The sequence below is a fragment of the Chryseobacterium sp. ON_d1 genome (assembly GCF_006829085.1).
GTDB lineage: Bacteria > Bacteroidota > Bacteroidia > Flavobacteriales > Weeksellaceae > Chryseobacterium.
Genome location: NZ_BJTC01000008.1, coordinates 171,100 through 228,770 on the forward strand (window position 1 = coordinate 171,100; position 57,671 = coordinate 228,770).

At 36.8% G+C, this 57,671-nt stretch carries 55 protein-coding genes and 3 tRNA genes (1 of these 58 running past the window's edge); 17 read left to right on the forward strand and 41 right to left on the reverse strand.

The annotated features are described in order from the left end of the window. The 29 genes from CRS_RS14090 to CRS_RS14230 all read right to left on the reverse strand — a co-directional run. Positions 1–628 carry the 5' portion of a glycosyltransferase family 4 protein gene (locus CRS_RS14090; protein WP_142724665.1) on the reverse strand. Its footprint begins 455 nt before the window's first position, so 628 of the gene's 1,083 nt are visible here — the first part of the coding sequence; the start codon lies at positions 626–628; the stop codon falls past the left edge of the window. Between the two features lie 120 nt (positions 629–748). Beyond that, positions 749–2,062, reverse strand: a complete 1,314-nt coding sequence (locus CRS_RS14095) for a lipopolysaccharide biosynthesis protein (RefSeq protein ID WP_142724666.1) — start codon at positions 2,060–2,062, stop codon at positions 749–751. Then, the gene (gene wecB, locus CRS_RS14100; RefSeq protein ID WP_142724667.1) at positions 2,063–3,181 is read right to left on the reverse strand and encodes a non-hydrolyzing UDP-N-acetylglucosamine 2-epimerase; all 1,119 of its coding nucleotides are present in this window, start codon (positions 3,179–3,181) and stop codon (positions 2,063–2,065) included. It lies immediately after the preceding gene. 20 nt (positions 3,182–3,201) lie between these two features. Next, positions 3,202–4,494: a nucleotide sugar dehydrogenase gene (locus tag CRS_RS14105; RefSeq protein ID WP_142724668.1), complete on the reverse strand. Its 1,293-nt coding sequence runs from the start codon at positions 4,492–4,494 to the stop codon at positions 3,202–3,204. A 24-nt stretch (positions 4,495–4,518) separates the two neighbouring features. After that, positions 4,519–5,487: an SDR family oxidoreductase gene (locus CRS_RS14110; RefSeq protein ID WP_142724669.1), complete on the reverse strand. Its 969-nt coding sequence runs from the start codon at positions 5,485–5,487 to the stop codon at positions 4,519–4,521. A 2-nt stretch (positions 5,488–5,489) separates the two neighbouring features. Beyond that, complete coding sequence (locus CRS_RS14115) at positions 5,490–7,826, reverse strand: polysaccharide biosynthesis tyrosine autokinase (RefSeq protein WP_142724670.1); 2,337 nt, start codon at positions 7,824–7,826, stop codon at positions 5,490–5,492. A 3-nt stretch (positions 7,827–7,829) separates the two neighbouring features. Further along, positions 7,830–8,540 carry a polysaccharide biosynthesis/export family protein gene (locus tag CRS_RS14120; RefSeq protein WP_228451264.1) on the reverse strand — a complete coding sequence of 237 codons (711 nt, stop codon included), beginning with the start codon at positions 8,538–8,540 and terminating at the stop codon, positions 7,830–7,832. Positions 8,541–9,663: 1,123 nt separating this feature from the next. Next, positions 9,664–9,737 (reverse strand) — tRNA-Asp (locus CRS_RS14125). Positions 9,738–9,770: 33 nt separating this feature from the next. After that, positions 9,771–9,844: transfer RNA gene (locus CRS_RS14130), tRNA-Asp, on the reverse strand. 32 nt (positions 9,845–9,876) lie between these two features. Next, positions 9,877–9,950: transfer RNA gene (locus tag CRS_RS14135), tRNA-Asp, on the reverse strand. A 129-nt stretch (positions 9,951–10,079) separates the two neighbouring features. Then, the gene (gene trxA, locus CRS_RS14140; protein ID WP_027374941.1) at positions 10,080–10,397 is read right to left on the reverse strand and encodes a thioredoxin; all 318 of its coding nucleotides are present in this window, start codon (positions 10,395–10,397) and stop codon (positions 10,080–10,082) included. A gap of 82 nt (positions 10,398–10,479) precedes the next feature. Then, on the reverse strand, positions 10,480–11,655 hold the full coding sequence (locus CRS_RS14145; RefSeq protein ID WP_142724672.1) for a cysteine desulfurase family protein: 1,176 nt from the start codon (positions 11,653–11,655) through the stop codon (positions 10,480–10,482). A gap of 2 nt (positions 11,656–11,657) precedes the next feature. Further along, positions 11,658–12,128 (reverse strand): hypothetical protein, encoded by a 471-nt coding sequence (locus CRS_RS14150; RefSeq protein ID WP_142724673.1) that lies wholly within the window; start codon positions 12,126–12,128, stop codon positions 11,658–11,660. 24 nt (positions 12,129–12,152) lie between these two features. Further along, on the reverse strand, positions 12,153–12,740 hold the full coding sequence (locus tag CRS_RS14155; protein WP_142724674.1) for an HAD-IB family hydrolase: 588 nt from the start codon (positions 12,738–12,740) through the stop codon (positions 12,153–12,155). Positions 12,741–12,744: 4 nt separating this feature from the next. Next, the gene (locus tag CRS_RS14160) at positions 12,745–13,470 is read right to left on the reverse strand and encodes an SDR family NAD(P)-dependent oxidoreductase (RefSeq protein WP_142724675.1); all 726 of its coding nucleotides are present in this window, start codon (positions 13,468–13,470) and stop codon (positions 12,745–12,747) included. Next, complete coding sequence (locus tag CRS_RS14165) at positions 13,470–14,789, reverse strand: FAD-binding oxidoreductase (protein WP_142724676.1); 1,320 nt, start codon at positions 14,787–14,789, stop codon at positions 13,470–13,472. The genes CRS_RS14160 and CRS_RS14165 overlap by 1 nt, the downstream gene beginning before the upstream one ends. Beyond that, positions 14,786–15,673 carry a decaprenyl-phosphate phosphoribosyltransferase gene (locus CRS_RS14170; protein ID WP_142724677.1) on the reverse strand — a complete coding sequence of 296 codons (888 nt, stop codon included), beginning with the start codon at positions 15,671–15,673 and terminating at the stop codon, positions 14,786–14,788. Before CRS_RS14170 ends, CRS_RS14165 begins: the two co-directional genes overlap by 4 nt. Before the next feature lie 107 nt (positions 15,674–15,780). Continuing rightward, entirely contained in the window at positions 15,781–16,470 is a 690-nt protein-coding gene (locus CRS_RS14175) for an OmpA family protein (RefSeq protein WP_142724678.1), read from the reverse strand. Positions 16,471–16,496: 26 nt separating this feature from the next. Further along, positions 16,497–16,988, reverse strand: coding sequence for a lipocalin family protein (locus tag CRS_RS14180; protein WP_142724679.1), 492 nt, complete (start codon positions 16,986–16,988; stop codon positions 16,497–16,499). A 125-nt stretch (positions 16,989–17,113) separates the two neighbouring features. Next, on the reverse strand, positions 17,114–18,796 hold the full coding sequence (locus CRS_RS14185; protein WP_142724680.1) for a S8 family serine peptidase: 1,683 nt from the start codon (positions 18,794–18,796) through the stop codon (positions 17,114–17,116). Positions 18,797–18,881: 85 nt separating this feature from the next. After that, a complete protein-coding gene (locus CRS_RS14190) occupies positions 18,882–19,505 on the reverse strand; it encodes a WbqC family protein (RefSeq protein ID WP_172617081.1) in 624 nt (207 codons plus the stop codon). Between the two features lie 60 nt (positions 19,506–19,565). Beyond that, positions 19,566–21,212: a signal peptidase I gene (gene lepB, locus CRS_RS14195; RefSeq protein ID WP_142724682.1), complete on the reverse strand. Its 1,647-nt coding sequence runs from the start codon at positions 21,210–21,212 to the stop codon at positions 19,566–19,568. Positions 21,213–21,347: 135 nt separating this feature from the next. After that, positions 21,348–22,049 carry a 4-hydroxy-tetrahydrodipicolinate reductase gene (dapB, locus tag CRS_RS14200; RefSeq protein ID WP_142724683.1) on the reverse strand — a complete coding sequence of 234 codons (702 nt, stop codon included), beginning with the start codon at positions 22,047–22,049 and terminating at the stop codon, positions 21,348–21,350. Between the two features lie 62 nt (positions 22,050–22,111). Beyond that, complete coding sequence (locus tag CRS_RS14205) at positions 22,112–22,750, reverse strand: DUF5683 domain-containing protein (RefSeq protein ID WP_142724684.1); 639 nt, start codon at positions 22,748–22,750, stop codon at positions 22,112–22,114. Beyond that, positions 22,751–23,641 carry a ParB/RepB/Spo0J family partition protein gene (locus tag CRS_RS14210; protein ID WP_002981266.1) on the reverse strand — a complete coding sequence of 297 codons (891 nt, stop codon included), beginning with the start codon at positions 23,639–23,641 and terminating at the stop codon, positions 22,751–22,753. 70 nt (positions 23,642–23,711) lie between these two features. Continuing rightward, positions 23,712–24,485 (reverse strand): ParA family protein, encoded by a 774-nt coding sequence (locus CRS_RS14215; protein WP_002981269.1) that lies wholly within the window; start codon positions 24,483–24,485, stop codon positions 23,712–23,714. A gap of 164 nt (positions 24,486–24,649) precedes the next feature. After that, positions 24,650–25,498 (reverse strand): energy transducer TonB, encoded by an 849-nt coding sequence (locus tag CRS_RS14220; RefSeq protein ID WP_142724685.1) that lies wholly within the window; start codon positions 25,496–25,498, stop codon positions 24,650–24,652. Positions 25,499–25,738: 240 nt separating this feature from the next. Continuing rightward, positions 25,739–26,026, reverse strand: a complete 288-nt coding sequence (locus tag CRS_RS14225; RefSeq protein ID WP_142724686.1) for a hypothetical protein — start codon at positions 26,024–26,026, stop codon at positions 25,739–25,741. Positions 26,027–26,229: 203 nt separating this feature from the next. After that, on the reverse strand, positions 26,230–27,516 hold the full coding sequence (locus CRS_RS14230) for an adenylosuccinate synthase (protein WP_002981272.1): 1,287 nt from the start codon (positions 27,514–27,516) through the stop codon (positions 26,230–26,232). A gap of 178 nt (positions 27,517–27,694) precedes the next feature. Here CRS_RS14230 and CRS_RS14235 point away from each other — a divergent pair, with 178 nt between their 5' ends. From CRS_RS14235 to CRS_RS14245, 3 genes are read left to right on the forward strand one after another with little or no spacing between them, the layout of a single operon-like run. Further along, positions 27,695–28,279 carry a hypothetical protein gene (locus tag CRS_RS14235; RefSeq protein WP_142724687.1) on the forward strand — a complete coding sequence of 195 codons (585 nt, stop codon included), beginning with the start codon at positions 27,695–27,697 and terminating at the stop codon, positions 28,277–28,279. A 13-nt stretch (positions 28,280–28,292) separates the two neighbouring features. Then, on the forward strand, positions 28,293–29,222 hold the full coding sequence (locus CRS_RS14240; RefSeq protein ID WP_142724688.1) for an alpha/beta fold hydrolase: 930 nt from the start codon (positions 28,293–28,295) through the stop codon (positions 29,220–29,222). Next, the gene (locus tag CRS_RS14245; RefSeq protein ID WP_142724689.1) at positions 29,219–29,770 is read left to right on the forward strand and encodes an AAA family ATPase; all 552 of its coding nucleotides are present in this window, start codon (positions 29,219–29,221) and stop codon (positions 29,768–29,770) included. The genes CRS_RS14240 and CRS_RS14245 overlap by 4 nt, the downstream gene beginning before the upstream one ends. A 138-nt stretch (positions 29,771–29,908) precedes the next feature. Here CRS_RS14245 and CRS_RS14250 read toward each other — a convergent pair whose 3' ends face one another. Then, complete coding sequence (locus CRS_RS14250; protein ID WP_142724690.1) at positions 29,909–31,498, reverse strand: ABC-F family ATP-binding cassette domain-containing protein; 1,590 nt, start codon at positions 31,496–31,498, stop codon at positions 29,909–29,911. Positions 31,499–31,693: 195 nt separating this feature from the next. Here CRS_RS14250 and hpt point away from each other — a divergent pair, with 195 nt between their 5' ends. The 6 genes from hpt to CRS_RS14280 all read left to right on the forward strand — a co-directional run bounded on the left by hpt (position 31,694) and on the right by CRS_RS14280 (position 36,927). Beyond that, the gene (gene hpt / locus CRS_RS14255) at positions 31,694–32,248 is read left to right on the forward strand and encodes a hypoxanthine phosphoribosyltransferase (RefSeq protein ID WP_142724774.1); all 555 of its coding nucleotides are present in this window, start codon (positions 31,694–31,696) and stop codon (positions 32,246–32,248) included. A 151-nt stretch (positions 32,249–32,399) separates the two neighbouring features. Next, positions 32,400–32,978, forward strand: a complete 579-nt coding sequence (locus CRS_RS14260) for an adenylate kinase (RefSeq protein ID WP_142724691.1) — start codon at positions 32,400–32,402, stop codon at positions 32,976–32,978. Between the two features lie 55 nt (positions 32,979–33,033). Next, positions 33,034–34,017: a GTPase ObgE gene (gene obgE / locus CRS_RS14265; protein WP_142724692.1), complete on the forward strand. Its 984-nt coding sequence runs from the start codon at positions 33,034–33,036 to the stop codon at positions 34,015–34,017. A 199-nt stretch (positions 34,018–34,216) separates the two neighbouring features. Further along, the gene (locus CRS_RS14270) at positions 34,217–34,708 is read left to right on the forward strand and encodes a DUF6438 domain-containing protein (protein WP_142724693.1); all 492 of its coding nucleotides are present in this window, start codon (positions 34,217–34,219) and stop codon (positions 34,706–34,708) included. Between the two features lie 94 nt (positions 34,709–34,802). Then, positions 34,803–35,432 (forward strand): porin family protein, encoded by a 630-nt coding sequence (locus CRS_RS14275; protein WP_142724694.1) that lies wholly within the window; start codon positions 34,803–34,805, stop codon positions 35,430–35,432. 187 nt (positions 35,433–35,619) lie between these two features. Further along, positions 35,620–36,927, forward strand: coding sequence for a DEAD/DEAH box helicase (locus CRS_RS14280; protein ID WP_142724695.1), 1,308 nt, complete (start codon positions 35,620–35,622; stop codon positions 36,925–36,927). Positions 36,928–36,986: 59 nt separating this feature from the next. Here the strand turns inward: CRS_RS14280 and CRS_RS14285 are convergent, their stop codons facing one another. The 7 genes from CRS_RS14285 to CRS_RS14315 all read right to left on the reverse strand — a co-directional run bounded on the left by CRS_RS14285 (position 36,987) and on the right by CRS_RS14315 (position 44,020). Further along, positions 36,987–37,748: a TatD family hydrolase gene (locus tag CRS_RS14285; protein ID WP_142724696.1), complete on the reverse strand. Its 762-nt coding sequence runs from the start codon at positions 37,746–37,748 to the stop codon at positions 36,987–36,989. A gap of 5 nt (positions 37,749–37,753) precedes the next feature. Then, positions 37,754–38,281, reverse strand: a complete 528-nt coding sequence (locus CRS_RS14290; protein WP_142724697.1) for a DUF4269 domain-containing protein — start codon at positions 38,279–38,281, stop codon at positions 37,754–37,756. Beyond that, positions 38,282–39,232, reverse strand: a complete 951-nt coding sequence (locus CRS_RS14295; protein ID WP_142724698.1) for a GSCFA domain-containing protein — start codon at positions 39,230–39,232, stop codon at positions 38,282–38,284. Between the two features lie 77 nt (positions 39,233–39,309). Beyond that, complete coding sequence (locus tag CRS_RS14300; RefSeq protein WP_142724699.1) at positions 39,310–40,281, reverse strand: polyprenyl synthetase family protein; 972 nt, start codon at positions 40,279–40,281, stop codon at positions 39,310–39,312. Between the two features lie 101 nt (positions 40,282–40,382). Next, positions 40,383–41,525: an inorganic phosphate transporter gene (locus CRS_RS14305; protein ID WP_142724700.1), complete on the reverse strand. Its 1,143-nt coding sequence runs from the start codon at positions 41,523–41,525 to the stop codon at positions 40,383–40,385. A gap of 13 nt (positions 41,526–41,538) precedes the next feature. Beyond that, complete coding sequence (locus CRS_RS14310; RefSeq protein ID WP_002981301.1) at positions 41,539–42,177, reverse strand: DUF47 domain-containing protein; 639 nt, start codon at positions 42,175–42,177, stop codon at positions 41,539–41,541. A 151-nt stretch (positions 42,178–42,328) separates the two neighbouring features. After that, positions 42,329–44,020, reverse strand: a complete 1,692-nt coding sequence (locus CRS_RS14315; protein WP_142724701.1) for a DEAD/DEAH box helicase — start codon at positions 44,018–44,020, stop codon at positions 42,329–42,331. A 227-nt stretch (positions 44,021–44,247) separates the two neighbouring features. On the opposite strand from CRS_RS14315, the gene CRS_RS14320 reads away from it, so the two are divergent. The 8 genes from CRS_RS14320 to CRS_RS14355 all read left to right on the forward strand — a co-directional run bounded on the left by CRS_RS14320 (position 44,248) and on the right by CRS_RS14355 (position 53,016). Next, complete coding sequence (locus CRS_RS14320; RefSeq protein WP_142724702.1) at positions 44,248–45,558, forward strand: TolC family protein; 1,311 nt, start codon at positions 44,248–44,250, stop codon at positions 45,556–45,558. A 3-nt stretch (positions 45,559–45,561) separates the two neighbouring features. Next, positions 45,562–46,839, forward strand: a complete 1,278-nt coding sequence (locus CRS_RS14325) for an efflux RND transporter periplasmic adaptor subunit (protein ID WP_142724703.1) — start codon at positions 45,562–45,564, stop codon at positions 46,837–46,839. A 56-nt stretch (positions 46,840–46,895) separates the two neighbouring features. Next, positions 46,896–47,645, forward strand: a complete 750-nt coding sequence (locus CRS_RS14330) for an ABC transporter ATP-binding protein (RefSeq protein ID WP_142724704.1) — start codon at positions 46,896–46,898, stop codon at positions 47,643–47,645. Between the two features lie 23 nt (positions 47,646–47,668). Continuing rightward, complete coding sequence (locus CRS_RS14335) at positions 47,669–48,898, forward strand: ABC transporter permease (RefSeq protein ID WP_142724705.1); 1,230 nt, start codon at positions 47,669–47,671, stop codon at positions 48,896–48,898. 125 nt (positions 48,899–49,023) lie between these two features. After that, positions 49,024–49,689 carry a DUF2461 domain-containing protein gene (locus CRS_RS14340; protein WP_142724706.1) on the forward strand — a complete coding sequence of 222 codons (666 nt, stop codon included), beginning with the start codon at positions 49,024–49,026 and terminating at the stop codon, positions 49,687–49,689. A 266-nt stretch (positions 49,690–49,955) separates the two neighbouring features. Further along, positions 49,956–50,750 carry an FkbM family methyltransferase gene (locus tag CRS_RS14345; RefSeq protein WP_142724707.1) on the forward strand — a complete coding sequence of 265 codons (795 nt, stop codon included), beginning with the start codon at positions 49,956–49,958 and terminating at the stop codon, positions 50,748–50,750. A gap of 9 nt (positions 50,751–50,759) precedes the next feature. Continuing rightward, positions 50,760–52,259: a lipopolysaccharide biosynthesis protein gene (locus tag CRS_RS14350; protein WP_142724708.1), complete on the forward strand. Its 1,500-nt coding sequence runs from the start codon at positions 50,760–50,762 to the stop codon at positions 52,257–52,259. Positions 52,260–52,332: 73 nt separating this feature from the next. Further along, positions 52,333–53,016, forward strand: coding sequence for a TMEM175 family protein (locus tag CRS_RS14355; protein ID WP_172617082.1), 684 nt, complete (start codon positions 52,333–52,335; stop codon positions 53,014–53,016). A gap of 3 nt (positions 53,017–53,019) precedes the next feature. Here the strand turns inward: CRS_RS14355 and CRS_RS14360 are convergent, their stop codons facing one another. The 4 genes from CRS_RS14360 to CRS_RS14375 all read right to left on the reverse strand — a co-directional run bounded on the left by CRS_RS14360 (position 53,020) and on the right by CRS_RS14375 (position 57,644). Further along, positions 53,020–54,063: a hypothetical protein gene (locus tag CRS_RS14360; protein WP_142724710.1), complete on the reverse strand. Its 1,044-nt coding sequence runs from the start codon at positions 54,061–54,063 to the stop codon at positions 53,020–53,022. A gap of 138 nt (positions 54,064–54,201) precedes the next feature. Further along, positions 54,202–55,056, reverse strand: a complete 855-nt coding sequence (locus tag CRS_RS14365; protein WP_142724711.1) for a glycosyltransferase family 2 protein — start codon at positions 55,054–55,056, stop codon at positions 54,202–54,204. 89 nt (positions 55,057–55,145) lie between these two features. After that, positions 55,146–56,546 (reverse strand): aspartate ammonia-lyase, encoded by a 1,401-nt coding sequence (gene aspA, locus CRS_RS14370; RefSeq protein ID WP_142724712.1) that lies wholly within the window; start codon positions 56,544–56,546, stop codon positions 55,146–55,148. A gap of 72 nt (positions 56,547–56,618) precedes the next feature. Further along, complete coding sequence (locus tag CRS_RS14375) at positions 56,619–57,644, reverse strand: N-acetylmuramoyl-L-alanine amidase (protein ID WP_142724713.1); 1,026 nt, start codon at positions 57,642–57,644, stop codon at positions 56,619–56,621. Between the last annotated feature and the right edge of the window lie 27 nt (positions 57,645–57,671).

Sequence of the window (57,671 nt, forward strand, 5' to 3'; positions counted from 1 at the left end):
CTTCTAATTCTCTTTCTGGAAAAATAACTCCCTGGTAAATAATTTTCTTTTTTCCTTTTACAGGTTCCAAAAGGTTAGATAATTCATCCGTCAAAGGAAGATTTCTTTCAGACAGCTCTGAATAAGGTTTATTCAGAATAACCTCCGGTGTCTTGTTTAGCTTCCACCAAACCCGAAGTATATTGGCTCTGTCCAAATTTGAACAGATGACCAGCTTCGCATTTTTCGCAAATTTTTCAAGGCCTTTTATATACCTTGGTGCATAATCGAAAAGCTCATATAAATTAAGCACATAATTCAGTGACAATAGTTTTTTTCCTAAAGCCAGTGTGGTATCTGCTGCCGGTATCCAGATCAGTTTATCCTGATATTGATTTTTATATATAATTTTCCAAAAGGTGTTTCTGATCTTAAACCAGTATAAAATCTTATTGGATGAAGGTTTTATTCCGGTTAAATGAACTTTATAACAAAGACGGTTCAGCTCATCTATTAAGTTTCCTTTCTCAAAACCTAAAACAAGATGTATTCTATAACCATTTTTATTCAGATATTTTATAAAAGCCAGCAAAGGAGGGTAATCTGAAACGCAGGTTTTATGAACAATTACAATTTCTTTATTCTCCATTAAATGTACTGTTATATTTTTTCATAAATTGATACAACATTTCATCAGCTTTCGATCTTAAATCAAATTCGATCATTAGTAAGTTAAAGTTACTATTATCATATTCTCTTATCAGTATATTCATGAAATATAATATTTTATAAAGTGATTTACTATAATAATAATAACCATTATAGCTGTAATGAAAAATAACTTTTTGATTCTGGCTTGTCTTTTTTCAGACTTCGAAATATCCCAGAATCTCATTATAAACATAGAATAAAATCCAAGTAAAAATGAAATAGAAATACCTTGTAATCCTAACCTCTGTATAAGAATCACACTAAAAGCTATTGAAATAATTGCTCCTATTAAAGAAGTAATGGTAATTTTTAATGTCTTTTTCTCTCTTTGATATTTTAATCCCAAGAAACCGGCAATTGCATTGAAACCTACCCCCAAATACAAATAAGGCATATACTCCCATGCCTCAAAATATTCTTTTGAAACCAATATTTTTGTCATGATAGGAGAAGCTACACCCAGAATAAATGCTAAAGTTATTTCAAAAAGAATAAACTTATCAAACAGCCTGTTAAAAGTAGCATCATCTTTTTCTCTTAAAATCCTATCCTGTAATGGCAGCAGTAAAACAGAATTGATCACTAACAATAACGTTGGAAAACGGCTTGCTACAGCATATAATCCATTTCCTTCAGGCCCCATATAATGCAGTATGATAAATTTACTGGCAAAAGATATAGCCCACCAACTTATCAAATTAGGAATCAAAAGCAAGGAATAGGACAACATCGATTTTATAAGCTTAAGATCATAATATCTAAAGCTGAAATATTTAGTTATTTTTATCTTATATAAAATCGTGATACACGCAATCGTATATGCTACAATATTGGCAATGAAAATACCTTCAACATTTAATTTTAACAAGTAAATGAAAACGAAATTAAAGACCACGATTAAAAAAGTAGTTAAAATACCGTTGACGGCAAACGCCTTTGTATTTCCCTGCCCTCTTAAAATACTCTGTAATAAAGGAAGAAAGCTATTAAGAAAGATCAGAATTATAAAATATCCCTGATAATTAAAGCTGCTAAAAAGAACATAAATAGAAAAGCAAACACAGAAAATAATATAACCTATACATAACACTATGATAGAATTGGTTATAATTTTTGCTTTTTCAGTTTCTCTTATATATTCTTTATCAATTAACCATCTGTATGTTGCTTCAGAAATTTGCAATGATACTAAGGGCGCTACAAGACCTATTGACGCAAGCAATAAGTCATATTCTCCTAATTCTTTTTTAGTAAGAAAATAAGTATAAAAAGGAACTAATAAAAATAAAAGAATCTTTGACCCAAAACTTCCTATGGAGTACGTTAAAGTTTCTTTAAACATCTTCGTTTTAACCAGAGAAGATATATTCATTTATTTACTTTTTATAAAATTTACAATGCGCTCACATGCAGTTCCGTCTCCATAGGGATTATGCAACTCTCTCATGGATTGATAACGTATCGGATCACTTAATAAACTCTGCGCTTCCGAAACAATTTTATTTTTATCTGTACCTACCAGGATTACCGTCCCGGCATTCACTGCTTCAGGCCTTTCTGTGGTATCACGCATTACCAGAACAGGCTTTCCAAGACTTGGAGCTTCCTCCTGTATACCTCCGGAGTCCGTAATAATCATATAAGATTGATTCATGAGCCATACAAAAGCTGGGTATGCAAGAGGTTCTATCAGCATTACATTTCTAACATCAGATAAAATTTCGTATACTGGTCCTTTTACATTAGGATTCAGATGTACAGGATAGATAATCTGAATTTCAGGGTTTGTAACAGCTATTTCTTTTAAAGCTTCACAAATATTAATAAATCCCTGTCCATGATTTTCTCTTCTGTGTCCTGTTACCAGAACTATTTTTTTAGATATATCAATTTTAGCCTTAAGAGCATCTATTTCTGTATTATCTATATGCTCCACTTTTGCAGAACTAAAGAATAATGCATCTATCACGGTATTTCCTGTAATCAATATATCTTCTTCCCTGGTATTCTCAGCCAATAAATTCTGTTTTGACTGTTCTGTGGGAGCAAAATGATAATCCGCAATGCGTCCCGCCACCTGTCTGTTAATTTCTTCTGGAAATGGAGATCTTTTGTCATGGGTTCTCAATCCTGCTTCTACATGACATACTTTGGCACCGGAATAAAAACTTGCAATACTGGTTGCCATTGTAGTAGTGGTATCCCCATGCACATACACATAATCCGGATTAAAATCTTCCAACACAGATTTCATTCCGGTAATAATATCAGCGGTCAGATTATATAAATTCTGACCGGGCTTCATTAAATTTAAATCGTAATCCGGCTTGATATCAAAAAAACTTAAAACCTGATCCAACATCTCTCTATGCTGAGCTGTAACACAAACTTTAGTCTCAAATGATTCTTCTTTTTGAAATTCCTTTACCAGAGGAGCCATTTTTATAGCTTCAGGTCTCGTTCCAAAAACAATCAGATGTTTTTTCTTCATAATTTTAAGTAAATAAATAGTTACAGTCTGGAATCACATTCTTCCAGCACTCCCTTTACATCATAAATAATTCCCCCTTCCTTCAGATAATTATTCAGGTTGATTCCCATAAATTCTTTGTGGGCAACTGTAAGAATAATTGCATCAAATTTTTCATCCGGAATTTCATTGACCACAGAAAGATCGTACTCATGCTTTACTTCTTCAGGTTTAGCCCAAGGATCAAAGGTAGTCACATGTAAAGAATAATCTTCAAGCGCCTGAATAACATCTACTGCTTTGGTATTTCGTACATCCGGACAATTCTCTTTGAACGTTATTCCCAGATTCAATATTTTGGCACCATTAATTGAAATCTTCTTCTTAATCATCGTTTTTACTAGCTGAGAGGCCACATACTGCCCCATGGAATCATTAAGGCGACGTCCAGCCAGGATGATTTCAGGATGATAACCATTTTCCTGGGCTTTCTGAGCCAGATAATATGGATCTACTCCAATACAGTGTCCGCCAACCAAGCCTGGTTTGAATGGTAAAAAATTCCATTTAGTCCCTGCTGCTTCCAATACAGCATGCGTATCAATTTCTAAAAGGTTGAAAATTTTTGCCAGCTCATTGACAAAAGCAATATTGATATCTCTCTGTGAGTTTTCAATGACTTTAGCCGCTTCTGCAATTTTGATCGTTGGAGCCAGATGCGTTCCGGCTACAATTACAGATTTATATAAAGTATCTACCACTTTCCCTATTTCCGGTGTAGAACCTGACGTAACTTTCAGAATTTTCTCTACTGTGTGCTCCTTATCACCTGGATTGATTCTTTCCGGTGAGTATCCCGCATAGAAATCCCGATTGAATTTGAGTCCTGAAACTTTTTCCAGAACAGGAATACATTCTTCTTCTGTAGCTCCCGGATATACCGTAGATTCATAGATGACAATATCCCCTTCCGATAATACTTTACCTACAGTTTCTGAAGATTTATATAATGGAGTCAGATCGGGACGGTTATGCTTGTCAACAGGAGTGGGAACTGTCACGATATAGATGTTTGCCTCCTTGATATCATTCATGTCTGCTGAGCAGTACAATCCATTTTCAGCAGGCTGATTAAAAGGACTCTGGTGTTTTAAGACTGCTTTTAGCACATCGTTTTCCACTTCCAGGGTACTATCAGTCCCCGTATTTAATTCTTCAATCCTTTTCTGATTGATATCGAAACCTACAACCGGATATTGAGTTGCAAATAATCGTGCTAAAGGCAGACCCACATAGCCTAATCCTATTACAGCAATTTTATATTGTTTTTCCACAAGAATCGATTTAAACTTGTTTTTTTATTTTAAATTTTCCCAATACCAGCTGATAGCTTCTTTTAATCCTTTTTCTATCGTATGGCTTGGCTGGTAACCTAATAATTTTTTTGCTTTTTCAACGGAGGCCAATGAATGAGGAATATCTCCTACACGGTTCGGACCATATATAATATCCACATCAGCAATTCTTTCATCGAATTCACTTAAATACTTTTTAAGATATCCTACCAGATCATTCAGCGTTGTACGGTCTCCTACTGCTGTATTATAAACGGTATTCACTGCTTCAGGAGTTTCAGTAAGCATAGCCAGCTCATTCATCTGGATAACATTGTCGATGTATGTAAAATCACGTGAATAATCTCCCGTTCCGTTTATTGTAGGAGATTCGTGATTGATTAACTGCTTTACAAACAAAGGAATTACTGCGGCATAAGCTCCGTTCGGATCCTGTCTGCGCCCAAATACATTGAAGTATCTCAGGCCGATACATTTCATTCCATAAGTTTTCCCAAACACATCAGCATATAATTCATTTACATATTTGGTAATGGCATAAGGTGATAATGGTTTTCCGATCACCTCCTCTACTTTAGGTAATGACTCAGAGTCTCCGTAAGTAGAAGATGAAGCAGCATATACAAAACGTTTTACGTTAGCATCACGGGCTGCAACCAGCATATTCAGAAATCCTGATACATTCACATCGTTACTTGTAATAGGATCCTTAATAGATCTTGGTACAGATCCGAGTGCAGCCTGATGTAGAATATAATCTACATTCTCTACTGCCTTCTGACAAACTTCCAAATCACGGATATCTCCTTCAATGAGCTTATAGTTTGGATTTTCAAGGAAAGGTTCGATATTATGTCGGTGCCCGGTTGCAAAATTGTCCAAGCATACTACATAATAGCCTTTATTTAAAAAATACTCTGTTAAGTTAGAGCCGATAAAACCTGCTCCACCTGTAATTAAAATTTTATTCATTATTATGATTTGAAAATTTTACTCCACCAACTTTTCTTTGCTTTAGTCTGGCTGTAACCATACCCATAGCTATAGTTGTATCCATATCCACCTGCGCGTCTTGAAACATCATTTATCACAAAGGATACGTTGGAAAGTTTTGAATCTTTCACCAGATCGTTGGCGAAATCTAGCAGTATATTTTTTGATACTCCAGACCTTACCACATATAATGTTGCATCTGCTGTATCTGCAATGCTTAATGTATCGGAAACCAGCATCAATGGCGCAGAATCAATGATAATATAGGCATATCTGGAAGACATCTGTTCAATAAGCTTTTGATAACGCCCATTAGAAAGCAGCTCCTGAGGATTGGGAGGGATTGCTCCCGCATAGATAACATCACATGAAGGATTAGTGGTTGACGTATGAACAAGCTCATCCACATTCACTGACTCGTCATATAAAAACTCTGTAAGACCTTTTCTTTTCACAGGCTCACTGTCATATCTCTGAATCTGTGGATTACGGATATCAGACCCTATCAGAAGCGCTCTTGCATTTTTATTGGCAATGGTAAGAGCTAGATTCACTGATACCATTGTTTTTCCTTCTCCTTTTACCGAAGATGTAACCAAGATAACTTTAGCCGAATCTTTTACTGGTAATACAAATTTTAAATTGGAAACAAGAACTCTAAAGGCTTCCGCCAACTCAGAAAAGTCATTTTTCTGTACCAAATGGTTTTCAGTATCTGTAAGTGAAGGAATATCCACCAGTACACCAAGGCCGGAACGTTCTTTAATATCCTCTCTGCTGTAAATTTTATCATCCAAAAGGAATAGGAGATAAAAAATGGCAAAAGGAATTAATACCCCCAGCAATAAAGCACCAGGAAGAATAATCTCTTTTTTAGGTGATACTGGTGTATCTTCTGTAAACGCCGGGTTTACAATTTTTGCTTTTGGAACATCTACTGAAAGATTGATCGCATTTTCCTCTCTTTTTTGAAGAAGGAATAAAAATAACTGTTCTTTAAGATTTTGCTGACGTTCAATTCCTCTATATACTTTAGACTGTCCGGGAACCTTTTCAATCGCATCATTGCTGGTTTTAATCTGGTTCTGCAGTTGAGAAATACCTGTCTGTACCGTTTGTTTCTGCTCACGGATATTATCACGGATAACTTCCTTTAAAGAGGCAATTTCCTTATTCATTTCTATGATAGCAGGGTTTTCGTTGGTCGCCTGTTTAAGGGTTTTATTCCTGCTGATTATCAAAGAATTATATTGAGATATCGTTTGTTCCAGGGAAGGATTCAGTCCAAGATTGGATGGCATTAGCTGATTATTGCCCTTAGAAGCCTCTGTAGAAAGAGAGTTCAGAAGGTCCAGCTGAGCCTGCTGCTGAAGGAGAGCTTTTGTATTGTCGCTTGTATTCTGTAGTGCCAATTCCGCCTGTGCTTGTATATCAACAATACGATTACGGTTTTGAAAATCTTCTTTTTGGTTCTCTACTCCTGAAAGATCTTTGGTAATAACTTCCAATCTTTTATCAATGAACTCCTGCGTATTCTGAGCCTGTAAGTTCTTATCTCTTTGCCCATCCAGATTATATTGCTTAGTAATCTCATTAAGAATAGCTTCAGATTTTTCAGGAACAGATCCTGTCATACTGATCTCCATCAGCATTGCTTTTTCGTCTGGAATATTAATCTGAACTATTTTTTCCAGTTTTTTTACTCTCTCAATGGGACTCCAAAAAATAATTTTGTACTTTGGTCCTAGAGCCAATGCAAAATCTCTCTGTAATATGACAGTACCAAATTCCAGCTTTAATGGAACATTAAATTTTCCTGAAATTTCCTTTTTATTTAGACTTTGAAGTATAAACTGATCTCCCTTTACATCCTTTAAAGTATACTCAACTTTTATAAATTTTTCTTTAGTATAATCCAATACTTTTGCCGCAATAGGAGTTTTTCCAAATAGCTGCGAATCTTTAATATCTCCTGCGGTGAAATATTCCACATTGAGGTTAAGATTTTTTACCACTTGCATCAGCAACGGTCGTGAATTAACAATTGCTGCTTCCCCTTTCAGTTCATCAGAATTTCCCAAACCTATTCCTAGATTATCAAGGTCGGCAAGAGCAGAAGTAAGATCGTTTTGTTTTTTATCAAATTTAAGGGTAGTTTTTGACTGATATTTAGGAATACTATATCTTAGATAAATAAAGGCAACTGCTACACAGATTATAATGGAGGCTACGAACCATGGCCATTTGTACAGGTATTTGGAAATGGCTTTCTTTAAATTTAACTTTTCCTCTTTTGGTTGAAGTTCTATCTGCTGCATATTTTATCGTCGTGTTAAAGCAATAATAAGGGTACCGGCTGTCAGTAATGCACCAATAATCTGGAATGTAAGGGCTCTGTTCGGATTCGAGTTGGCCTGGACCTGTTTGTTTTTATCAGGCTGTACATATAATATGTCATTCTGTTTCATATAATAGTATGGCGAACTTACAATATCAGATCTGGTAAGGTCGACATTAACAATCTGATCAGTCCCATCATCTCCTGTACGGATAAGTTTCACATTGGTACGGTCTCCGAAATCCGTCATATCACCAGCAAGTCCAAGAGCCTGAAAAATATTAATTTTCTGTGAAACGCTTTCTTTTTGCCCTGGTTCCTTCACTTCTCCTAAGATACTCACATTGAAATTTTTCAGAGTAATGGTTACTAACGGATCTGTAAGATACCTCTTAAGACGGGATTCAAGCTCCTGTTTTAGCTGTACCTGAGTCATCCCTTTCGTATACACATTTCCTAAAACCGGAAAAGAGATATATCCTTCTTCATTCACCAGATATTCACTTGGCTGAGAATATTGATTAGTCCCTGTATTTGATACACTCCCTACTTTATTTACAGTATTAAGGTTGAAAGGTTTTACAGCAATTTCATCAAGGGCAGATACAAGAATCAGAAGAACATCTCCTTCCTGAATATGTAAACCCTGAAACTTTGCCTTTGCAACCTCCTCTTCCATATTATGTTTTGACATATATACCATATTCTGCTTCGGTCTGCACGATAATAGGGTAACCGATAACAGTACTATATATGCAATAATAGTTTTATTCATATGTATTATTCTTATCTACTTGTGATGTGTTATTTGTCTTAAATTCTTTATGTGGCTCCAATATTATATTATAAGGAAATTTAATTAACCCTATTTTTCCATATCTATCAGAAAATTTATTTATGTGAAGCGTATTTTAATTCCCCATGTTAAGATCAATTCTTTCTCTAGCAATTTTCATTCCGTTTAAAAACAAAACGGCAAAATTATTATTTTAATATTATATTTTTTTATTTATTTCATTCTTTAATTTTAATTATATACTTCATTTTCAGATATTCTATAATTGCTTATAAATTTAATACTATAATTAAATATTTTTTACAATTTGAAAACTTCAACTCCATCAATCAATCCATAATCTTGTCATTTCCTCATGATGGATTATTCTCTCGGATTTCTTCTTAAAAAAAATTGTCTGGTTGCCATTCTGAAAGGAACATCAGAAAAACAAAGAAAAGAACAAGGTGTAAATAAACAGCATCCAATGCAAACCCTTATAAAATCTAATGCCATAAAAGCAATACCTGAAAAATATCTGATTTAAAAAATCAAAACAAGCAAAGTATTTTATAGTTTCTATTTCTGTTTTGAACCGGAATATAAACATAGCAGGAACAACTATCCCCGAAAATATTTTTCCATTTTGATTCCCAATACAATTAAATTCACACTATTCAGGAAAAAGCATAAAATTAAAACAGAAAAAAACAACTGAAATATCAACAAGAAGCCCCCACCAGCTGAACATATTTCTCAACTTCTTGATTTTACAATTTTCCCTATATACAACAATCTTAAAAATATCATTTTCATTAATTCAATAATTGGTGGTTTTATTAAACTAAGGTAGTAATTATTATTAATATTTTTAATACGACCTATTAATTTTCATTCAAAATACCAAGTTCCAATGTCAGGTTATTTTGAAAACAAAATTTGAAAAGCAAAATATCGAGCTACCTCAGGAAATACTTTTCATCCACCTTCTCTTCAGCCATATAAAACAAAAAAAAATCTTCTATTTCTAGAAGACTTTTTGCGATCCGGACGGGACTCGAACCCGCGACCTCCGCCGTGACAGGGCGGCATTCTAACCAGCTGAACTACCGGATCAATTTTTTAAAAAGAAATTGAGAAGACTTTTTGCGATCCGGACGGGACTCGAACCCGCGACCTCCGCCGTGACAGGGCGGCATTCTAACCAGCTGAACTACCGGATCAATTTTTTAAAAAGAAATTGAGAAAACTTCTGCGATCCGGACGGGACTCGAACCCGCGACCTCCGCCGTGACAGGGCGGCATTCTAACCAACTGAACTACCGGATCAAATTTTGTTAAAGAACTTCGTTTCTTTTTCGTGGTTGCAAAATTACATCTTTTTTCATTCCCTGCAAATTATTTTCAAAAAAAATGTCTCCCAATCATGGAAGACATTCATTATCAAACTTATTTTTTTTATAAGTGTGCGCTTAATTTCTCAGCGATTACCTCTTTTGGGGCCACACCTACTAATTTGTCTACTACCTCTCCATTCTTAAAGATAAGAACTGTAGGAATATTTCTGATACCATACTGCATAGAGATTTCCTGGTTGTTGTCTACATCCACTTTTCCAACTACTGCTTTTCCTTCAAAATCTGATGCTACTTCTTCGATGATCGGACCTAAAGTTCTACAAGGTCCACACCATACTGCCCAGAAGTCTACTAATACCGGTTTGTCTGATTTTAAAACCGTATCCTGAAATGAGCTGTCTGTAATTTCTAAAGCCATTTTTGTTTCTTTTATTTTAATTAATATTATTTTCTTTTTAATCCTTTTGGATATTCAAAATTACGATTTTTAAAGCACAAGCCTATCTATGCTCAACATTAGTTTTTTCTATAGTATAATCGCTTGAAATTTCTTTCAGGGCATTTACCAATGCATCGATCTCTGATTTGGTCGTCATATGACTGAAAGAAATACGTAATGGCGTACAGTGATCCATTTCGTCTTCAGAAAGCACCATCATCATTACCATTGAAGGTTTTGAAGCTCCAGATGAGCATGCACTTCCCTGGGAAATTGCAATCCCTTTCATATCCAGCTGAAGTCCTATTAATGGATTTTTATAAGGTAATAATGCACTTAATACCGTATAAAGACTATTTTCCTTTTCAGCACTTCTTCCGTTAAATTTAATCCCTTCTATTTCTGCAGAAAGTCTTTCAATTGCATAATCTTTGATATCCTGCATATGGTTGGTATACTCCTCCATATGATTGAGAGAAAGCTCTAATGCTTTGCCAAGCCCTACAATACCGCAAACATTTTCTGTACCGGCTCTGAGACTTCTCTCCTGAGGTCCTCCGGTGATAATTCCTTTAAGACCTGTTGCTTTTCTGATAAACGCAAACCCTGCCCCTTTCGGTCCGTGAAACTTATGGGCACTACAGGATGCAAAATCCACTGGAATATCAGAGAAATCAAGATTCATATGAGCCATTGTCTGCACGGTATCCGAATGGAAAAGAACCTGATACTCTTTGCACAGCAGGGCAACTTTCTTAAGGTTAAGAATGTTTCCTATTTCATTATTGGCGTGCATTAAGCTTACCAGTGTTTTTTTATCTGAAGCTTTTAAAAGCTCTTCTAATTTATTCAGATCGATATCTCCTTTTTCGTTCGGGCGGATATAGTTTACTTCCACTCCTTTTCTGTTTTTCATATCCAGAATACTTTCAGAAACACACTTATGTTCCAGAGGAGAGCTAATGATCCTTTCTACTCCAAGATGTTCTACCGAAGACTTGATGATCATATTGTTAGATTCGGTTCCACAGGAAGTGAAAATGATTTCAGCTGGAGTTACATGAAGATAGTCTGCAACCTGTCTTCTTACATTTTCAATAAGGATTTTTGCTTCCTGTCCAAAGCTGTGCGTTGAAGACGGATTTCCGAAATTCATCTTCATAGTACCAACCATTGCATCTATAACTTCTTCTGCAAGCGGAGTGGTTGCGGCATTATCTAAATATACTTTATTCATTATTATTTTGAATATTTTAATTCTACGGAGGTAAACTGGTAATCTGCGGGAACAGTAAAAATAAACCATGGATTGGAGATCACCTGAATTTCCATTCCACCGGAAGGTTCTCCAGCTGGAACTTCTACATATAAAATCTTATTTTTCAATGATATGCTTTTGATCTCTTCAATTTGATGGCTTCCTGATCTGAAGGTTCCCAGGTTGTACAAAACGACTTTTTTATTTTTAGGAAATTGTGGGTATTTGATATAAGACTCATCACCTCCCGGACCTATAATGCCAAAGCTGCCTTTAATTGTATTGCGAAAATCTGTTTCTTCTTTAATAATCCTAAAACCAGCCTGTTCTGTACCTCCCTGTGACTGGGAAACAATAAGTTCTGCACCCTGCTGGCTGTCAGCAGTCTTCTGAGGCAATGTGCTTGCACAGCTCATAAAGGTTAGTGCAGATACAATTAACAAGCTTTTCATTTTCTACAATTTTATCTCCCAAAATTAATGAAAAAATTGGTAATGTCCCTCATTTGCCCATTTCAACATTGGCCGATCTCCGGAAGTATCTCCAAATGCAATAATTTTATCGTACTTAGAATCATTGATTTCTTCTTTTATTCTTATCAGTTTTTCTTTTCCATTACAGTTTTTGCCTACAAAATTTCCTGTGAAAATCCCGTTCTTAAACTCTGCCCGTGTAGAAACAAGCTCCATTTTCAGTTCTTCGGCAAAAGGTTTCACCCAGATATCCAATGAAGCGGTGACCAATAAACTCTGTGTATTATTCCTATCGATATTTTTTATAAAGTCTAATGCATTTTCCCTCACAATTTTAGGATAATGTAATTCAAAGAACTGCCTGGACTTCAGTTCGATCTTCTCCTGTGTCTGTCCTTTCAAAATAGAACCGATAAAACTTTTTTTCACCTTTTCAGTTTCAGCAAGTTTCAGCTTCAATAAAATAAACAGAGGTACATGTTTTAAAAATTGTATACGGTATTTTGTAGAATCGTAAAATTTGAGATACATAAACATCGTATCTTTATAGGTAAGGGTCCCATCAAAATCAAAACAATACAATTTTTTCATTTTCTTAAAGCTTTAATTTTTTGAATATAAACTCAGGCACATTTCTGATAATCAACATAATAAAACTCCAAACCGGCAAAACATATGCCACATTACGCTCTTTTTTGAAAGCTTTATAAATACAGGCTGCTGCCTGTTTGGGGGTTGCAGTCAGCTTGGGGTTCAGAGGCAGGCCTTCAGTCATTTTGGTTGCCATAAATCCCGGCTTTATAGTCAGGACATGCACTTTTTTATCAAAAAGATAGTTTCTAAGACCACTCAGATAAGCTGTAAAAGCAGCCTTCGCGCTTCCATAGATAAAATTACTCTGTCTTCCTCTGTCTCCTGCTACGGAGGAAAGACCGATGATTATTCCTGACCTCCTGTTTTCAAACTTATGGGCAAAATAATTCATTACAGGAACCAGTTTTGAATAATTAATATCGATGATACGCTCTGTATTCCTGTTATCATACAATCCCTCTTCTGTTCCTTCTCCTAAATATCCAACGGCACAAAATAATACATTTGAATTGATATTATCAAATCTATTATAATCTATTTCTTTCGTCAGGTCCAGCTCAATTACTTCTGCCTGCTGCAGAAACTTTACATCAATGTGCCTTGCAAAACGCTCCGTAGTTTCTTTATTTGAGGTAAAAAGATAGATTTTTTCAAACTTTTCTCCTTCCTGAAGTGCTTTTTCCACAAAAGCCTGTGCCACTTCAGATGTGCTTCCCAGGACTATCATTATGAGTTATTGTTTATAATTCTTTTGTGCTGTAAAGACACAAATTTAGGGTTTTGAATATTTTTCAGGTAATTGGTAAGCGATGACCTGCTCATGCTGTCTTTGGTAAGGTAAATTCTTCCTCCGAATTCCTGAACAATGGCATCAAGCTGATCTACCAGTTTTTTAAGCTTTGAATTCACTTTAAAATCCAGAGCCAGCGTGTATCCTTCCATCGGGAATGAGTTATAGGCCTGAGGATTGTTTTTTCCAAAAAGTTTTAAAACTGCTAAAAATGACCCGTTTCCACTTTTGGATATTGCCTCGAGTATTCTTTTCATTCCTTCTTTTCCTTCTTCTTTAGGAATCACCATCTGATACTGTACAAAGCCGGATTTACCATAGATCTTATTCCAATCATTAATCGCATCCAAAGGATAGAAAAATGTCTCATAATCGATAAAATTTTTCACCTCCTTTTTAGATTGCTTTTTATAGTACAACCAGTTGAATATTTTTACCGTAAGGGCGTTCAGCACGAATCCCGGAAAATAAAAAGGAACACCGGGACGCAGTTTTTTCTTCAACCTTAAAGGTGTTTTCGAAAAGCTTTGGGGAAGTTCATGGTGGAAAGCATGTTCTCCCCTCATGAGAATACTTCTTCCTATATTTTTCCCTTTCTGAAGACAGTCGATCCAGGCAACAGTATAAGTCCAGTTTTCACTTTCATCAAAAAGTTTAAATATTTCGTCAAGATTTTCAGCTTTAATACTTTCCTGGCGGATGTATGCAGATTCTATATTCTTAAGCTTGAATCTGGCCGTCAGAATAATTCCTGTAAGCCCCATTCCTCCAATCGTAGCCCAAAACTTCTCCTCATTTTCCTCTCGGGAACAGGTGATAATTTCTCCATTCTCAGTCATCAGCTTAAACTCAATCACATATTCTGAAAAGCATCCTTCTGTATGATGATTTTTTCCATGAACATCAGAAGCTATAGCACCTCCTACTGACACAAATTTTGTCCCGGGAGTAACATAAAGAAAGTACCCCTGTGGTACAGCTATTTCCAGAACATCTGAAAGCAGCACACCGGATTCACATTCTATGATTCCGTTTAAACGGTCAAAACTGATGAATTTATTTAATTTTTTTGTTGAAAAAATAGACTCTCCCAAGGAAGCATCTCCATAGCAGCGTCCATTTCCTCTGGCAATAACTTCGTTGTGACTGAGTACAAATTCCTTTATCTTTTTGAAACTGTCCTCAGATCTCATTTCTTTTTCCACTACCGGGAAATTTCCCCAGTTGGTAACTTTCTGTGTGAAATTCGGCTTCATTTCTTAAAATAAATTTGAATTAAAAATGCAGCAACCCAAAGCAGTAATGTAACCTGTATATAACGGTCTCTGTAAACAATTTTTGTAGGGGATTCTGTTCTGTTGTAGACCAGTGTCTGCTGAAGATATCTCAACAAAGCAAATACTACAAAAATAACCGTATAGAAAACCCGTTCATGGAATCTTTCCTGGACTTCGGGAGATAGTGTAAACATCAGATAGCATACAATTGCCAGCGTAATAGAAATGGATAATGCGATATCAGCAAACTGAACATTATATCCGTCCAGCGCCCTTCTTGTCTTTCCTGAAACCTGTGCATTGATAAGCTCTCCCCTTCTTTTCCCGATCGCAAGTACCAGGGCCAGCACAAATGTTAACAGAATAGCCCATTGTGAAATACTGATCCCGGTAATATAACCACCAGCCAGCACCCGCAATACAAATCCTATGGCAATAATGAAAATATCAATAATAGGCACATGCTTGAGCCTGAATGTATAGGCTAAATTCATTATTACGTAAAAACCTATAATAGTTGCAAACTTCCAGAGCGGTTCATGAAAATAAATTTGTGTAAAAAAGACAAGACTGATATCAGTAATGGCAAGACCAATAAGAATGCCTATAGCTTTTGATTTTGAAATAGCTCCGCTGGCCAGCGGTCTTCTTCTTTTTTCGGGGTGCTTTCTGTCTGCTTCAATATCATTATAATCATTCAGGATATACACAACACTTGCCGCAAGGGAAAATATCAAAAATGCGAAAATGCTCTTAACAAGCAGATCTACGTTGGTAATATTACCTGAAAAAAACAGAGGGACAAATACAAAAAGGTTTTTCACCCATTGCTCCACACGGAGCAGCTTTAAATATTTCTTCATTTATGTTATTTCAAATACAAAAATAATAAATTCAAAATTGCTAGCATAAAAATACAAAAAAAACCGCCGGAGCGGTCTTTTACGAAAATATTTATATATTAAATTAACTATTGCCCCTGTTTGGCATCATTAATCATTTTTTCATTGGCAGTAATAGCAAACTCTACTCTTCTGTTTTTAGCTCTTCCTTCATCTGTATCATTGCTTGCAACCGGCATATTTTTACCTTCTCCTTTAGTAAACATTCTGTTACCAGCAATCCCACTTTTCACTAAATAGGCTTTCACGGCATCAGCTCTTCTTTGAGAAAGGGCCAAGTTATAAGCATCTTTACCTACGCTATCTGTATACCCATAGATATTGATATTTGTATCCGGATTATCACTTAATACTTTAGCTAATTTATCAAGGTTCCCCTGTGCCACAGAAGTAAGGTTTGAGGAGTCAAACGCAAAGTTAACAATGCTTTCATTCATGGTTACTTTAATACCATCTCCTACTCTTTCTACCTGAGCACCTGGCAAAGTTTCTTTAATATCTCTTGCCTGTTTATCCATTTTGTTCCCGATAACGTTACCTGCAACACCACCGATAATACCGCCTAATACAGCTCCGATAGCACCGTTTCCACCTTTACCTACATTATTACCAAGGATACCACCAAGCACTGCTCCTGAAGCTACACCTACTGCTGTACCTCTCTGCTGATGGTTTGAATTCTGAACGGCTTCACAGCTTGTCAATAATAATGCTGATGACAAGAAAAGAGCTCCTACGTATGTTTTTGTAAATTTCATTTTTTTTGATCTTTTATGTTGATAAATTATTTCATTCCTGCTCTCTGGAAGTTGTAAACTACTTTTACATTACCCCCTTCAAACGGAACATCCTGCTCAAGCGAAAACTGATCTGTTGTCTGATTGATCAGGGTAAGGCTGTACCCTACTGTATTTTGTTTTGCTTTTGTACCTTCAGCAATTTTTTTAAACATAAACGTATTACCGTCTTTTACTTCAAATTTGATAGGTTGTGTAATTGCCGGGCAATTTCCACCTCCATTTAAAGTATACGCTCCTGTCCAGTTATTAGGAATCAGTCTCCAGTGACTTCCTACGAAGCACTGTGCATCTGCACCTTCATCAAAAGGCTTAATTTTATAACCTTTATCATAATCTATGCTTACAATCTGCCAGTCTCCTTTCATTTTCAGGAAATCTGCTCTTTGATTTTGAGATGTAGCTGCCTTATTAACAGAGGAACACGAAACTGCAAAAAGTGATGTTCCCAACATCCCTGCAAGTAGTAACTTTTTCATTTTGTTGTTTATTATTTTGTTACTATAAAGTTACAAAAAACCGTGCCAAAATTTAAAATAAAAAATAAAAAGTCCGAAAAAAATTCGGACTTTTTATGGTTTCTTCTTAAACAGAGGAAGATAAATTATTTTTTAACAGCCTTTTTTATGGATTTCGAAGGCTTTACTGTACCTACCGGCTTACCTTTATAGAAATTGTTATAGGCATATTCTGCAGCTTTTTTCAGGTCGATAACTCCTCCAGCCTGTGATTGATCTGCAAATCCGTTGGCAGTACTTGGATTGCTGCTTTTCACGAGAGCCTCAATGATCTGGTAAGGCTTCAGTTCCGGCATATAAGCCAATAGAACGGCTGCTGCTCCAGCGACCACCGGAGAGGCCATGGAAGTCCCCTGAAGGTATTTGTATTCATTTTTAGGAACAGTAGAATAAATTTCTTCTCCCGGAGCGAAAACATTCACCATCTTTTTATTATAGTTGGAGAAATCTGCTCTCAAAGCACTGTTTTTATTGGTGCTTGCCCCTACCACAAGAACATTACTTACAAATGGTTTTTCGTCAGTAACATTTTTGAAGTTGGTAGGATATGCAAGGTGTTCTGCCACATCTTCATTTTCGTTACCTGCGGCTTTTACCAGAAGAACGCCTTTATCTTCGGCATATTTAAAAGCATCCCACACCACATTCTTGCCTGGTGAAACAGGTTTACCGAAGCTCATATTCAGTACTTTTGCTCCGTTATCAACAGCATACCTGATGGCATTGGCAACATCTTTATCTCTTTCATCTCCATTCGGAACTGTTCGTACGGACATGATCTTGGCTACTCTGGAAGCCACTCCATACTGAACTTCTTTTCCTTGCGGAAGACCTGCTATGATTCCTGCTACATGGGTTCCGTGCTCTGCATCCGGTCCTTCATAATGATTATTACCATAAATCCTTTCAGAATAGTCGTCATAGTTGTCTCCTACTATTTCTTTTCTTGGATCATAGGATAGATCGTACTGTTTTGCTGCGGGAGCAAAATGATCAATTGCTTCTTTCATTTCCTCCTTCATCTTTTTTTCAAATTCAGCGGCTGATTTTCCCTTGAATTCAGGACTTTGTGAAATCTGACCTAAGAAATCCAATGCTATGGCATCTCTCTGATCAGTCGGCGCTTTAATAGCTGCAATCGTTTCAGCAGTTACCGGCTTACCTCCCAACAATTTTACCATATTAGGAATCAGCTCATTAAGCATAGAATAGGTTCTGAAGTTCTGTTGAGCCTCAATACTTTTTTTATTGAACATATCCTTAGCCTTCATGTACATGTCAAACTCATCCTTCATTTTGGCCTGATTGGCTTTATTCTTTGTGGAATCATCTCCTTCAAAAATGGGTTTGTATTTGGCCACAACTCTTGTCACCTCCATATTATCGATATCAATATCACCATTTTTACCTCCTATGAAGTTCCAACCATGTACATCATCGATATATCCGTTTCCATCATCATCTTTGCCATTTCCAGGAATTTCATTGGGGTTAGACCACAGGTTTTTTACCAACCCGGGGTGATCTACCTGTACACCACTGTCTAACACTCCCACTACTACAGTTTTAGGCTTCAATCCTTTGGATTCTAAATATTTATAAGCGTTTGCCGTATTTATTCCATATACTTTTGAAGTTGCAAAATCTTTATGATACCAGGTCATCAGATCTTTGTCTTCATTTGGATCAATGCTTTTCGATTTAGATTCCTGTGCAAAAGAGAAACTAAAACCTGCTAAAAAAACTGCAGCTAATAATACCTTTTTCATATGTTGATATTTAATTTTTAAGATATACGCCAACCGCCGCCTTCATCTGTGCTATACTGAAAATGTCATCAACAGCGATTGTATGCTAATATTGTTGTTTTATATTTTTTATATATACCAGCGATTCCGGGCCTTTATTACAAATAAGGTCAAGAACCGACAGGTCTTTCAAAAATCCGAATTTATCCGAAAAGGTCTGATAATATTCTTCCATTTCAAATTCTGAGGGAAGCTTTGCCGAGAACTTTTCCCTAAAGTTGATATTTTCAGGATTTTTGATATATTCTTCATTCAAAGAGTGTGCCTTTTCCGTTTTCAGTATCTGTTGGATCACTTCTATCCCTTTAAGGTTAAAATCGAGAAGAAATTTTTCTTTAAGATCAAATATTTTCCTGAACTTATCCTCATAATATTCAAAATAAGGAGAACTCTGGTAAGCCGTTTTTATTGATTTCCAGTGAAGGGTTCTCCAGTCTTCACGGTAAGAAATTTCAATATCTTTAAATTCTCTTTTTCCGTTATGATGGATAGGAATTATTAATGACAATTTTCCGTTGGCACCATAGATATTGGCTCTGTTTCTGTAAGTCTGCTTCGGGAAATTTTCAAACTGTTCAAATACAATTTCATTCTCAGGGTTTAAAAACACTGAGAACCATGAGATTGGGGGCATATAAAATGCCGGCAATAATACATTCGTCATATTCATAATGCAAAAATGAAGTATTTTTTCAAATACTTCATTCTATTTTAAGTTTAATTTTTTCTATTAGTCGTCTTCAGTTTTTTTCTTTCTGAATAATTTCACAAAATACTCCCATCCGAAGAACAGGATCAGAATCATTGCTGCAATCCACCAGTATGAAGTTTTATTGGCTTCTCCTGTATTGGTTGCTTTGAACATTCTTTCCCAACGGATTTTGAATGGTGCCTGATAGGTAGAACTGTTGTCTGCAAATGCTCCCTGTAAGCTCATCCATGTAAACATGGGTTTTCCAACAATATTTTCTTCAGGAACGAAACCAAAGAATCTGGCATCTAACGAAGCATCCCTGTTATCCCCGATCATCATATAATAATCCTGTTGAATCGTATATTGATTCGCTTCTTTGCCGTTGATGAAGATTTTTCCGTTCTTTTTCTCCAGACTGTTGTGCTCATATTCAGAGATAATCCACTGGTACATTGGAAGGGTTTCCTGGTTAATAGCTACAACATCTCCCTTTTTAGGAATTCTAACCGGACCATACCAATCCTGATTCCAAGGTTTGTTGATCGGGAAGATAGACTGGGTTGTATCAATTTTAGTTTTAGCCTCATCTCTGTAATATACTGCTGCTTCTCCTTTAGGCGAAATTTCCTCCTTCATATCAATAACATGAGGAAGTTCTTTGATTTCTTTAGCCGTTTTATCCGTTAAGCCCTGAAACCCATAAAGGTAACCTCCGCTGTTCTGCTGTACTTCCTGAACCGGCAAAAATCCATAGGCTTTATATAAGGTAGGGATATCTAATTGCGCATCTGTAGTTACGATATATCTGTGCTGTACTTCCTGGTCACCCAAAACCGTTTCAGGCTTTCCGTTAACGAAAAGTCTTCCGGCTCTCATTTCGAAAGTGTCTCCTGCAGTAGCCACACATCTTTTTACGTATGGATCTTTTCTGTCAATGGCAGTATGTACAGAATCCTGAGGATAATTGAAAACCACCACATCATTTTTCTGCGGTTTATTGAATTGTAAAATTCTTGTATAAGGAAGCTTTACAGCATCTACATAAGATTTCGGATCATCTTTCGGATTCCCTTTCTGTCCTGTATCCATAATGGTTCCCTGCAGGAAAGGAATTGCTACCGGGCGCATTGGAAGTCTGTATCCGTAGCTCCATTTATTAACAAAAAGGAAGTCCCCCACCAATAATGTTCTCTCCATAGACCCTGTAGGAATACCGAATGGCTGGGTTACAAAAACGTGAATGATCGTTGCAAAAACTACTGCAAAGGTAATTGAACCGACGAATGTATCTTTCTTTTTGTCATTTTTTTCCTCATCAGTAAGGAAAAGATTATCTACATTTTCATCTTCTAACTCTATATCTTTAGAATAGTTGATCACTGCCATATAAATAAACGGCAGGATCACCGTAAGAATCTGGTCCTTGAAAAGTGTCTTCCCAAATTTTTTCACCAAGTAAAGGTGAAAAACAGACATCATGATGGGTCCTACAATCGGAAGATATGATAGAATTGCCCACCATTTCGGATGCTTTGTTTCCTTCAGAATAATGAAATAATTGTAGAAAGGGATAAAAGCGAATAAAGGGCTATACCCCATTTTCTTGAACAGCTTCCAAGATGAAATCCCCATCAATACGGATAGTATGAGGACATATACTGTATAAGTTAAAAAATAATTCATAAATTTTTGTGCCTATTCTTATGATATAAATGATAAAATGATGAGTAATAAATGATAAAAGCAGGACGCTGTTTACAATTCACTATTCATCATTTTCTGTATTATTGGTCTGCAATTTACAGAATTTGTTACAAATTAAAGCCCCAAAACATCTTTCATTCCGAAGTTTCCTTTTTTATCTTTAATCCACTCAGCAGCCACTACAGCTCCCAGTGCAAAACCGTTCCTGTTAAAAGCAGTATGTTTGATCTCAATTTCATCGACTTCGCTTCTGTAATACACACTGTGGGTTCCCGGAACCTCATCTTCACGTACTGCAAAAATTCCAAGCTGTTTACCTTCTGTTTCTTCTAGTTTCCAGGCGTCGAATTTCGGATTGTTCTGGATAATTCCTTCTGCGATGGAGATTGCTGTTCCACTTGGTGCATCTTTTTTATGGATGTGGTGAATTTCTTCCAGCTGGCAGGAGTATTCATCTACGTTTTTCATCAGATCCGCAAGCTTTTCGTTCAGAGCAAAAAATAAATTCACTCCTAAACTGAAGTTGGAGCCATATAAAAATGCCGTATCATTTTCGACAGCCAGTTTTTCTATTTCAGCTTTTTTCTCAAGCCAACCCGTCGTTCCGCAGATCACAGGAATTTTGTTTTCAAGACAAGCTTTGATATTTTCAAACGCCACTTCCGGCAATGAGAACTCAATCACGACATCCGGATTATTAAGATTTTCAGCAGTTGGAGTTTCCTTCAGACGGGCTACTACTTCATGACCTCTCTTCTGTGCGATCTCATCAATGATCTTACCCATTTTACCGTAACCAACTAATGCTATTTTCATATAATCTTTTTAATTTTTAATCCTGCATTCAAAATATGATTTTCCTGCAGATATATTGTATTTTAAAATCTATAACTTAAACTGAATCCTGTTTTCGGAGCACTATAACCATACTGATCCTGAATAACCGATGGCTTAAAAACCAAATCCGGATCATGGCGGCTTTCGTAAAGGTGTGCATCTACTACAGCGTCTACAATATTCAGAATATAGATCAATCCTGTAATGGCGATAGCATAATCCCTTTGTCTTTTGGCTCTGTCCTGTGCATTTCCCAAAGCTCTTTTGTCTAACCACGGATGGCTGTCTACAAATTCATTGGGAGTACCGTTCAGTTTAGCCACATAATATTCACGGTATTTTTTGTACTGATTATCATTCCATACGGCAATACCTACTCCTGCTCCTACAGCTCCCCAAACAATAGGAATTTTCCAGTATTTTTTATTATAAAACTGTCCCAATCCAGGTAAAACAGCAGAATACAATCCTGCTCTGGTAGGATTCAGCTTTATGGTTTTTGCGGTAGGTCCATTAGCTTTTTCAAGATCTTCAATGATTTTTGCTTCTGTTTTGCCTGGCTTTACCACACGTGGCTCCTCTTTCGGAGGAGTCTGCATCCGAACCGTATCGATAGGTTTTACTTGTGAATAAGCCAGTGCAGCGATACACAAGAAAAATGTGAAAAATATTTTCTTCATTTATTTAATATGGGATAAAATATATTCCAGCTCTTCTTCATTTTTGAAGTCCAGAACAATTTTACCTTTTTTACCATTTCCAGAAGCTTTGATCTCTACTTTTACATCTAAGATATCAGCAATGGTCTTCTGGGCTTTTTTATAATTATTGGAAAGCTCCACTTTTGCTTTTTTAGCAGCAGGAGACTTCGGGTTCTTCAATGCAGCAGCTGCCTGCTCTGCCTGACGAACATTTAATTTTTCTTTGATAATAAGATCAAACAGAACCTGCTGATCTTCTTCACTTTCAAGACTGATAATAGCTCTTCCGTGTCCTGCAGAAATTTCACCGCTTCTGATCGCATTCTGGATATCCGGATTCAGTCTTAATAATCTGATAGAGTTGGTAATGGTACTTCTATCCTTTCCTACTCTCTGGCTCAGCGTTTCCTGAGTAAGACCGATCTCTTCAAGAAGCCTGTGATAAGTCAGGGCGATTTCGATAGCATCCAGGTCTTCTCTCTGGATGTTTTCAACAAGAGCCATCTCAAGAAGTTCCTGATCGTTGACTAAACGGATATAGGCAGGAATAGTCGTTAACCCGGCAATTTTAGTTGCTCTGTAACGTCTTTCCCCGGAAATGATTTCAAACTTTTCACCGTCTTTTCTCAGGGTAATCGGCTGGATCACTCCTAAATTTTTAATAGACTGTGCAAGTTCGTTTAATGCTTTTTCATCAAAATAAGTTCTCGGCTGCGTCGGGTTCGGATAGATATCTTCAAGCGCAACTTCTACAATATTTCCCACAAACTTATCTGCTCCTTCATCAGTAGCTGAATTGATCGTTGCTTTGGATTCTGCACTTAAAATGGCACCCAGGCCGCGTCCCATAGCTCTTTTTTTGTCCTTCATAGATATAATTGATAAATGATGTTTGAGAAGTGAATGACCGGCATTCACTTATTGCCCATTTATTATTAATTTAATTCTTTATTAAGTTTTCATTCTTTAAAAGAACCTCTTCAGCTAACTGAATATACTGAACAGCTCCCTTACTTTCTGCATCATAATTCAGGATACTTTCCCCGAAACTTGGTGCTTCACTCAATCTTACATTTCTGCTGATAATGGTTTCAAAAACCATCTCCGGGAAGTGTAAATTTACTTCTTCCACTACCTGATTGGATAATCTAAGACGGCTGTCATACATGGTAAGAAGAAGACCTTCTATTCCAAGATCTTTATTATGGATCTTCTGAACGTTTTTAACGGTATTCAAAAGCTTTCCAAGCCCCTCTAATGCAAAGTATTCGCATTGGATCGGAATAATTACAGAATCTGCCGCAGTAAGGGCGTTTACTGTAATAAGACCTAAACTCGGTGCACAGTCGATAATGATATAGTCATAATCATCTCTCACACTGGCCAATGCTTTTTTCAGCATATACTCACGGTCTTCCTTGTCTACCAATTCGATTTCTGCAGCTACCAGGTCGATGTGTGACGGAATAATATCCAGATTCGGAGTCGCTGTCCTTTTGATACAAACCCTCGTATCCGCACTGTGCTCCAGTAGATTATATGTAGAATACTGAACATCTTCAACACCCAGACCGGATGTTGCATTCGCCTGAGGGTCAGCATCAATGATTAATATTCTTTTTTCCAATACTCCTAATGCTGCTGCCAAATTTACAGCGGTGGTAGTTTTACCAACACCTCCTTTTTGATTAGCAATACCTATGATTTTTGCCATTATTAGAACTTTAAGATTCAAAAATACACTTTTTTCTTTGCTCTCGGTGAGTGGAGAAAATCAAAATTGAGTTAAAATATTGTTAATAAGCAATTTAACGATAAAAAAAATTATCCACAAAAAAAAATCTTTGTGGATAACTATTTGAAATTTACTTTTCCGTATTAATTATCAAATTTCATTGAGATTGGAAATTTGAAATAACTTCTTACGTATTCTCCTTTTTTGTTTTTGGCGGGAATCCATTTTCCTTTACTGGAAATTGTTTTAATAGTTCTCATTGCCTCATTGTTAAAATCGGCGTTGGTTCCGTTAGCTTTTACCCCTGAGATGGTTCCGTCCATTTCTACAATAAAGGTAACTGTCGTTTTTACCACATCTTCTGATTCAAATCCTGAACCGTCGAAGCTGTTCATTACTTTATTTCTGAAGGAGTCTATTCCTCCCGGATAACTGGCTTCTACGCCAAGTTCTCCTGCTTCAGCAATTTTTGTTTTATCCACCGGATCAGCAATCACAGGTGGAGGTGTCGTGATTACAGGCCCTGTTCCTACTGTTACTGTTGGAACATTAGGTGTATTAGGCACCACAGGTTCTCCTTTAAAATTGTCTTTAAAACCTGCTACCGCATCATCAGGAATCGGATCATTTTTCACATTATCCTGAGCTGTACTTGATGGCGTAGGCACCGTACTGTCAAACGTCTTTGTATTGGGAGCTGTTTCAGGCTTTACCGGAGTAATTTTTACCGGAGGAGCAACCGGATCGTCAGGAATTAATACTGGCGGAGGAAGTACATATCCTTCACCTGTTGTAGTTTCTACAGGCTTCAATGCAGAAATTACAAACGGCGTAATAGATACAGCCGCCATTAAACTTGCTCCTATAAAAAGTGCTTTGGTTAATATTCTATCTGATTCGTTTCTTAATACATAAGCACCATAGTCTTTATTGCGGTGCTCGAACAGGACTTCGTTAAACCGAAATTCCTGGTTTTGGTTATGTTGTTTCATCACTACTACTATTTAAACTGTTAAAAATTTTGATTATTAGTTTTATTATTCTTATCGATAAGTACTGTTTCAATATCAAAACATCTGCCAAAATTTTATCAAAACAACATAATATTAGAAAATTTTATGATAAAGTTTAAATTTTAACATTTATAAATAGAAAGTTTATCAAGAAAAGCACTACCATTTTTCATACAAATAAAGAAACACAAATAACAGAGTACAAGCTTAGTAAAGAAATTATAAAAGCAGTAGAATAAGAGTAAGCGGTACTAATAATCCCAGCGCATTAATAACAATGAGAATAACTGAACTGATCTTTGTTTTCAAAAAGCTTTTTGCAGCAAAATAGATTCCGCCCGTACTAAAAAGCAAACTGCAGACAATAAAAAGGATCAGTAAAAAATTTGAACTTAGACGGAATGGTAGCCCTAAATATACCATAAATAAAACAGCATAAGCAATGGTAAGATACAAACTGATCACAATATTATCCAGAAAACGCTGGGGTATTTTATTCTCTTCCATAATTTCTCTTTTGTACACTTTATCTTAAAGCAAAAGTATGCAAAAATTCAAAATTGGGATTAATGCTTGAATAAAGGGCTGCCTATCCTTGTCAAGGTTTTGAACCTTGATAAGGATTGATTAAAAATTGAAAAAGTTTTTTTTAAAACAAAAAAAGAGACCATCCCATGATGATCTCTCTGTTATTTTTATCTTTACGAATATTAGAATAATTCTTTTCTGATGATGTTCTGGCTTCTTTCAGGACCTACAGAAACTAAATAAACATTGATTCCTAAGTATTTTTCAATAAACTCGATGTATTTCTGAGCAGTGTCAGGAAGTTCATCATAGCTTCTTGCTTTAGTAATATCTTCGCTCCAACCTGGTAAATCCTGATAAATTGGTTCGTAGTTGTATAGTTTTTCTGTTGAAGAAGTAAAATAATCGATGATTTTTCCGTCTTCAGTTTTGTAATGGGTTACTACTTTCAGGTTCTCAATTCCTGTAAGAACGTCAAGCTTAGTGATCACAAGATTATTGATACCGTTGATCATACAGGCATGCTTTAAAGAAACAAGATCTAACCAGCCTGTTCTCCTTGGTCTTCCTGTCGTTGCTCCGAATTCACCACCGATCTGTCTGATTTTTTCACCCAGTTCGTTATCCAGTTCAGAAGGGAAAGGTCCGTTTCCAACTCTTGTGCAGTATGCTTTTGCTACACCGATCAGGTTTTGAAGTGACGTTGGCGGAACTCCTGCTCCTGAACAAACACCACCTGTAGATGGAGATGATGAAGTTACATATGGATAAGTTCCGAAGTCGATATCAAGCATTAACGCCTGTGCTCCTTCGAATAAAACGTTTTTACCGTCTCTGATCGCTTCGTTTAATTCCAATTCAGTATCAACGATTCTGTCCTGAAGCTGCTTTCCAATGGCTAAATATTCGTTGTAGATTTCTTCAACGTCTAAAGCCGGTTTCCCATAATATTTTTCAAAAAGAGAATTCTTAACTTTTAAGTTTTTCTCGATTTTATCTCTTAAAATCTCAGGATTTAAAAGGTCTACCATTCTGATTCCAACTCTTGCAATTTTATCTTCATAACAAGGTCCGATTCCTTTTTTGGTAGTTCCGATCTGAGTTCCTCCGTGCTCCTCTTCACGGTAAGTATCCAAAAGGATGTGGTAAGGCATGATCACATGTGCTCTTCTGCTGATAAAGATATGATCTGTCCTCAAGCCTTTGCTCTCGATCTGACCAACTTCTTTAATAAAAGATTTAGGGTTTACCACTACTCCGTTCGCAATGATACATTTCCCTTTGCATTGAAGAACTCCTGAAGGAAGAAGGTGTAGAACGAATTTCTCATCACCCACATAAACCGTGTGACCAGCGTTGTCTCCACCCTGGAAACGCACTACATAGTCCGATTTTGCTGATAAAACATCCGTGATTTTTCCTTTGCCTTCATCTCCGTACTGAAGACCTACAACTACATAAGTTGACATATTTTACTTTTGTTTTTAGATTCGTGCAAAATTACTTTTAAAAAAAATGACGACCAAATTCTAAAGGATATTTATTTTCAGTTAGGGTGAAAATCATGAGGTTGAATATCACTTCATTTATATATTTTTACTTTCACACCTATTTAAAATGGATTATATTTACTATAAATTTATATAAATGAAAATTAAAATTCTGATTCTACTTTTAATAATACCTCTTGTGTACGTGAACGCTCAAAATAAAGTAAATGATTATTTAAATATACCAGGTCCCATTCAATTGAATCAAAATGAATATAATCTCATATGGAGCTCGCATCCTAATGAAAACTATTTCAAACAGGAATATATCAGTTCAAATGAAAACGTCAATAGATACAACAGTATGGTATTGATCGATTTTGTAAAAGGGGATTTTAATATCAAAGATGTTGTCGATCAAAAAGTAGCGGAATTGCAGAAAATGAAAAAAAACAATCCGGTTGTCAATTATCAGATTTTTGAAAATAAAGAAGAATATATTTTAGATTTTCTTATCAGTGATAATTCAAAGGACGGCAAGGAAATACTCATTGCTGAAAGAAATATTTATCGCTACAAAATTATTAGCAATGGAAAAAATAAAGGAGTCCTCCTTTTTGCACTGAGTGAAAGAGGGTATCCTGAAAATATGGAATCTTTCTTTAATAATTTAAAAACCAATACTTCAAAATTAATTGAAAAGGTTGGAAATTATAAGCTCCCAGATATTGAAATAAAATAATATTCTATTTATAATGATTCTCTCCCAAAAATCAGACTACTTAGTTTCCAATATAAACAGCCAATCCCAGCTTTTCTACACTCTTTTTTCCCCGGAAACAGCAAAAGTCACCCTGCTCATTGTTCACGGCATGCAGGAACACAGCGGAAGATATGCAGAGATTGCAGAATATTTTGCAGCTCATGGGATTGCTGTATTGACGTATGACCACTTGGGACATGGAAAATCTGTAAAAGAGAAAAAAGACATTGGCTTCTTTCAGCTTGAAAAACCGGATGAAAGGCTTGTTGCCGATACCGAAATGATGGCTGATCACCTTGCAGAACAATATCCGGATGTTCCGCGTTTTATTTTAGGGCATTCTATGGGATCTTTTATTACTCGTTGTCTTCTTCAAAAGGCTAGCAAGAAATTTTCAGGGGCTATCATTACAGGAACCGGCGGACCTTTACCGGGAATCGATATATTGAGAGGTTATTTGTCATTAGCCACAGCTATCGCTCCTCGTCACCGTACTTTTTTGAATTCTGTTTTTACGAGTGTCAATAACAAACATTTTAAAAAGGACAAAGATTTCAGTGATACCAGCTGGCTCAGTGTAAATCCTGAAAACAGAAAGAAATTTGAAGAGGATGAGCTCTGCGGAATTCCGTTTACCCATAATGCTTTTTATACCTTATTTACCATCTATAAAAAAGCTACATCAAGGAACTGGACTTCTTCCATTCCGAAATCATTTCCTTTTTTATTGGTAAGCGGGCAGAATGACCCGATCGGTGATTTTGGAAAAGGCGTAATACATACGGCCAACAACTTAAAAGCTGATGGTTTTCAGCATGTAGACGTAAAGATCTATCCGGAAATGCGCCATGAGATTCTGAATGAGGAAATACGGGAAGAGGTACTGAACGGGATTTATAACTGGATTATAACAAAATCATGAGGCTCCATATTTTCGGAGCTTCAGGCTCCGGCGTTACCACTCTAGGAAAAGCATTGTCTGAAAAACTCAATATCGAATACTTCGACAGTGATGATTTTTTCTGGCTTAAAACTGAAATTCCTTTTACAGAAAAACAGAATCCTGAAATAAGGAACACCTTTGTTTCGGATAAACTTCATACCACTGAAAACTGGATTTTCGGAGGTTCAATCATTCATTGGGGTGAAAATGTATTTCCGGTATTTGATCTGATTGTATTTCTCTATCTTCCTCCTGAAATACGAATGGAAAGATTGAAAAAAAGGGAATATGAAAGATATGGTGATGAAATTTTCACTCATCCGGAAAAAGCTCAAAAATATCAGGAATTCATAGATTGGGCTAAAGATTATGATTACAATACCGGGATTGCCACCAGGACTTTAAAGGCTCATCTGGAATGGCTGTCTGAGATGAATATTCCTTTCATTGAAATTTCAGGGGATTATGAACTACAACAAAAGATGGATATGGTTCTGGATGCAATCAACAGGAAAAGAGAAAAATAAAAAACAAAATCCCGGTTATAGTCAGCCGGGATTTTTATGATAAGTTTTGGCTAAAGCCGAAGGATTTCTAATCTATTGATAGACAGTTAAAGCCCGCCTCTATTGATATTAATTCTGTACAAATTGTAAATACAATCATTAGTTAAGCGATAATTCCCGGTCTATACCAATCTCTTCCAGAAAGACTTCATCATGTGAAATCACTAATAAAGTTCCATGGTAGTCTTTAATGGAATTGGTAAGAATTTCTACATTCTGAAGATCGAGGTTATTGGTGGGTTCATCAAGAATGATCATATCCGGAGCTTTATTGCTGATAGACAGCCCACAGAGAAGTAATCTTAAACGCTCTCCCCCGCTCAGCATACCGCATTTCTTATCCCAGGTATCTTTTCCAAATAAAAATCTGGAGAGTAATGTTTTCACTTCAGACTCCTGCATGGCGTTGTCATTGAAATTCTGGACAAAATCATACAGCGTTGAATCATTATGAATCAAAGAGTATTCCTGATCAATATAAATACTGTTTAATTCCGCTCTGCTTATTTTTCCTTCAGAAGGTTCAATTTTTCCCAGCAGAAGTTTTATCAGTGTGGTTTTTCCTGATCCATTGTCTCCTTTAATCGAGATTCTGTCTCCACTCCGGATCTCAAGATTAAGGCTTTCTTTCCAGAGCTCTTCCTTTTGGTAGCTGAAATTTATACTTTCAGCGATAACAAGGATCTTTCCTGAATGAAGGTTAGAATCATTAAAATTAACTTTCATCTGATCGGCATTTCTTACTGATGAACGAAGTCCTCTTAATTCGTCTGAAATGCCGCTGATTTTCTCAGCATGGACAGATTTTAATTTGGAAGAATTTTTCTCAGCATTATTCCGGAGCGTATTCATCATAATCCTCGCCACTCCGGATTTTTCCTGTTTCCCTTTCCCTCTGGCATCCAGCTTTTGTTTTCGCTCCAATGTTTCCCGCTCTTTTTCTTTTGCTTTTTTCAATGCCCGTTCTTTAGCATGGATATCATTATGTAAAGCTTCTTCCTCCACTTCTTTCTGCTCTGCATAAAAGTCATAATTTCCTCCATAGGCTGCTATTCCCTGATTGCTTAATTCGAAAATGGTATCAACAAGATTGAGTAAGGTACGGTCGTGGCTTACGATAACGACGCTTGCATCTGTTTTGTCAATAAGATCATACAACAGCTTTCTTCCCTCATGATCCAGGTGATTGGTGGGTTCATCCAGAATGATCATATCAGGCTGATTGATCTGGATTCCGGCGAGAAAGACTTTGGTTTTCTGCCCACCGCTCAGGCCCTCCAGCTTTTGTGTTAGTTCAAAATGATCGAGTTGCCAATATTCCAGAGCATGCTGACACCGTTCTTCAATATCCCAGTCATCATTGAGTATTTCAAAATAAATTTCATCCACCTCTCCGCCGGTGATTTTTTCAAGAGCATACAGCTTCTGATCTATTTTCAGACATTCAGCAATGGTGAGATGATTGAAATTCCCGAACATCTGGGGCACATAAAAAATATCACCCTGAATGTTAATATGCCCATCCAAAGGTTGAATTTCGCCCGCCATCATTTTCAGCAGGGTTGATTTCCCCATACCGTTGCTTCCTACAAGAGCAGATCTGGTATGAGATTGTATTGTTAAATTGATATGATTAAATAGAAGATTTCCTCCCGGAAACCCAAAGGATATATTTTGCAGTAAAATCATGATTTCTTTCTTAATAATGGTTAAACACCAATAACATAATAGTTATCGTCTGATCAAATCGGAAAGAAATTATATCCTACATCTCTGTATTTTTGGGTTTTGAAAGAACAAAGATAGCACAAATACCGGATTAAACACAAAAAGATTTTATTGAAAAATCTAAAATCCGTAACTTTGCCTCCTACTAAAAATTTTATGGAAAGCATTAAAGTTCACGACAAAACTTTCGTTCCTTATTTAAAGGATGCCGAAATTCAGGAGATTGTAAAAGAGACAGCGTTAAGAATTTATGAAGATTACAAGGATGAAGTTCCTGTTTTCATTGGTGTTTTAAATGGGGTAATTATGTTCTTCTCAGATCTTTTGAAATATTACCCGGGGGAATGCGAGATTGCCTTCATTCAAATGAGTTCTTATGTAGGAACTGAGTCTACAGGGATCGTTTATCAGAAAATGGAACTGACTAAAGATGTGAAAGACCGTCACATCATTCTTGTAGAAGACATCGTTGATACAGGAAATACGGTTGAAAGTCTTTTCAAATATTTTAAAGAAACACAACGTCCTAAATCTGTAAAACTGGCAAGTTTCTTACTGAAGCCTGAAGTTTATAAAAAAGATTTCAAACTGGATTATATCGGGAAAGAAATTCCGAACAAATTTGTACTTGGATACGGACTTGATTATGATGAATTAGGAAGAAACCTGCCGAATCTGTATCAGCTGGAAGAAGGACAAATCAACCATTAAAGTGCTGTTGGCTATTAGCTGGTAGCTTTTAGCTTAAAATTATATAAAGAAATAAATTTAATAATAACTTAAAAAAGCTGAAAGCAGGAGCAAGCCGCCAAAAGCCAGGAGCCGGAAGCAGAATGCCAATTGCCGGAAGCGAATCAACATTATGATAAACATTGTTCTGTTCGGCCCTCCAGGAAGTGGAAAAGGAACACAAGCTCAGAATCTGATCGAAAAATTCAATTTAAAACAGGTTTCAACAGGTGATCTTTTCAGATATAACATGAAAAATGACACTGAACTTGGAAAACTGGCTAAATCATATATCGATAAGGGAGAATTGGTTCCGGATCAGGTAACAACAGATATGCTGATCGATGAGATCAAAAAACCTACGGATACCAATGGTTTTATCTTTGACGGATACCCAAGAACAACTGCTCAGACAGAGGCTTTGGAAAAGATCGTTAAAGAAGTACTGAATGACAAGATTGACATCTGCCTTTCATTGGTCGTAGAGGACAAAATTTTGGTGGAAAGACTTCTGAAAAGAGGAGAAACCAGCGGAAGATCAGACGACAGCAATGTAGAGATCATCGAAAACAGAATTAAAGAATATTATACCAAAACAGCAGAAGTTGCCGAGCTTTATAAGCAGCAGGGTAAATATGTAGAGGTAAACGGTGTTGGTGAAATTGATGAGATTTCCCAAAAACTTTTCGCTGAGGTAGAAAAAATTAAATAATCGGGAATGAGTACGGGATTCGAATTTTCATCCCGCAACCCGCAACACAAACTATATGTCTAACTTTGTAGATTACGTAAAGATCCATTGTAAAAGCGGACACGGAGGTGCTGGTTCTGCCCACCTTCGCCGTGAAAAGTATATTCCTAAAGGTGGTCCTGACGGCGGCGACGGAGGTCGTGGAGGTCACATCATCATGAAAGGAAATGCCAATGAATGGACTTTACTTCCCCTTCGTTACACCCGTCACGTAAAAGCAGAACGTGGTGAAAACGGAGGAAAAAACCAGCTTACCGGTGCATACGGTGCTGATGTTTATATTGAAGTTCCGGTAGGAACTATTGCCAAAAATGAAGAAGGCGAAATTATTGGTGAAATTTTGGAAGACGGACAGGAAATCATTCTGATGCATGGTGGTAAAGGAGGACTAGGAAACGAGCACTTCAAATCTTCTACCAACCAGACTCCAAGATATGCGCAGCCAGGTCTTCCGGGAGAAGAGGGTTATATCGTTTTCGAGCTTAAAATTTTGGCAGACGTAGGTCTGGTTGGATTTCCGAATGCCGGAAAATCTACACTTTTAGCATCTGTTTCCGCGGCAAAACCCAAAATTGCCAACTATGCTTTTACCACATTGACTCCTAACCTTGGGATTGTAGATTACAGAAATTACAAATCATTTGTAATGGCTGATATTCCTGGGATTATCGAAGGAGCCGCTGAAGGTAAAGGTTTAGGTCACAGATTCCTGAGACATATTGAAAGAAACTCCATCCTGCTGTTCTTAATTCCTGCTGATTCTGAAAATCATTTCCAGGAGTTTAAAATTCTTGAAAATGAATTAAAAGAATACAATCCTGAATTACTGGATAAAGACTTCATTATTTCTGTTTCAAAATCCGATCTCCTGGATGATGAACTGAAAAAAGAAATTGCAGCAGAATTTCCCGAGAACAAGCAGCCTTTATTCTTCTCAGGGGTTACCGGAGAAGGTCTTATGGAATTGAAAGACGCTATCTGGAAGCAATTGCACGGATAGAAATACATTGATTCATCAGTTTTATTTTAAAAACAGAACTGCATCATAAAAAACAGCCTCAGGTTTTCCTGAGGCTGTTTTTTTTCTTCAGTCAAATATTATTTTAAACAGATTTATCACTTTATATTTAACATAAAAACAAAGGAATAATTTATCTTTTGGAACAATTATTGAGGTGACCCTTTGAAATTGAAAAGCTATGAAATATTTACTGGGCCTTTGTGCTTTTATTTTTTTATTTTCCTGTAATACTTCTCAGAAAGTAAATTCCAAATATTCTACTATTGAATATGAGGCAACTCCTTGCTTTGGATTCTGTCCTGTTTTTAAAATGACGATCAATCCGGACAGAACGGCTGTTTTTGAAGCGGAACATTTTAATTTCAATAACAAACCTTCAAAAGATGAATTTTCAAAACCGCGTGAAGGAACTTTTAAAGGAACCATCAAAGAAGAAGATTACAATAAACTCATCAGTTTACTGGATGGGCTCAATGTAAAAGGATTAAATGATCAATACGGAGAACATAATATTACTGATCTTCCCACTTCTTATTTAAGAATTAAATTTGCTGACGGAACCTCAAAAAATGTGGAAGATTATGGAAAACGCGGAAGCGAGAAACTTTCAGAAGTCTATCAGTTTTTCGAAAATTTAAGAAAAAGCCAGGAATGGACTAAGGTGAAATAAGCCTTATAAAAATATTTAAACTATCTTTGCCGCAATAATTCCTTCTTTTGGGAGGAATTATTATTTTACAGAACTATTAACCATTCAAAAAAACATGAAGAAGAACATTTTTTTCGCTCTGGCATTTGTTTTATCAACAATAAGTAATGCACAAAAAACTTCCGAATCGATGAGTTTTGGAGTAAAAGGAGGATATACCTTATCCAGCATGAAATTCTTTAACACACAGCTCGATTCAAAATCTTATTTCTACGCTGGTATTCTGGCCGAGCAGCCTTTGTCCTCTAAGTTTGGCTTACAGGCTGAAGTATTATACACACAACTGGGTGGTAAGGAGATCTATCCCGGAGTTCAGTTGGTAGGCAACGAAATTGTCAATATGGGAGATATGAAATTTGAATATAAACTCAATCAGATACAGGTTCCCATTTCACTGAAGTATTATTTAATTCCCAATCTTTCTGCTTCTGTAGGAATGAATATAGGAATTAATATATCATCCAAGATAAAAACAGACACTATTTTTAACGGTGAGGTCACTACCAACTCTGAAGGCTCTAAAACATTGAACTTTTTCCCTTTTCTGGGTACGGAATATAAGATTAATGAGAAATTTTTTGTGGATGCCCGGTACCACTTCAATTTCTTTGAAACCAACAAAGAAAATACCGTTCCCACAAAAATCGGATTTTTACAGGCTGGTGTAGGATATAGATTCAAATAAATTCCAGATTTTTATCTCAATAAAACGGCTGCCCAGGTATGAGCAGCCATTTAAATTTTACAGGTCAGTTATATTTTCACTAAAGACATAAAACACTAAATATATCTTAATTTTTTTTAAACTACCTTTGCAGAATGTAATTCTTTCAGACTGAAGGAATTTTTATTTAAATTTTAAAATAATTCATTTGAATTTTACAGACTTAAACTTAATAGAACCTATTGCAAAAGCAATCCAGGAGCAGGGTTACACTACTCCAACTCCTATTCAGGAAAGATCTATTCCTGATATCTTAGATGGCAGAGACTTTTTAGGCTGCGCACAGACAGGAACTGGTAAAACAGCTGCTTTTTCTATTCCTATCTTACAGAATTTATCCAAAAATAAAATCCCCAATAAACATATAAAAGCATTAATCCTTACTCCCACCAGAGAACTGGCTATTCAGATCGAGGAAAACATTAATGCCTATGGTAAATACCTTCCATTAAAACAACTGGTTATTTTCGGAGGTGTAAAACAAGGAAACCAGGAAGCTGCTCTTAAAAAGGGCGTTGATATTCTGGTTGCCACACCAGGAAGACTTCTTGACTTCATTGCGCAGGGAATCATCAGTCTGAAAAATCTTGAGATCTTTGTTCTGGATGAAGCAGACAGAATGCTGGATATGGGTTTTGTACATGATGTAAAAAGAATCATTAAGCTTTTACCTCAAAAGAGACAGACTTTATTCTTTTCGGCAACGATGCCCGGTGAGATTCAAAAGCTGGCCAATTCCATCCTGAATAATCCTGTAAAAGTAGAAGTAACTCCGGTATCTTCTACGGCAGACACCATCAAACAGTCGGTGTATTTTGTTGAAAAGGAAAATAAACTGAACTTATTGACCCACATTCTTGAAAATGATATTTCAGACTCGGTACTGGTATTTTCAAGAACAAAACACGGGGCGGATAAAATTGCAAGAAAGCTTCAGAAAGATAACATTTCTGCGGAGGCCATTCATGGTAATAAATCTCAGAATGCAAGACAAAATGCTTTAAACAACTTTAAATCCGGAAAAACAAGAATTCTTGTTGCCACAGATATTGCAGCAAGAGGAATTGACATTGACGAATTGAAATTTGTGATCAATTTTGAGCTTTCCGATGTTTCGGAAACCTATGTACACCGTATCGGAAGAACAGGAAGAGCCGGAGCCGAAGGAACCTCTATTTCTTTTGTCGACGGGCTTGATCTTCTAAACTTAAAGAACACAGAAAAGCTGATCGGGAAGAAAATTCCTGTGATCAAAGACCATCCTTTCCATACGGATGATCTGGTTGCTCAAAAAAGAGATTCGAATAACAAACCTATGCCTGCCGGTGGTGAAAAACCTAAAGCAGGAAACAGCAATACTAATTCAAGGTCAAATAAAAATCGTAAAAAGCCTTCACCAACGGCTTCAGTAGGATTTAAAAAACCTAAAAATAAAAATTTCACCAGAAAGAAATAAAAGCAAACCCCTTTTCAATGTTGGAAAGGGGTTTCATTTATCTTGTAATTAAAATTGTACTACTTAAAAAGCTTCTTTGCATTCTCTGTGGTAATGCGGTCTATTTCCGAAAAGTCTTTTCCATAGATATTCACCAGTTTTCCGGCTACCAGATCAAGATAAGAACTTTCGTTTCTTTTCCCCCTGTGCGGAACCGGAGCCAGATAAGGAGAATCTGTTTCCAGAACAATCTTGTCCAGTGGAACATCGTTCAGAAACTGATCTATTTTTCCGTTTTTAAAAGTTACTACTCCGCCGATGCCTAAAATGAAATTAAGATCAATAGCATGCTGTGCCTGTTCAACATTTCCTGAAAAACAGTGGAAGATCCCTCTCAGTCTTGGATGTTTTTTTCTTTCCAGCACTTCGAATGTCTCGTCAAAGCTTTCTCTTGTATGAATAACAATAGGAAGGTCTTTTTCTATTGCCCAGTCGATCTGCTGTTCAAAAGCTTTCACCTGAATATCCAAAGTTGTTTTATCCCAGTAGAGATCAATTCCAATTTCTCCTATGGCAGGAAAATGTCTCTGGTCAAGATAGTTTCTTACAATTTCAAGTTCTTTCTCCCAGGATTCCGGTTTTACATAACATGGATGTAATCCCATCATCGAAAAAATCTGTCCCGGATATTGTGTTTCCAGCTGTAGCATTTTTTCATGGGATTCAGAATCAATAGCAGGAAGATAAAATTCTGTAATTCCCTTATCTAAAGCTCTCTGAATAGCTTCTGTTCGGTCTTCATCAAATTCTTCTGCGTATAGATGTGTATGTGTATCAATCATTTTATTTAAAATTTTAACAGATCTTCATAAGGGTTTTCAAGTCCCAGCAACATTCCGAAAGCCGGTTCTGTTTTTATACCCTGTTTTTTCAATTCTATTATTTTTTGTTTAAATTCTTCTCCCTTTTCCTGTAATATTTTGTGTTCAGCAATCATATGAAGGTATGCATTCTGCTCAGTTGTCGGTTTATTCTGTCCGAAAATCTCTATGGGAAATTCATCCAGCATGAAATTTAATGTAATGCATTTTTCACCGTTTATGATAGGATATTCAACTTTCGTTTCCACGTCGTGAGAAATAAATCTGCTGAACATCAAATCATCCAGAAAGTCTTCTTCAAATCTTAGATCTACCTCAAAAATAATATCCAGATCACTTCCCTCTATGTCTATTTCAATAGGAACAGTTCCTGCTAAAATGGGCGAATAAGCTTTTAATTTTTCAAAAAAATGATGCTTTGTAAGAATTTCATAAGCTTTTCGCTGCCTTTCATTTCCGTCTTTAAGATAGTCAATTTGGGTAAAGTCAGGCATCTAGAATATTTTATGTTTTACTTTTTTACGTTGATTTTCTATTCTCTGATCCAGCTTTTCTCTGAATTCTATAAATTTTGGGTCTTTCTTATCACTGGTTTTATGTTCCAGCGCCTTGACAATCTTAAAGTTTTCTTTGATAAAATTCTGAGTTTCTTCTGAAAAATAAGATTTTCCAAACTTCTCAAAAATATAATTGACGGCCTGTGTACTGGGATGAATCATATCTTCTTTGTAAAAACGGTAGTCACGGAGATCATCCATTAAGATTTCATAGACCGGCAGATAATGGCAGTCTTCGAACATCGAAATCGATTCGTGAATTGCTGTAATCAGTTTGGACTTGCTCAACTGGTTTTCTACCATCCCATCTTTTGTATGTCTTACGGGTGAAACGGTAAACAGAATCTGAACCCCTTCTTTACAAATATCTTTAAGATCCAGAATCGTCTGATAAATAGAGTTTGTCAGTTCCTGATGGCTAAGGAGTCTTTTCTCAAAAAACTTTTGGGGAATTTTGTGACAGTTGGCCACCAGTTTATTTTTGGGCAGGAACTCATAAATAAATGAAGAACCATAAGTGATAATAATCCAGTCGGCTTCCTGCAGAAAGGCATTTCCTTCTTCAATAGCCTTATTAATTTTATCTAAAGTCTGATGAATATACCGGGTATCAAAACTGGTGTGATGATCCAGAGAAATATATTCGTCATTGTAAGTAATCAATTCCTCTTCTTCATAAAATGCAGAATCATGTAGTCTGTTAACTGCATTATTGATAGAAAAAGGATTGAAAATGGTTCCAAAAGGATTATTGAGTGTCTGAAGCTGCCCGTCTTGCAATAAATCTGTCATCTCAGAGGCAAAACATGAACCTATCGAAAATATTTTATCTTCAATCTCAATCTTTTTATCTGATTCGGGGATATCAACTTCTGTCCTGAATTTCATTGTATAGGGGGTTAGGTTGCAGGAAATAGGTTGCAGGTAAATTGCTGCTACCTGCCACCTATCCTCTGCTACCTATATTAACTTTCTCTTCTCAACAAATAATTTGCCAGTTCGATAAAAGGTTTTTTCTTTTCTTCCGGTACATCTATTTTCTGAAGATAGCTCTGTCCTATTTCATTATGCTTTTCGATCAGACGTAACGCTTTTTCATCTACTTTTGTTCTTCTGAAAATCTTCTCAACTCCATAGACCTTATCTACATTTTCAGTTTTTTTAGAATACCAGTAATCCAGTTCTTTTCTTTCTTCATCTGTTGCATGTTCTCTTGCTAACAGGTATAAAACGGTTTTCTTGTTTTCGTAAATATCTCCGGCATGTTTTTTTCCAAACTGTGCCTGATCTCCGAATACATCAAGATAATCATCCATAATCTGGAATGCAATCCCGATATGTTTTCCAAAGTTGAAAATTGCTTTGGCGTCTTTAAAGTCAGCTTTTGCAATCAGGGCACCAATCTCAAATGAAGAAGCACTCAGAACCCCTGTTTTATAAGTAATCATTCTGATGTAATCATCGAAAGTCACATCTTCCTGAGTCTCAAAATTGATATCATACTGTTGTCCTTCACACAACAGAAGCCCTGTATGAGTAAATATTCTGATGCATGCTTTGAAAATTTCAGGTTCAAGATCTTCAAAGAACTTATATGCTTTAAGCATCAGTCCATCTCCGGAAAGGATTCCTACATTAAGACCATGCAGGGTATGAATGGTAGGTTTATTTCTTCTTAAAGGAGCTTCATCCATAATATCATCATGGATCAGCGTGAAATTATGGAAAAACTCGATGGCCAATGCAGGTTTGATTGCCTGTTTAAGATCACCGCCGAACATATCACATGCCATAAGCACCATAATCGGACGAAGACGTTTTCCACCATGGGAAATAATGTAGTTCATCGGTTCATATAACTCCGCAGGCTTGTCTTTAAAAGTATATTTCGCGATGGCGTCTGCAACAATCTGCTGGTATCTGTCTAAAAATTCCATAAAATCTTATAATTTGAACAAAAATACGATTTTTCGAGGCTTTATAAAACAAAAAACTTTGTCCAAATGGACAAAGTTTATATGTTGATATGAGTTATATATTAGGATAAGAAAGTTACCACTAGGTAGGTAATTCCTGCTACAATGGCAGAGATTGGAATTGTTAATACCCAAGCCCAAAGAAGGCTTACGGTGATTCCCCATCTTACTGCTGAAACTCTTTTTGTCAATCCTACCCCGATGATAGAACCTGTAATGGTATGGGTTGTAGATACAGGAATACCGAAGTGGTCTGTGATGAATAAGGTGATAGCACCTGCTGTTTCTGCACTTACTCCTTCTAATGAAGTCACTTTAGTGATTTTGGTACCCATTGTTTTAATGATCTTCCAACCACCACTCATTGTCCCTAAACCAATAGCAAGGAACGAAACCAGAGGAACCCAGATATAATGCTGAGCAAAATAGTCAAAACGTTCTGCAGAAGGAATATTCAGATACTGTACATCCTGAAGCATATTAACGTGATAATAAATCACTGCTGCCCCGATGATCCCCATTACTTTCTGAGCATCATTCAAACCGTGTCCTAAGCTGAATAAAGCTGAAGAAGCCAACTGCAGTCTTTTGAAAGACTGATCTGCTTTGTGTGGGTTTGATCTTTTATAAAGATGTATGATAATCAGTGTAATGATAACGGAGATGATCATCCCTATGATCGGTGCCATGAAAATGAACAGGAAGATAGGAATTACTTTATCAAATTTCACCACGCTCTGATGCGTTACCTGGTGAAAAGCTTCTTTTATTGTGCCCCATGTTCCAAGATCCGGCTGCGCTGCTGCCACAGCATGATAATCCATCATGAAAGCATGCATAAGAGCGGCTCCCAGGAAACCTCCGATCAGCGTATGTGACGACGACGAAGGAATTCCGAACCACCATGTCAGCAGGTTCCAGGCAATCGCTGCCACAAGACCGGAAAATATAACTTCAAGGGTGATAAAATTCTCGTTAACTGTTTTGGCAATTGTATTACCAATTTTGAATTCTCCAATAATATAAGCAGCAATGAAGAACGCTGCAAAGTTCCAAAGTGCCGCCCAAAGTACAGCCTGGAATGGAGTTAAAACTTTTGTAGAAACTATAGTTGCAATTGAGTTGGCCGCATCATGGAAACCATTGATATAATCGAAGATCAGGGCCAGCACAATAATAACTATCAGTAAAATCGGAAATTCCATTTTTTGCTATGTATTAGGCGTATTTAATCATGATGTTCTCAATCGTATTGGCAACATCTTCTGCTTTATCCGTTACAACTTCAAGGTAGTTCAGTACTGATGAAACTTTAATAATGTTGATCGCATCATTGGTTTCAAATAATTCTACCATTGAATTGGATAGCAGATCGTCCGCAATATTCTCAATAGAGTTCACCTTAATACAAGCTTCTTTCACCTGTTCCATGTTTTTGAACCCTTTAAGGTTTTTCATAGCATTCTGAATTTCAAGACATGCTTTGTGGATCAATAGGGAGAAGTCTGAATAAGCCTTCATCTCAGGTGATTTGTAAAGGAAAATATATTTTGTGGAAGCGTAGATATAATCAGCAATATCATCCAATCCTGTTGCCAATGTGTGGATATCCTCACGGTCAAAAGGAGTAATGAAGTTTTTCCCTAATTCTACGAAAATTTCGTGAGTAAGTTCATCATTCTTGTGTTCGAAGTCACTCATTTTTTTCAACATTGAATCGTCATTAAGATCGAAATCCTTGATTCCTGTGTTGAATTCTTCTGACATTGCAACTAGATTTTCAGTTACTTTTTCGAAAAGTACAAAGAAGATTTTATCTTTTGGTTGAAAAGCGTGGAAAATATTACCAATTCCCATTTTTTAGTATTTATAATTCGTGTGCAAATTTCTTAAAAAAGGATTGTACCTGAAACTATCTAACATTAAGTTTTGTTAACATTCGCTTAACAACTGATTATTAAATAAAAAAACCGGCATTAATGCCGGTTTTGTATGGTTTGGAAAGAGATTAGTTTGCTACTTCAGCTCTCATATCTTTTCCTTTGAATTTCATCGATTGAATATTGCTCAACACATTGTCTTTGAACGATTTTTCAACTTCGAAGAAAGAGAATTTCTCTAAGATTTCAATATCACCGATTTCAGCTCTCTTCTTGCTTTTTCCGCCAGCAGTAGCTTTATTGATAATATCTAAAACGTCAAGTTTCTTCAGGTGGTCTTTTTTACCAAGGTTGAAGAAGAATCTTACCATGTTTTCATCTTTTCTTCTTGGCTTTCCACCACGGTCCCTGTCTCTTCCACGGTCTCTGTCGCGACCTCTATCTCTGTCTCTGTCACGTCCGCGATCTCTTCTTGAGTAGTCATCATCTCTGCTGCTTAATTTCTGCTCAACAAGGTCATGCTTGTCTTTGTAGTATAAAGCAAGATCTTTCAGCTGGAACTGCAGAAGCTGGTGTACCAGTTCTTCTTTTGTAAAGTTGCTCAGATCCGGGATTAAACTGTCATCAAATTCGAAAAGATCTTCGTGTTCTGTCAACAATTTTTCGAATACACCTCCTACCTGAGCTTTGATAATATCATCACCTGTAGGAATAAATCTTTCGTGGATTTCAATTTTTGTTGAAGATTTGATCTGTTTCAGTTTTCTGCTTTCTTCAGGCTTAATTAAAGCCATAGAAATACCGTCTTTTCCGGCTCTACCTGTTCTTCCGCTTCTGTGAACGAATACTTCAGGATCATCCGGTAAAGAGAAGTGAATAACGTGAGTCAGAGAGTTTACATCCAATCCTCTTGCTGCCACGTCTGTCGCTACAAGAATATCAATGTTTTTCAATCTGAATTTCTTCATTACCGTATCTCTCTGCGCCTGAGAAAGATCACCATGAAGAGCATCAGCTGCATATCCGTTCTGCATTAAGAAATCAGCCACTTCCTGAGTTTCCATTCTTGTTCTGCAGAAGATAATAGAGTACTGGTTAGGGTTGGCATCAATTAATCTTTTCAATGCTTCTTTTTTCTGACGGTACCCTACCACATAGTATTCGTGAGTAATGTTCTTCTTCACTTCATTGATAGAACCTACAGAAATACGGTGAGGTTTTGTAAGGTAATTTTTGGAAATTCTTTCCACTTCTTTATTCATCGTTGCAGAGAATAAGAAAGTCTGTTTCGTTTCCGGAGTTTCGCTTAGAATGGTTTCCAATTCATCCTTGAATCCCATAGAAAGCATTTCATCAGCTTCGTCTAATACTAACCAATGAATAGCAGAAAAGTCTAACGCTTTTCTGTTGATAAGATCAATTACTCTTCCCGGAGTTCCCACAATAATTTGTGGCTTATCCTTCAAAGATCTCATCTGCTCTACAATACTACTTCCACCATAAACCGCAGTTGTCTTGATGTCTTTCATGTATTTAGAGTAATTCTTTATGTCTTTAGAAATCTGAAGACATAATTCCCGTGTCGGACAAAGCACCAATAATTGGATTTTGCGACTCGTATCGTCAATCATATCCAAAATCGGAAGCGAAAACGCTGCTGTTTTGCCTGTCCCTGTCTGCGCAAGTGCGATCAAATCGCGAATATCTGAAAGAATAAAAGGGATAGTCTGTTTTTGGATTTCTGTTGGGCTTTCGTAACCCAGTTCGCCAATTGCCTTAAGAATATCAGGACTTAAATTGGTTTCCGTAAATAAATTCATTAACTATTTTAAAATTTTTGCAAAGATACAATAAATATTTGATTTGTTTTTGAACAAAGTTTTAAATATACAAACTTAAATTCAGAATCTTTTAATATATTTTTAATTTTTGGAAAATTAAATCTAAAAAAACAAGCCGTGGGTTAAAAAGTTGTTAAACATTATTTTTTTTTATTAAATTGGATTGATTTTTTCTGTGTTATTTATGAATTTTCAAAAACAAAGCCATGAAAAGCAAATTTTTCTTTTTGATATTCTCATGCATAGCCATTGAAATATTTGCCCAGACACCACATTATCCGTCTGCCTGGACATTGGAAAACTGCATTGAATACGCAAAGGCAAATAATATTTCTATCAACTCTCTAAGGCTCTCAAAAAATTCAGCCCAACAGGATCTTCTTCAGGCAAAAGAAGCAAAATATCCCAACTTAAGCGGAGCTATTTCACAAGGGCTTTTTGCCCTCAACGGAAGTGACGGCCTTCATATGACCGGTGCGCAGGCTCAAAGCATAGGAGCCAATTCTTCAATGACCCTTTATCATGCCAACTATATCAAAAACAACGAAACTTCAAAAAATCTCCTGGTACAGATGGCTGACCTTTCGGTACAGGAAGCACAAAACAGCATTACTCTTACCATTGCCCAGGCTTACCTGAATATCCTGATGAACCAGGAAAATATTATTTCTCTTGAAAATGTCCTGAAAACAACACAAACCCAATTAAAACAGGGTGACCAGTTATACAAAGCAGGAAGTCTTTCTAAATTAAATTATCTGCAGATACAGTCACAGGTAGCCCAGGATCAATATAACCTCACCGCAGCCCAAAATAATCTTCGGACCAATACTGTTAATCTAAAACAAATCCTGCAGCTTCCTTCGGATTATGATTTTCAGATCGTAAAACCCGACAGCATTATGGTAGACGACCAGCTGAAGCCTCTGCAGGATGTACAGAACCTCGCACAAGATCAACGTCCTGAAGTAAAATATGGAGAACTGAACGTAGAAAATTCCAATACAAATCTGAAAATGGCCAGAGCCTCCATTCAGCCTACATTGAGTCTGACAGGAAATATTTCCACCAATTACTCTAACGGAAACGGAAATTATTTTAATCAGCTGGGAAACAATTTCTACATGCCTATCGGCTTAAGCCTTGGCATCCCGATTTACAACAACAGAATTTATAAAACACAGATTGAGAAATCAAAAATTGCCATCGAACAGGCCAATCTTGATTTACTGAATACCAAAACAGTTCTTAATCAGCAGATAGAGCAGTCTTATATCAATCTTCAGAATGCACTGTCTCAATATGACTCTGCCTTTAAGCAGATGGATATCAGTAAGCAAAGTTATGATATAGTCAACGCTCAGATGAAAATAGGAAGCATAGATTATGTACAGCTTCAACAGCAGAGACTGCTTTATATACAATCTGTTCAGAATTATCTGCAGGCCAAATACACTGCAGTCCTTAACCAACAGATCTACGATTTTTACGCAGGTAACCCTATAAATCTAAAGTAAGCTATGAACACAAAGAATAAAAAATGGTTGTACTGGGTTGTGGGCGGCATCATTGCAATAGGTGCAGTCTGGTTTTTCTTCATCAGAGAAAAAGAAATAAAGATCCAGCTTGAGACCGTAAAACCTGAAATGGGAAACATATCCAATTCCATTACTGCTACCGGAACGATTCAGCCTGTAGATACTGTTGCAGTAGGTACCCAGGTATCAGGGATCATCAAAAATATTTACGTGGATTTCAATTCTACGGTCAAAAAAGGACAATTACTGGCCACTTTAGATCCCGATCTGCTGCAGTTTCAGTCAGAACAGATCAAAGCTAACCTGCAAAATGCAAAAAGTAATCTTGCTTATAACGAAATCAATATCAACAGACAGTCGCAGCTGTATAAAGTTGGAGCAATCAGCAAGGCGGACTATGATAATGCCACGAATCAGTACAATGCAGCAAAAGCACAGGTAGGCGCTGTAACCGCACAGCTTTCTACTGCCAATAAAAACCTGTCGCTGACTAATATCTATTCTCCGATCGACGGAACTGTTCTCAACAGAAATGTAAGTGAGGGACAGACCGTAGCTTCAAGCTTCAGCACTCCTACCCTGTTCAGTATTGCCAAGGATCTTACCAAAATGAGGGTACGGGCCTCTGTAGATGAAGCGGATATCGGGAATGTAAAGGTAGGTCAGAAAGCAACATTTACAGTGGATGCTTTTCCGGATGAAACTTTTGACGGTGAAGTTTCCGAAGTACGTCTCCATCCCACCGTTTCGTCAAATGTGGTGAATTATACCACCATCATCAATGCAGATAATTCCAGCTTAAAACTGAAGCCGGGAATGACAGCAAACATTACGATCTACACACAGGTTTTAGACAATGTGATGAAAATTCCAGTGGCTGCAACAAGCTTCAGGCCAGACAGTCTGATCATCCGGAAATACAAAGTAAATTCTCCATTTGCCAACGGTAAAAAACATGAGAAAGGACAATGGAAGAAACAGAATAATAACAAAGGTGGCGAAAAGAAAAATGAAGCCGCCGTCTGGATTATTGCCCAGGACAGCACCATTTCAAGAAAAAAAATAAAAACAGGGATGGATAATGATACCGAAATACAGGTGATATCAGGATTGAATAAAAATGACAATATCATTACCGGCTATAAAGTACTGTCAAAAAAATCCTCCGGCGGACAGACAAAAAGCCCGTTTATGCCTCAGAGAAGAGGTGTTGGAAATAATAACAGAAACAGCGGCGGCGGTGGCGGCGGACCTAGATAATAAAGTTCGGGGATTCCGCTCAAACCCAAACAACCAGCAAACCTAAAACAAAAGTCATGGCAGAAAAAATTCTGGAGATCACAGATCTGAAAAGAGAATTCAGGATGGGTGAAGAAATCGTTCATGCCCTTAAAGGTGTCACATTTACCGTAGAGAAAGGTGAATTTGTGACCATTATGGGAAGCAGCGGTTCCGGAAAATCTACTCTGCTTAATATTATCGGCTGTCTGGATAAGCCATCCGGCGGCGATTATATTCTGGATGGTGTTAATATTAAAAATCTTGACCGTGATGAGCTGGCTGTTCTCAGAAATCAGAAAATCGGTTTTGTCTTTCAGGCTTACAATCTCCTTCCAAGGACAACCGCAAAAGAAAATGTAGAACTGCCTCTTCTCTACAATTCCAAAATATCTACCGAAGAACGTCACAAAAGGGCTATACAGGCTTTAACAGCGGTAAAACTTGAAAGCAGGATTGACCACCTTCCCAATCAGATGTCCGGAGGTCAGCAGCAAAGAGTAGCAATCGCCAGAGCACTGGTTAATGAACCTGTAATGATTCTTGCGGATGAAGCCACCGGAAACCTGGACACCAGAACCTCTTATGAAATTATGGCTTTAATGCAGGATTTGCACAAGCAGGGACGAACCATTGTTTTTGTAACGCACGAACCCGATATTGCCACCTTTAGCAGCAGAACAGTGACCCTCCGTGATGGAAAAGTGATCAAGGATATTAAGAACGACAATATAAAATCTGCCAAAGAGGCTTTGGAAAACCTCCCGGTAAATGATGATTATAAATAATTTCAACCTGAAAATTTGTTGCTATGAACCTTTCAAACCTTTTCAGAATTGCATGGAAAGCCCTTTTACGGAATAAGCTTCGTGCTTTTTTAACCATGCTCGGCATTATTATAGGGGTGGCGTCAGTGATTGCCATGACCGCCATTGGGGAAGGTTCCAAAAAAAGCATCAGCGATCAGCTTTCTTCTATGGGATCCAATATGATCACCATCCGGCCCTCCAGTAATGTGAATGTTTCCGGAGGAGCCAGAATAGGAGCTTCAGGATTACAGACGCTGAGACCTCAGGATGCGGATGCCATTTCAAAAGGAGCTCCAGATGTTTCGTATGTCTCTCCTGCCGTACAGACCAACGGACAGTCTATCAATGGACCTAATAACTGGCCAACACAATTGCAGGGAGTGAATGAAGAATATTTTAACATCCGGGACTGGGGTATTTCCGAGGGAAATCTTTTCACAAAAAAAGACGTCACCTCATCCAATAAAGTCTGCCTTTTAGGACAAACCGTTTACAGCAATTTATTTCCCAATGGTGAAGATGCTGTAGGAAGTATTATAAGATTTAACAAAGTTCCTATGAAAGTCATCGGAATCCTCGCTCCAAAAGGTTCTAATGCATTCGGACAGGATCAGGACGATGTGATCATAGCCCCCTTCAATACGGTCCAGAGAAGGTTTTTGGGAATCACCTATGTTCAGACCATTTATGCAGCCTCATCCAATGAAAATACTTCGCAGCAGGCTACAGACCAGGTATCTGAGATCCTGAGAAAACAGCACAAACTGCCTGCTGATGGGAGCAATGATGATTTCAGTGTAAGAACCCAGGCAGAGCTCATTTCTACCATGAGTTCTACCAGCCAGCTTCTGACTGTACTTTTGTCAGCGATTGCAGGGATTTCTCTTGTTGTGGGGGGAATCGGAATTATGAATATTATGTATGTATCAGTAACGGAAAGAACCAAAGAAATCGGGCTGCGAATGTCTATTGGAGCAAGAGGAAAAGATATTCTATACCAATTCCTTATTGAAGCAATATTGATCAGTATTACCGGCGGAATTCTTGGCGTACTTTTAGGGATACTGTCTTCAGAACTCGTTACATTTTTCCTGTCATGGCCCACATTTATTACTGAATCGTCCATTATAATTTCATTTATCGTCTGTGCCGTGACAGGAGTATTTTTCGGGTATTATCCTGCATTGAAAGCTTCAAAACTTGACCCTATTGAGGCTCTAAGATATGAATAGTTTTTGTACATTTGAGTTGTGAGATTCGAACCTTTGAGATTTCGATTCGAGGTACGAAAATTCGGAATTCGGGGCTTAGAAGACGTTTTGATTCTCACTTAATAACGAAAAACACCTTACACAATATGTCTGCAAGCATTTCTTCCAAAACATTTGATTTTTTAAAAAAGTTAAATAAAAATAACAACCGCGAATGGTTTAACGAGAACAAAAACCTGTACACAGAATCCCAGCAGAATGTAGTTTCGTTTTTAGATGAACTGATTAAAGAAATGTCCGGTTTTGATGAAGATCTTGCTAAGATTGACAGTAAAAAAGCATTGTTCAGAATCTACAGGGACACCCGTTTCTCAAAAGACAAATCACCTTACAAAACCAATTTCGGAGCTTCTCTGGGAATGGGTAAAGGAAATCAGAAAGGAGGCTATTATCTTCATATGGAGCCCGGAAAATCCTTTCTGGCAGGAGGAATTTATATGCCTGAATCCTCTGTTCTGAAAGAGGTACGTAAAGAAATTTCGCTGTATGGAGACGATTTCCTTAAAATCCTCAACAATAAAGATTTCAAAAAACATTTTCCAGAGCTTGACCAGGAAGACAAGCTGAAAAAAATCCCACAGGGTTTCGAAAAAGAAGATCCCATGGGTGAATATCTGAAGCTTAAGAATTTTATTGTGATATATTCTCTGAAAGATGAAGAGGTACTGGATAAAAATGCAGTGAAAAATATGACCCAAGTTTTCAAACTGATGAAACCCTTCAATGACTTTCTGAATACTCCTTTTCTTTAGACGGCTTTATTTTTTCATCGCAGATAATTCATTTTTTACAGATCATTGAGTGCATTCCGGTTGAATTGTTTCTCTGTAGGAATATTTTAAAAAAGATATTCGGGAATGCCGGTGCCTTTGCGACAAATCAAAAACCTATTAAAATACAGCAGCTTATAAAAACAAATTTTAAAATTCCATCCTGAAAATCAAGCTATTATAATTAACATTTTTTAAGAAAAGTTTTACATTTTTGCTTATCTTTGCTGTTCGTCAAAAAGCTTACGATGTCTTTATACCAAAAAATCGCAGAGAAACTACAATATATAAGTCCGAATTTCTACAAAAAAAGATATTTTAAAACTTTAAATAATCTTAGTAAAAATAATTTTTCGGAGCGTAATGTAGAACCGGAACTGGTATGGATTAAAGAATATCTTTCTAAAAATGCAGTGATATTAGACATTGGTGCCAATGTGGGAACCTTCCTGTATCAGCTGGAAAACACACTGGATCATGAAAACATTTATGGTTTTGAGCCCAATAAGAAACTTTACCGAAGACTGAAAAGGCTGTTTCCGGCAATGCATATCCTTCCTCTGGCACTTTCAGATGAAAACAGAATTGCAGAGTTCAAAGTACCTGTTATTAATGGAAAAACGATTGCTTCACGCGGTACTTTAAACACTTCTTATAAAGAAAAAGGGGAAGAGAAAAGCTATACGGAGAGAGTAAAGGTTATCAAGCTGGACGAATGGGCTGCACTGGAACATTTCAACAGACTTGATTTCATCAAAATAGATGTAGAAGGAAACGAAATAAAAACATTGTCCGGGGCGAGAGAAACCATCAGACGATTTCAGCCGACTTTAATGGTCGAAATGGAACAAAGACACCACGACACACCTATCTGGAATGAAATATCCGAAGTAATGAACTGGGGATACGAAGCCAAATACCTGAACAGAGACAGCTTTACGCTGGAAAATCTTACAGAAGATATTATAACACAAAATACAAACGACGAAAAAAATAAAACTCAGTACATCAACAATATTATTTTTATACCTAAAAACATTTAAAACAACTTTATGAGTGTAGTAGCGAGACAAGGCTTCAAATATTCCATTATCGGTTATATTGGTTTTTTGCTGGGCACCGTTTCCGCAATATTCATATTTCCGAATGATTTTGAATTTTATGGAAAACTGCGCTACATTCTTCCTACCGCAGAAATGCTGGTTCCCTTTGTTGTATTGGGTATCTCGTATTCGAATGTAAAGTTTTTTCACACCGTGGAAAGAGATGGCAAAAAGCAGAATATGCTGTCACTATCACTGCTTACTGTTTTTATCAATTTTCTTATTTTCACAGTGGTATTTTTCTTACTTCCTTATTTTTATCCGAAGTTCAGGCATTCAGAGGCATGGAAAATCAAAGAAATGATTCTTCCGCTGATCTTAATCCTTTCATTTTGTGCTATTTTTAATAAATACACTTCCAATTATAAGAGAATTGTAGTTTCCAATATTTTCGATAATCTGTTTCCGAAAATAGCCAATCTTGGAGCATTCTGTCTGTTTTTCTTTGCGTTATCCCAGAATATCAATGCGGCAATATCACAAAAAATTGCGTTTGCTTTCTTTTTTGGAATTTTCTTTTTGATGCTTTTGGGTTACGTTTATTACACCAATAAGCTTGAAAAGATTCAGCTGGATTTTAATACAGATTATTTTAAGAAGAATAATTTCTGGAAAGAGTTTTTCAATTACAGTTTCTTCGGATTTCTTGGGACTTTCGGAAATTACCTGGCCATCAACAGTTTTATGATCGGGGAATTTATGGGAATGGAAGAAGTAGGTATTTACTCTGTTTTATATGCACTGATCTCATTAATTTCTATTCCACAACTTGGATTATTCAATATTTCTGCACCTATTATTAATAAAACACTGGCAGATGGAGATATGGTGGAACTGGACAGATTCCATAAAAAAACATCTTTAACGCTGTACTTCCTCGGCGCTGTTTTATTCTCATGTATTATGGTAGGATTCCCTTATCTGACGCAATTTATGCCCAAGAATGGAACCATGCTCAGAGAATATGAACCAGTAGTTTGGATCTGGGGCTCTGCGGTATTGATCGATCTTGCCACCGGATTCAACGGAAACATTATTTCACTTTCAAAATATTACAGGTTCAACATCCTGGTCATGCTTTTACTGGCCGGACTTACAATCGGGCTGAACTATTATTTCATTAAAAATACAGACCTGAAACTGATTGGAATTGCTTTATCTACAGCCATTTCCCTTACCATCTACAATGTTGTGAAAATCATTTTCAATTATATTGTATTTAAGGTTTCGCCATTAAGCATTGAAATGATTTTTGTCTCTATCATCTGCACCCTGGCGATCACAGTCGCTATTGTTCTCCCGAACTTTAACAGCAATCTGCTTAATCTTGTTTACAAACCGGCAGTTGTTTTACTGCTGATTTATATTGGAAATTACTTCACAAAAATATTTCCTGTTGAAGATTATCTGAATATCACGTTCATTAAAAGTATTTTTAAGATTAAATAAAAAAAACACTACATTAGCAGCAATTATGCACACAAATCAACCGATTGACTGTACATATTTGAAATACCATGCTATGACTGAGAAACTGCAAGAAAACACTGATCACAATAAGCACCCAAAACATGACTTCCAGGTAGAACGTCTGGCCTTTTTCAGCGATGCCATCTTTGCTATTGCCATCACCCTTCTTATCATAGAATTTAAGATCCCCCATGTGACTAAAGAAAGCTCTTTTGACAGTGTGTGGGAGCAGCTCGTGGAACTCAAATACAATCTGCTTGCCCTTCTATTGAGCTTTTTCCTGATTGTAACGTATTGGATGCGTCATCATTTCCTGTTCAAGCATATTCATAATTACAATAAACAAATTGTAATCGCCAATATGGCCATGATGCTGCCCATTATCTTCTTTCCTTTTACTACTGCTTTTTTTGCGGAAAGTGTGGATAATATCCATGTAGTCATCTTAGCATTCAGAATCTTTTTACTGAATCATATTCTTGCCGGTCTTACTATTTACATCCTCTATTGGCTTGCCACTGTAAAACATAAAGACTATTCTTTTGAAATGAGTATAACGGAAAGAAAAAAGTTCACCTCAGATCTGTTATTTACAACGATAACTTTTTCTGTTATATTTTCAGTAACCTTTCTAACGAGCAATATTCAGGCAATTTTATGGGTATTTCTTGCGTGTGGAATCTCAAAAAAAATATTTGACAGATTTTCGAAAAAAGCAGTATCAAAAACAGCATAACAGTCATTGAATAATTTTATTCAAAGTACTTTCCAGATTTTCCAAAACTCTTTTTTTACTGTAGTTTTTCTGAAAATCAAAACTGGTATTTTTAAGTGTTTCCAGCTCTTCAATAACATTTCCTTTTTCAGAAATGATAAAATCGAGTTTCGAAAGATAATCTGCGGGAAAAATGGCTAATTTTCCATATGTTATGGCATCACCCAGGTTTCCTGTCATTTTAGTCTTTCCATACGTTTCTTTGATACTGAAAAATTCTGTATTCTGCTGAATAGGACACCATAGAATATCTGCTTTCTGCATCCATCTTTCAAAATCTTCAGATAAAACCCTTTCAGAAAAATAGGTAATTTCAATGTTTCCAGGCAGTTTTTTGGACAAATATTCCAGTTGTTTTAATTCATGCCCGCTTGCTTTTCCAAGAAAAACAAACCTGCAAAGTTTATCTGTCTTCAGATTCTGAATAGTTTTGAAAATATAGTCATAATCCCTTCTTTTTTGAGAAACTCCGCCGGGAATAAGTACAATGAGATTTTCATTTTTTGTTTTGTCAAAATCCCTCGTATAAAATAGCGGTAGAAACTGATACTTTTCTGAGATTAAAGCTTCATCCAATACCAAAAGAGATCTGGAAGTGTGATATACCTTGGTTTTGTAGAATAGCCCTTCTTTCAGCCACAGTTTTAATCTGAAAACAACGTCTCCTTTGAAAATGCTTTCTATCAGATCAAATTTTGATGCTTTGATAAAATTAAGGTTATGGGAAATGACTGCTGTATTATACTTTTTTGTTATCGCTAAAAATGTATTAAAATAACGGTGAACTGTTCCAATAACAACTAGATCATAATCTTTACCTTTTAACTGATCCAGAATCATAGAACTGTCCGATAAAAATACAGGCTCATCACTATGATTAATCTGATCTTTAATTCTTTTCGAAAAATAATAGTCTACTGAAAACTCCTGAGAGTCTTTCATAATATCCATGAAAGCCTTGGCAATTTCTGCGTGGGTATCTATTTCTATGTAAGCTATTTTTTTCACGATGGGAGTTACATTCTTAAGTTTCGGCTAAAGCCGATGGATTTTTTATTTTTTTGATTAAACGGGCTAAAGCCCGTTCCTATTGAATTTTCCAATAATGATTCATGAAGCCTTCTACAATTTCTGGATTTATACTTCTTACATCTTCAGCCATTTCTTCTTCAGCATTTTCCAGCGTTGATCATTTACAGCTGTCTGTTCTTCTTTTGTAATTTTCAATTCCAGTTTCTCTGATCTGCAGCCTTCATAAGACTTAACAATGTCGAAGAAAAAACCGACAGACTTGCTTTTCATCGCTTCTTTTGAAGAGGCAATATATGCAAGAAATCTGTTCAGCCCCAGGAAATAAAAATATCTTCCGTAATAATCGGCAGGACGTATTGTGTAATCAGCTCCTTTTACTTTGATCAGCTTTACATGGAGTTCAGGTAAAACAACTTCCTTCCAGCCCAGATTTTCAAGCAATATGGAATCAATATTATCCCAGCCCAGTGTTTCCCTTAATCCTCCGATCTGCATAAAACATTCTTTACGATAAGCTTTCATGGGACCTCTTACATGATGCTTATTGGAATTCTCTTCATATACCCATTTTCCGTCTTTTTCAACGTACAGAAGTCCACCTGCCAAACCATATTCCGGATTATTGGCAAAAGCCGTTTCTATGGTTTCCAGATAATTTTCCGGTAAGATGATATCGGCGTCAAATTTACAGATAATATCAAAATCATCCATAGATTGGGACTGAAGACCTTTTTTAAAAGCATGAACCACTTTTGAGCCCGGCTGATGTTCTGATTTCTGAAGGGTAACGGTTTCAAAGCGTGAATCTGCCTCTATGTATTTCCTGATGACGTCAGGTGTTTTGTCTGTAGAACCATCATTTACCACCACTACCCTAAAATCTTTAATGCTTTGCTGTTGTAAAGAATCAAGAGTAAATGGGAGGTTCTCCTCTTCGTTATGGGCAGGAATTATGATTAAAAACCTCACGGGAATTATAAGTAATTAATGATTAATGATCAATGACAAGAAGCTTTTTAGCATATCACTTATCATTGATCATTCATTGTTTTTAGAATTTATTTGTTATGCGGTTTCAGCATATTTTTCGGATCCAGTATTTCGTCCAGTTTTTCCTGAGAAAGAATTCCTTTTTCAAGAACAAGGTTGTAAACACTCTTTCCGGTTTCCAATGCTTCTTTTGCAATCTGTGTAGACTGTTTGTACCCAATATAAGGGTTAAGTGCCGTTACGATACCAATGCTGTGTTTTACCATATTCAGGCAAACTTCTTTATTGGCTGTAATTCCAACCACACATTTCTCACGAAGGGTATCCAAAGCGTTGCAAAGGAAGTTGATATTTTCCATGATGGCATGAGAAAGTACCGGTTCCATTACATTCAGCTGTAATTGCCCTGCTTCAGCGGCAAAAGTCACAGTAAGATCGTTTCCGAATACTTTAAAGCAGACCTGATTGACCACTTCCGGAATAACTGGGTTTACTTTCCCCGGCATAATGGAAGATCCCGGCTGCATTGGAGGAAGGTTGATTTCAAAAAGACCGGCTCTCGGCCCTGATGAAAGTAATCTTAAATCATTACAGATTTTGGACAGTTTAACAGCCAGACGTTTCGTTGCTGAAGAATAGATCACATACGATCCTGTATCAGGAGTAGCTTCCACTAAATCTGGTGCTGAAACAATGGGAAATCCTGTAATCTGGGCTAAGTTTTTAGCACAAAGAGTAGCATACCCTACCGGAGCATTCAATCCTGTCCCGATAGCTGTTGCGCCCATGTTTACTTCCACAAAAAGACTGGCATTGTTATTCAGTTTGGAAATATCTTCTTCCAACGTGGCTGCATATGCTTCAAATTCCTGCCCCAGTGTCATTGGAACAGCATCCTGAAGTTGTGTACGTCCCATTTTGATCACGTCATGAAACTCCTGTCCTTTGGCCCGGAAAGCCTCTATGATTTTTTCAAGCTTCTCTACCAATCCTATGTTCATCTGCAGCAGTCCCATCTTAATAGCGGTAGGATAAGCATCATTGGTCGACTGGGAAAGGTTGATATGGTCATTCGGTGAACAAAATTCATATTCTCCTTTGCTTTTTCCTAATTTTTCCAACACGATATTGGCAATTACCTCATTGGCATTCATATTGATGGAAGTTCCTGCCCCACCCTGAATCATATCTACCGGAAACTGGTCATGATATTTCCCTTCTACAATTTCGTCACATGCTTCTGTTATCTTGAAATACAGGTTTTCGTCTAAAAGGCCTAATTCATAATTGGTTTTTGCCGCTGCTTTTTTTACAAAAGCCAACCCTTTGATGAACTCCGGATAAGAAGACAAAAGCTGTCCTGAAATTTTAAAATTGTTGATAGCTCTTTGTGTCTGAACCCCATAATAAGCATCTAAAGGCACATTCAGTTCGCCTAACAGATCACTTTCTTTTCTGAAATTTTCCATTACAGATATTTTACTGTTTTTGATGGTTTAAAGATAGCAAAAACGCATCTAACCGATGCGTTTTAGTTTGAATTATTTTACTGGATATTTTTGATTTAAAGCCTGCAGTATCGCCCATGTTTCGGCATCCATGATGCCGTCATAATTCTGAGGACGGAAATGGTACTGGAATGCTTCAATTGTTTTTTTGGTAGCATCATCCCATTTTCCGCTGAGATCCAATCCATATCCGAATTTCTGCAATGCTGTCTGAATCATGAAAATAAAGCTTGAATCATTATATCTTGCCGTAATATCGGCCTGAGCCTGTTCAAGATAGGTTTGTTTAGCTGCTTCATCATACCACATTCCGACCTGGTATTCGTCATATAGCTTCTTCCACGGAAACATCGGCCCCGGATCCTGTTTTCTGGTAGGAGCAATATCTGCGTGAGCCAATACATTGGTAGGCTGAATCTGATATCGTGTCACAATATCTTTAACCAATGCGGCTACTTTTTTTACCTGATCATCACTGAAAGGAGCAAACGTTCTTTTGCCCGCAGCATCTGTAGTATACCCTGTATTTACAATTTCAATACCGATGGAGGTATCATTAAGGTTTTTGTCATTTCTCCAGGCGCTTACTCCCGCATGATACGCTCGTTTGTTTTCATCCACCAGCTGGTAAATCTCGTTATCTCCTGTATTGTTTACCAGGTAATGCGCGCTTACCGACTGCTGGGTAAGAACTGTAATCGATTTGTCGTCCGGAAGGGCTGTATAGTGTAATATTAAGTAACGCTGTCTGAAATTTTGGGCTACTGCCGGAAAATAAGTCTTTACTACTTTATATCCGATCGGTTTTGCAGAGACAATAGAGCCATAACTTGCCGTATTATCATTTTTGGTTGGGTCTGCTATATTGGTAGTAAAAAAGTCAACTCCATGATCAGATACCACTTTTGGTTTAGGAGGAACCGGAGGTGTCGTCTGAACTGTTGGTTTCGCTTGTGTTACCGGGCTTTTCGGCTTGTATGTATTTTTTTTCACATTTTGCTGTGAAGTACATGAAAAAACAAATGTGCTTAATCCGATGATATATAATGTTTTACGCATCAGTTTGGTTTTTGGATGATTTATTAC

Bases quoted from the DNA above. Each gene is read 5' to 3' on its own strand.
- CRS_RS14215 (WP_002981269.1), bottom strand. From the start codon at position 24,485: ATGGCAAAAATCATAGGTATTGCTAATCAAAAAGGAGGTGTTGGTAAA.
- obgE (WP_142724692.1), top strand. From the start codon at position 33,034: ATGTCTAACTTTGTAGATTACGTAAAGATCCATTGTAAAAGCGGACAC.
- CRS_RS14235 (WP_142724687.1), top strand. From the start codon at position 27,695: ATGAAAATTAAAATTCTGATTCTACTTTTAATAATACCTCTTGTGTAC.
- CRS_RS14185 (WP_142724680.1), bottom strand. From the start codon at position 18,796: ATGAAAAAGGTATTATTAGCTGCAGTTTTTTTAGCAGGTTTTAGTTTC.
- CRS_RS14290 (WP_142724697.1), bottom strand. From the start codon at position 38,281: ATGCCTGACTTTACCCAAATTGACTATCTTAAAGACGGAAATGAAAGG.
- CRS_RS14115 (WP_142724670.1), bottom strand. From the start codon at position 7,826: ATGCAGCAGATAGAACTTCAACCAAAAGAGGAAAAGTTAAATTTAAAG.
- CRS_RS14305 (WP_142724700.1), bottom strand. From the start codon at position 41,525: ATGGAATTTCCGATTTTACTGATAGTTATTATTGTGCTGGCCCTGATC.
- wecB (WP_142724667.1), bottom strand. From the start codon at position 3,181: ATGAAGAAAAAACATCTGATTGTTTTTGGAACGAGACCTGAAGCTATA.
- CRS_RS14095 (WP_142724666.1), bottom strand. From the start codon at position 2,062: ATGAATATATCTTCTCTGGTTAAAACGAAGATGTTTAAAGAAACTTTA.
- CRS_RS14340 (WP_142724706.1), top strand. From the start codon at position 49,024: ATGTCTGCAAGCATTTCTTCCAAAACATTTGATTTTTTAAAAAAGTTA.
- CRS_RS14170 (WP_142724677.1), bottom strand. From the start codon at position 15,673: ATGAAGAAATATTTAAAGCTGCTCCGTGTGGAGCAATGGGTGAAAAAC.
- CRS_RS14145 (WP_142724672.1), bottom strand. From the start codon at position 11,655: ATGAATAAAGTATATTTAGATAATGCCGCAACCACTCCGCTTGCAGAA.
- CRS_RS14310 (WP_002981301.1), bottom strand. From the start codon at position 42,177: ATGGGAATTGGTAATATTTTCCACGCTTTTCAACCAAAAGATAAAATC.
- aspA (WP_142724712.1), bottom strand. From the start codon at position 56,546: ATGGAAAATTTCAGAAAAGAAAGTGATCTGTTAGGCGAACTGAATGTG.
- CRS_RS14230 (WP_002981272.1), bottom strand. From the start codon at position 27,516: ATGTCAACTTATGTAGTTGTAGGTCTTCAGTACGGAGATGAAGGCAAA.
- trxA (WP_027374941.1), bottom strand. From the start codon at position 10,397: ATGGCTTTAGAAATTACAGACAGCTCATTTCAGGATACGGTTTTAAAA.
- CRS_RS14205 (WP_142724684.1), bottom strand. From the start codon at position 22,750: ATGAAGAAAATATTTTTCACATTTTTCTTGTGTATCGCTGCACTGGCT.
- CRS_RS14175 (WP_142724678.1), bottom strand. From the start codon at position 16,470: ATGAAATTTACAAAAACATACGTAGGAGCTCTTTTCTTGTCATCAGCA.
- CRS_RS14330 (WP_142724704.1), top strand. From the start codon at position 46,896: ATGGCAGAAAAAATTCTGGAGATCACAGATCTGAAAAGAGAATTCAGG.
- CRS_RS14300 (WP_142724699.1), bottom strand. From the start codon at position 40,281: ATGGAATTTTTAGACAGATACCAGCAGATTGTTGCAGACGCCATCGCG.
- CRS_RS14320 (WP_142724702.1), top strand. From the start codon at position 44,248: ATGAAAAGCAAATTTTTCTTTTTGATATTCTCATGCATAGCCATTGAA.
- CRS_RS14220 (WP_142724685.1), bottom strand. From the start codon at position 25,498: ATGAAACAACATAACCAAAACCAGGAATTTCGGTTTAACGAAGTCCTG.
- CRS_RS14355 (WP_172617082.1), top strand. From the start codon at position 52,333: ATGACTGAGAAACTGCAAGAAAACACTGATCACAATAAGCACCCAAAA.
- CRS_RS14150 (WP_142724673.1), bottom strand. From the start codon at position 12,128: ATGAAAAGCTTGTTAATTGTATCTGCACTAACCTTTATGAGCTGTGCA.
- CRS_RS14160 (WP_142724675.1), bottom strand. From the start codon at position 13,470: ATGATAGTCCTGGGAAGCACATCTGAAGTGGCACAGGCTTTTGTGGAA.
- CRS_RS14260 (WP_142724691.1), top strand. From the start codon at position 32,400: ATGATAAACATTGTTCTGTTCGGCCCTCCAGGAAGTGGAAAAGGAACA.
- CRS_RS14285 (WP_142724696.1), bottom strand. From the start codon at position 37,748: ATGATTGATACACATACACATCTATACGCAGAAGAATTTGATGAAGAC.
- CRS_RS14155 (WP_142724674.1), bottom strand. From the start codon at position 12,740: ATGAAAAAATTGTATTGTTTTGATTTTGATGGGACCCTTACCTATAAA.
- CRS_RS14270 (WP_142724693.1), top strand. From the start codon at position 34,217: ATGAAATATTTACTGGGCCTTTGTGCTTTTATTTTTTTATTTTCCTGT.
- CRS_RS14250 (WP_142724690.1), bottom strand. From the start codon at position 31,498: ATGATTTTACTGCAAAATATATCCTTTGGGTTTCCGGGAGGAAATCTT.
- CRS_RS14190 (WP_172617081.1), bottom strand. From the start codon at position 19,505: ATGAATATGACGAATGTATTATTGCCGGCATTTTATATGCCCCCAATC.
- CRS_RS14295 (WP_142724698.1), bottom strand. From the start codon at position 39,232: ATGAAATTCAGGACAGAAGTTGATATCCCCGAATCAGATAAAAAGATT.
- CRS_RS14110 (WP_142724669.1), bottom strand. From the start codon at position 5,487: ATGAATAAAATTTTAATTACAGGTGGAGCAGGTTTTATCGGCTCTAAC.
- CRS_RS14375 (WP_142724713.1), bottom strand. From the start codon at position 57,644: ATGCGTAAAACATTATATATCATCGGATTAAGCACATTTGTTTTTTCA.
- CRS_RS14315 (WP_142724701.1), bottom strand. From the start codon at position 44,020: ATGAATTTATTTACGGAAACCAATTTAAGTCCTGATATTCTTAAGGCA.
- CRS_RS14180 (WP_142724679.1), bottom strand. From the start codon at position 16,988: ATGAAAAAGTTACTACTTGCAGGGATGTTGGGAACATCACTTTTTGCA.
- CRS_RS14225 (WP_142724686.1), bottom strand. From the start codon at position 26,026: ATGGAAGAGAATAAAATACCCCAGCGTTTTCTGGATAATATTGTGATC.
- CRS_RS14325 (WP_142724703.1), top strand. From the start codon at position 45,562: ATGAACACAAAGAATAAAAAATGGTTGTACTGGGTTGTGGGCGGCATC.
- CRS_RS14275 (WP_142724694.1), top strand. From the start codon at position 34,803: ATGAAGAAGAACATTTTTTTCGCTCTGGCATTTGTTTTATCAACAATA.
- CRS_RS14240 (WP_142724688.1), top strand. From the start codon at position 28,293: ATGATTCTCTCCCAAAAATCAGACTACTTAGTTTCCAATATAAACAGC.
- CRS_RS14345 (WP_142724707.1), top strand. From the start codon at position 49,956: ATGTCTTTATACCAAAAAATCGCAGAGAAACTACAATATATAAGTCCG.
- CRS_RS14335 (WP_142724705.1), top strand. From the start codon at position 47,669: ATGAACCTTTCAAACCTTTTCAGAATTGCATGGAAAGCCCTTTTACGG.
- CRS_RS14165 (WP_142724676.1), bottom strand. From the start codon at position 14,789: ATGAAGCCGAATTTCACACAGAAAGTTACCAACTGGGGAAATTTCCCG.
- lepB (WP_142724682.1), bottom strand. From the start codon at position 21,212: ATGAATTATTTTTTAACTTATACAGTATATGTCCTCATACTATCCGTA.
- CRS_RS14350 (WP_142724708.1), top strand. From the start codon at position 50,760: ATGAGTGTAGTAGCGAGACAAGGCTTCAAATATTCCATTATCGGTTAT.
- dapB (WP_142724683.1), bottom strand. From the start codon at position 22,049: ATGAAAATAGCATTAGTTGGTTACGGTAAAATGGGTAAGATCATTGAT.
- CRS_RS14245 (WP_142724689.1), top strand. From the start codon at position 29,219: ATGAGGCTCCATATTTTCGGAGCTTCAGGCTCCGGCGTTACCACTCTA.
- hpt (WP_142724774.1), top strand. From the start codon at position 31,694: ATGGAAAGCATTAAAGTTCACGACAAAACTTTCGTTCCTTATTTAAAG.
- CRS_RS14120 (WP_228451264.1), bottom strand. From the start codon at position 8,540: ATGTCAAAACATAATATGGAAGAGGAGGTTGCAAAGGCAAAGTTTCAG.
- CRS_RS14210 (WP_002981266.1), bottom strand. From the start codon at position 23,641: ATGAAGGACAAAAAAAGAGCTATGGGACGCGGCCTGGGTGCCATTTTA.